We start from the raw sequence: 56,313 nt of genomic DNA on the forward strand, positions 1-56,313 counted from the left end.
GACATCAGCGTCACGCTACGCTGGGCTGCATCTTCGCTCAGTGAAGCAAAGGGTATGTGCTTAACGCCGGGTTCCAGCAGCAGATCGCTGTGGATCTCGTCGGAACAGACAATCAAATCGTGCTTCTGCGCAAATTCCAGCTGCGCCTGCAGTTCCTCGCGGCGATAGACGGTGCCGCCCGGATTCTGCGGGTTGCACAGCATTAACAGCCGCGCTTTATCGTCCAGCTGACCTTCCGGCGCATCCAGATCCAGCAGCCAGCGTCCCTCTTGCAGCGTCAGTGGCAGCGTGATCTGACCGCGCTCTGCCAGTTTTGCTGCACCGCGAAACGGCGGATAGATGGGTGTTGGCGCAATCGTCAGCTCGTCAGGCGCGGTGAAAGCGCGCACTGCCAGATTCAGACCGCTTACGACACCCGGCAAAACCACAATCCATTCCGGATTAACGTGCCACTGATAGCGTGAGACGAGCCAGGCTATCGCGCTATCGATAAATTCCACTGGCGTGTCGCCATAGCCAAAAATCCCATGTTCGGCACGGGTTTTAATCGCATTGATGACGCAGTCAGGCGATCGGAAATCGGTGTCTGCCACCCACAACGGCAGAATGTCCTGGTCCGCATATTTGTTCCATTTAAGGCTATCGCTGTGACGACGGTCTATCCGTTGGTCGAAATTGAATGCCATAGTTAACTTTCCCGGTAAACTCATTCCAGCAGCCAGACTAACTGATGAATCTGCCTTGAACCAGAGTCATGTAAAGGAGAAGAGAATGACCACACTGGAAATTTGCTGCTATGGCGTGGATTGCGCTGTGACCGCACAACAGGCGGGCGCCGATCGGGTTGAACTCTGTGCCGCACCGCGTGAAGGCGGCCTGACCCCATCAGCGGGGATGCTGAATGCCGCCCGGCAAGAAGTTTCGATTCCGGTTCATCCTATTGTCCGGCCACGTGGTGGCGATTTTTGTTATACCGCACGCGAATTTGAAGCGATGAAATCGGATGTGGCGTTAATCCGTGAACTCGGTTTTCCTGGCCTGGTGATTGGGATGCTGGATGAAGATGCTCACATTCATCATGGTCAGATGCGGCAGATTATGGCGCTGTGTGACGGCCTGGCCGTAACCTTTCATCGCGCCTTCGATCTCTGTCACAGCCCCAAGCGTGCGCTGGAAGAACTAACGGATTTGGGTGTGGCGCGTATTCTGACATCCGGTCAGCAGCAGAGCGCTGAAAACGGAATTGCATTACTCAGGGAACTAAATGAGGCCAGCATCGGTCCTATTATTATGGCGGGTGCCGGGGTACGTCTCAGCAACCTGCAAAAGTTTCTCGACATGGGGATTGATGAAGTTCACAGCTCGGCCAGCCGCCTTGTCGCGTCGCCGATGCGCTACCGCAAAGCGGGGGTCTCCATGTGTTCAGAAGCCGAGACTGACGAGTTCAGCCGCTACTGTGTAGACGGCGATGTGGTTGAGGCGATGAAAAGCGTGATGCAGATGAGCACCGTTCGGGTCGCCTGAACCACAACAGATTTTGCCGCGCAGCACGCCGATCATTGACGTGGTGTTTGCAAGTACCAAACCCCAGTATCCTTGCTGGGGTTCTTTTTGTGTAAAGCACACTCCTTACCAGCTAAATTGTTTTGCGCTTCTCTGGCAAGCTATTGATGTCAGAGAGATCTGAAATCTGGCTGCAGCGAAATTATCACTCTTTCGCCTGGCTCGATAAAAATGACCTGCCCCTTATTAATCATTACATGTCATCCAGGACTTTCAGGCCCGGCAGCAACGTAATCACCCGCTTTATTCGTTATGCTGAAACCGTGTCGCCTCCCCGGTCCTTAAAACCTTAAAAGGCGATGCAGGCTGAAATCTTCACAGATTGCCGCTGTTCATCACCGTAGCGTTTACACTGAAAGCAACGTCGCCTGGAAAAGTATCCTATGAAACCCAATCCGATTGCTGTCCTGACTCTGATCCTGACTGCTCTCTGCAGTGGCAGCGCTGCCGCCAGCGCATGCAGCCCGAACAACGCTGCTGTGGCTAACAGCAATAACCTGATTTTGTTGGGCGGGAATGCGAAAGGTGCGGTGAAGCAGGTGGTTGCGGGTGAGTTTGGTAAAGATGTGAATTCGCAAAAGCGCGTACTGGGGCAGTTCGACGCCTGTGGCGATCTGACGGTTGCCGACGTCAGCTATGACAAAAGTGAGCGCAACGTGATTCTCAGCATGGAGCAACACATTGCCCGGGTGCAGGGCGGCTGGGTGGCGGAATATGCGTATCTGGTAAAAGTGCTGAAAGAGGGCAAAGAGGTGGTGGTCGATAACCGACAGGGGACGATTAACTGGCAGAAAGGTCAGCATGGCAACATTACCAGCGCCTCCGACAGGTTTACCAGTATGGGTAAAAGCGGTTTTACCGACACGACTTATCGCTATGATCGGCAGTTCCGGCTGGAGAAGAGCGTGGCACGCGGCAGCGATCCCCTGACCAACGGTGAAAATCATTACCACTGGAATCCGCAGGGTCTGGTGACCCGAACCACATCTGCCCGCAGCACCGACAGTTATACCTACGATCCCCAATGGCGTGAAGTGCGGCTCAACGGCACGGCGACCACACCGCTGAGCACCATCCGGTCAGTAGATGAGTGTCAGTCCTGGGATCAGGTGGGTAACTGTACCCTGAGCTATCTGCACGAGACCGAAATCTTCACGCGCGGCACTATTGAGCGCCATCTCAGTTCCGCCTATAAATATGAGTACTGGGACCAGCCAGCGGCGGCGGAGTAAAAGGCGATCGGATGATCGCCTGTCGTGTGACTATTTAACCGTCTGACTAAAGGCATCCAGCGCCAGCAGCGCGTTTGCAATATCTTCCGGTGAAAGGTTTGGATTAAGGTTTTTCAGCGTGTCGCCCTCACTGTTCGCCAGTGCACCCACTTTGACCAGATTCTCCCAGCTCTCATTTTCCAGATGCAGCTCCCGGAGCGTGGTCGGCATGTTGATCGAGCGATAGAAGCGGATATAGCGCGCAATGTCCTCATCCGGACGCTTCTCAAGCACCATCTGCGTCAGTGTGCCGTAGGCGACTTTCTCGCCATGGGTCAGATGGTGGATATCACCATCAATCGCGGTGAACCCATTATGAATAGCGTGCGCAGCTGCCAGCCCTCCGTTTTCAAAGCCCAGCCCCGATAGCAGCGTATTCGCCTCAACCACCGCTTCCACGGCGGGCGTCACTCGTTTTTGGGTGACGGCAACATAGGCGCTGTAACCCCATGTAAGCAGCGTTTCTTCACAGGCACGGGCAATCGCCAGTCCGGCAATTGTCGGATCACCATTGACCATCGATTTTGAATGCGAACGCGCCACCGCCTGCGCTTCAACCCAGGTCGCCAGTCCATCGGCAATGCCGGAGGCAAAGAGTCGTGCTGGCGCACTGGCGCAGACTGCGGTGTCCACCAGCACCAAATCAGGATTTTTGCTGTAGAAGCGATAGCTCTCAAATACGCCGCTATCAGAATAGATGACCGACAGCGCGCTACAGGGGGCATCAGTGGAGGCGATAGTAGGCACGATGGCTACCGGCTGCTTCAGCTCATCCGCCACCGCCTTAACGGTGTCCAGCGTTTTGCCGCCGCCCAGTCCGACAACCACATTACAGCCCTGACTTTTTGCCAGCTGGCTCAGGCGGGTGATCTCATTGCTCGACGCCTCGCCGTTGAACGGGTGCCAGTTGAAGGTAACGCCCGCCTTTTGCAGCGCCTGTTGGGCGCGTTCGCCAATCAATTTCCAGACGACATCATCCGCGACCAGGAAAGCGTTATCACCCAGTTCGGCCACGTAGGGGCCCAGCTCGTCCAGCACGCCCGCGCCCTGCACATATTTACGGGGTGAAGAGAAGATAAATTTACTCATAATCACAGCTCCTTAATATGAAGTTAAACCGCCCTTAGCCTGGCACACGCTGACGAACAGGGAGAGTGACAAGGGTGAGATAATTCGACGGGCCTGTTACGCTGGCAGGACACCCATACGCTGCTGACCGGCTGTTACCTCCAGGGAGAACGCCATGACCACCACGCTGTTTTCATTTCTGTTTGCCATCACCATACTGACGCTGACGCCGGGCTTTGATACCGCGCTGGTGCTGCGCTCTGCAGTCGCTCAGGGCGCAAAGCGCGCCAGCGTGACGGCACTGGGTATCACGCTCGGCTGTCTGGTCTGGGGTGTTGCGGTGGGATTCGGATTAGGCGCGCTGCTGCTGGCCTCCGAAATGGCCTATAACCTGCTTAAGTGGCTGGGTGCCGCCTGGTTACTTTATCTGGGGCTGAAATTGTTGCTGAAACCCCGCCAGGCAGCAATCGACTCGCAACAACCGGCGCTGCAGCAGGGCTATCTTGCCTGCTTCAGCCGCGGGCTGCTGGGCAATCTGCTAAACCCCAAAGTGGGGATCTTCTATGTGAGTTTTTTGCCACAGTTTATCCCGGCGGGGGCGTCGGTGGCGCTCTGGTGTAGTCTGATGGCGCTGGCACACATGCTACTGGGGCTGATCTGGAATGCGGTACTGATTGGCGGCAGCCACTATTTCGCCGGTCATTTGCGAAAACCGCGGGTGCTGAAGGTGATGGATCGCCTGACCGGCTGCGTGTTTATAGGATTTGCGGCGAAACTGGCGTTGTCTCGCCGCTAGGGCATTACGGTTTGGTGGCGACCAGCACGGCGCGCAGAGGCGCCGGATAGCCCTCGACCGTTTTGCTGGGGTCATCGGGATCGAGGAATTCAGCCAGAGACTCGCTGGTCATCCAGTCAGTACGGCGTTGCTCTTCAGTGGTAGTGAGGGCGAAATCAACAATCCGGACATCGACAAAGCCGCTTTTTTCCAGCCAGCTTTTCAGCGCTTCAGCTGAGGGAATGAAGAAGACATTGCGCATCTGCGCATATCGCTCACCGGGCACCAGCACCTGATTCACATCGCCCTCAATCACCAGCGTCTCCAGCACCAGTTCACCACCGCTGACCAGCTGATTCTTAAGCTGTAACAGGTGATCGAGCGGCGAACGGCGGTGATAGAGCACGCCCATCGAGAACACGGTATCGAACGCCTGCAACACCGGTAACTGCTCAATGCCCAGCGGCAGCATATGCGCCCGGCGATCGTCGTTCAGCAGCTTGCGCACCGCTTCGAACTGCACCAGGAACAGCTGCATTGGATCGATGCCGACCACCAGATGGGCACCCGCGCCAATCATCCGCCACATGTGATAGCCACTGCCGCAGCCCACATCGAGCACTGTGCGGCCGGCCAGTGGAGAGATGTGCGGTAGTACGCGCTCCCACTTCCAGTCCGAACGCCATTCGGTGTTGATGTGGGTGCCATAAAGGAAATAGGGCCCCTTGCGCCACGGCATCAGGTTGCGCAGTAATTTCTCAATACCCTGACGATGGCGATCGCTGATGTCATCGCGGTCGGCAGTAACGCTGTGCAGCAGGTCAAGCTTTTGAGGTTCCAGCAGCGGCAGATACTCCAGCGACTTGTACCAGTCGCGGAAGTGCCCATGCAGGTTTTCACGCTGCCACTCGCTGATTTGCGCCGGTAACACTTCCAGCCACTTCGCCAGCGGTCCCACCGCAATTTGCTGATAAAAACGGCCAAAGTCGATCATTTCAACGCCACCAGAGATCCAAAATTAAAGCACTGGAACCAGAGTTCGGCGTGCGAGAAGCCGGCCTGTTTCAGACGGGCTTTATGAGCTTCAACGCTGTCAGTCAGCATCACATTTTCCAGCATGCTGCGTTTCTGGCTGATTTCCAGTTCGCTGTAGCCGTTGGCGCGCTTGAAGTCGTGATGCATGTTAAACAGCAGCTCACCGACTTCGGCATCTTCAAAACTGAATTTTTCTGACAGCACCAGCGCGCCGCCCGGTTTCAGTCCCTGCCAGATCTTTTCCAGCAGCGCCAGACGCGCAGGTGGTTCCAGAAACTGCAGCGTAAAGTTGAGTACCACCAGAGAGGCGTTCTCAATCTCAATGTCGCGGATATCCGCTTCCAGCACCGTTACCGGTGTGTCCGCGCGAAACGCATCAAGATGGCGACGACAGCGCTCCACCATCGCCGGGGAGTTATCCACTGCGATGATCTGGCAACCCGGCACCTGAATATTGCGGCGCACCGACAGGGTGGCCGCGCCCAGCGAGCAGCCCAGGTCATAAACCTTGCTGTCCGGGGTAACAAAACGTTCTGCCAGCATGCCAATCATCGAAATGATGTTGGAGTAGCCCGGCACCGAGCGCTGAATCATGTCAGGAAAGACTTCAGCTACACGCTCGTCAAAAGTCCAGTCGCCCAGTTTTGCAATGGGCGCTGAGAAGAGTTGATCGCGGTCAGACATATCGAAAATCCGAAGAGACGACGGAAAGGGCGCTATTCTCGCAGAAAGTGGGGCGGGCTGCACCCCTTAACCCAGGCCAGCTTAATGCAGCGTCAGCACCAGTTCCCACGGCATATAGATCAGGTTAAAAATCACCATGCCGCACAGGGAAAACAGCGTCAGCAGCATGCCATATTTGCGTCCTGCCATTGCGCTGCTGCGCAAACCCCAGGCGTGCAGCAGGCGACTGATAAAGAACAGCAGACCCGTGAGATGCACCATCCAGATATCGGCACCGTTCATCTCCATCATTACCAGCAGAAACAGCGCCAGCGGAATGGTTTCGATGGCGTTGCCGTGAATGCGAATCGCCATTTTCAGGTCGTGGTAGCCGCCATCACCATACGCCACGCGATAGAAACGGCGATAGCGGACCACGTCCAGCGTGAATTTCATCACCAGTAATGCACCCATCACCACATATAACGCGCTAACCATTGCCACCCCTGCGACTGTCCATAATGCTTCTATTCTAACGGGCGTGCAGCCCGCTGTCCTGGGCAGGAATCAAAACAGTGACGTCTGCTGCGGCCAGTCCGGTCCGCTACCTATGCCGGGATCGATCTGTTGCAGCTGCGGCCAGAGTGCCTGCACCAGCGGAAAGACCTGGCCCATATCGGGCGTGTGCAGAAACAGCATGGCGTCGCCCTGTAGCTGCCATTCTGTCAGCTTGTCACGCCAGATCTGAAACAGCGGCACGCTCTCTTCCACGTTATCGCTGCCGATAAACCGCACCATCGGCTGTGAGCCGGTTCGCAGCGCATGAGGCGGCACCCGGGGTTTTTGCGCGCGGGCCACCAGCGCGGCCGGACTTTGCGAGGTAGAGGCGTGAACCGGACGGCTGTCGAGCATCACGCGATTGATGCCGCGCGCCAGCAGGCCGCGATTCAGCGCCCGTTCGGCATCCCCTTTAGCGAAGAAAGCGGGATGGCGGACTTCGACGCCGTAGTGAAAACGGCGCGGCAGACTGTCGAGAAAGCGCCACAGGTCGTCGAGCTGCGTCGGAGAGAAGCTGGCAGGCAGTTGCAGCCAGTACTGACCGATGCGATCGGCCAGCGGCTCCATCAGGCGCAGGAAATCGGTCAGCAGGTCGTCGCTGTGCTGCAGCGCCGCCTGATGGCTGATGGTATTGGGAAACTTAAAGCAGAAGCGAAACGCATCGTGCGTCATATCGCGCCAGCGCATCACCGTTTCCGGATTCGGCAGCGCATAGAGCGTGGTATTTCCCTCTACACAATGGAAATAGCGGGCATAGTCCGCCAGGCTTTCGATGCCCCAGCGTTTCCAGTGTGAATGCTGCCACTGGGGCAGGCCAATACGAAGTGTCACGCGCGCTCCTGGCTGCAGATTAAGATACCCCATTATCCGCTATGGTCAGGCTGGGGGGCAAATGCACACAGGAAATCGGCGCTTTGGCGCGGATCTGCTTATCCTGTCTGGCTTTTTCCATTATAATGACCGCCATTTTTGCGACAGCATCGCAACAGGTAACGCGGCCGGATGCTGTCAGATGCAGCGGCGAAGTTAAAAGGATAGTGTTATGCGTACAGAATATTGCGGACAGCTCAATCTGTCTCATGTGGGTCAGCAAGTCACGCTTTGCGGCTGGGTAAACCGCCGTCGCGATCTGGGCAGTTTGATTTTTATCGATATGCGCGACCGTGAAGGCATCGTGCAGGTGTTTTTTGATCCCGATCGCCAGGACGCATTTAAGCTGGCTTCTGAACTGCGTAACGAATTCTGTATCCAGATCACCGGTACCGTGCGTGCGCGTGATGAGAAGAACAAAAACAGCGACATGGCGACCGGTGAAGTGGAAGTGTTTGCCCAGGCACTGACTATTATTAACCGCTCTGAGCCACTGCCGCTGGACTCGAATCAGACCAACAGCGAAGAAGCGCGCCTGAAGTACCGCTATCTGGATCTGCGCCGCCCTGAGATGGTGACGCGTCTGAAAACCCGCGCAAAAATCACCAGCTTCGTTCGTCGCTTTATGGATGACGCAGGTTTCCTGGATATCGAAACCCCGATGCTGACCAAAGCGACGCCGGAAGGCGCGCGTGACTATCTGGTGCCAAGCCGGGTACATAAAGGCAAATTCTATGCGCTGCCGCAGTCACCTCAGCTGTTCAAACAGCTGCTGATGATGTCCGGTTTTGACCGCTACTATCAGATCGTTAAATGCTTCCGCGACGAAGATTTACGCGCCGATCGTCAGCCAGAATTTACCCAGATCGACGTGGAAACCTCCTTTATGACCGCGCCACAGGTGCGTGAAATCATGGAGCGTTTAATCCGCAATCTGTGGCAGGACGTGCAGGGCGTTGATCTCGGCGAGTTCCCGCAGATGACCTTTGCCGAAGCGATGCATCGCTACGGTTCAGATAAACCGGATCTGCGTAACCCGATGGAGCTGGTGGACGTCGGCGACCTGCTGAAAAACGTGGAGTTCCAGGTCTTCTCTGGCCCGGCTAACGATGAAAAGGGCCGTGTTGCCGCGCTGCGCGTGCCGACCGGCGCACAGCTGAGCCGTAAGCAGATTGATGAATATGGCAAGTTCGTGGAGATTTACGGCGTCAAAGGTCTGGCGTGGATGAAGGTTAACGTCCGTGCTGACGGCCTGGAAGGCGTGCAGAGCCCGGTTGCCAAATTCCTGAATGCAGAGATCGTAGAAGGCATTCTGAGCCGCACCGGCGCTCAGGATGGCGACATTATCTTCTTTGGTGCCGATCGCGCCAAAGTGGTCGCGGATGCACTGGGTGCGCTGCGTCTGAAAGTGGGCCGCGAGCTGAACATCACTGATGAGAAAGCCTGGGCACCGCTGTGGGTAATCGACTTCCCGATGTTCGAAGAGGACGAAGAGGGCGGTCTGGCTGCGATGCACCATCCTTTCACGGCGCCAAAAGAGATGAGCGCAGAAGAGCTGGCTGCCGATCCAACCCGTGCCGTGGCGAATGCCTACGACATGGTGATCAACGGTTATGAAGTGGGCGGCGGTTCAGTGCGTATCCACAACGGCAAAATGCAGCAGACGGTGTTCAGCATTCTGGGTATCGAAGAGCATGAGCAGCGTGAGAAGTTTGGCTTCCTGCTGGATGCGCTGAAGTTCGGTACGCCACCGCATGCGGGCCTGGCCTTTGGTCTGGATCGTCTGACCATGCTGCTGACCGGCACCGATAATATTCGTGACGTCATTGCGTTCCCGAAAACCACGGCGGCCGCCTGCATGATGACCGAAGCGCCAAGCGAAGCTAATCCGGCTTCCCTGCTGGAGCTCGGCATTCAGGTCGTTAAAAAAGAAAAGCCTGAGCATAAATAATGGGCTATAAACACCCGGTTTCAGTGCTGGTCGTCATTTCGGCGCGCGATACTGGCCGGGTGTTGATGCTGCAGCGGCGTGACGATCCCACGTTCTGGCAGTCGGTCACCGGCAGCCTGGAGGCGGGAGAGTCACCGCTGGCGACCGCGTGTCGTGAAGTGAATGAGGAAATCGGCATCGACGTGCTGGCCGAGCGGCTGGAGGTGGAGGATTGTCAGCGTCAGATCGACTTTGAAATCTTTCCCCATTTCCGCCATCGCTATGCCCCTGATGTCACCCATAATCACGAGCACTGGTTTCGCCTGCAACTGCCGACGGAGCGCGATGTGATGCTCACCGAGCATCTGGCGTTTCGCTGGATGGCACCCGCTGACGCTGCAGCATTAACCCGATCATGGAGTAACCGCCAGGCAATTGAAGAATTTATCTGAATGCTCGCCATCGCCCGGTATTCCGGCGGCGGATAGATTAAATTTTATGAATCTGGTGAGTTTTAACAGGACTTCACCAACATATTGAACAGTCAGGCGTAATCGGCACCGTGAGGTTGTTCACCGCCCGCGCGATATCGTCAGCGTACGGTTGTACGTGAGGATGCTTCGCGACGCTCGCCCTCGGGGCATTCAGGTTGTCAGTCACCTGTATGCGTACGGACGGTAAACAGGCTCGCAAGCAGGATAGCCTGCACCCTGTAAAAGATCGGAGAAAATTTAAAATGGCAGGACACAGTAAATGGGCAAACACCAAACACCGTAAGGCGGCGCAGGATGCCAAGCGCGGCAAAATCTTCACCAAAATCATTCGTGAGCTGGTGACGGCGGCCAAGCTGGGCGGCGGCGATCCGGGCTCAAACCCGCGTCTGCGTGCAGCAATGGATAAAGCGCTGGCGAACAATATGACGCGTGACACCATGGATCGCGCTATCGCGCGCGGTGTGGGCGGCGATGACAATGCCAACATGGAAACCATCATCTATGAAGGCTACGGTCCTGGCGGCTCGGCCATCATGATTGAATGCCTGAGTGACAACCGTAACCGTACCGTGGGCGAAGTGCGTCACGCCTTCACCAAAACCGGCGGGAATCTCGGCACCGACGGCTCCGTGGCTTACCTGTTCAACAAAAAAGGCGTGATCTCCTATGCGCCGGGTCAGGATGAAGATGCGGTGATGGAAGCGGCTCTGGAAGCGGGCGCAGAAGATGTGGTCAGCTATGACGACGGCGCGATTGATGTCTTCACCGCATGGGAAGAGATGGGCACGGTGCGTGATGCACTGGAAGCGCTCGGCCTGAAAGCGGACACTGCAGAAGTGGCAATGATCCCGACCACCAAAGCAGAGATGGATGCGGAAACCGCACCTAAACTGCTGCGTCTGATCGACATGCTGGAAGATTGCGACGATGTGCAGGAGGTCTATCACAACGGTGAAATCTCCGACGAGGTAGCGGAAACGCTGTAATGGCGTCTACCGTAATCACTTTAACCAAAGAGGCGTAATGTCGATTATCCTGGGTATCGATCCCGGCTCACGCATCACCGGTTATGGTGTTATTCGTCAGACTGGCCGCCAGCTCACTTATCTGGGCAGCGGCTGTATCCGCACTAATACCACCGAGTTGCCCGCCCGTCTGAAGCTGATTTATGCGGGCGTCTGTGAAATCATTACGCAGTTTTCACCCGACTTCTTCGCCATTGAGCAGGTGTTCATGGCGAAGAATGCAGACTCCGCACTGAAGCTGGGCCAGGCCCGCGGTGCCGCGATTGTTGCCGCGGTTAACCACGATCTGCCGGTGTTTGAGTATGCCGCCCGTCAGGTTAAACAGACCGTGGTTGGCATCGGCAGCGCCGAGAAAAGTCAGGTGCAGCACATGGTGCGAACCCTGCTGAAGTTGCCGGCGAACCCACAGGCAGATGCCGCCGATGCGCTGGCAATTGCCATTACGCACTGTCATGTGGCTCAGAATGCGGCTCGCATGAGTGACAGCAAGCTGGTGCTGACGCGCGGACGGTTACGCTCAGGTTAGCCGTCATCGCTCAGGTCGCACTCACAGGCTGGATATTCATCCAGCCTTTTTTATGTTATAAAATCCGCCACATTCGTTAGTTAAGGAAGCGTTCAGGTGATAGGTCGTTTACGGGGCAATATTCTGGAAAAGCAGCCGCCACTGGTGCTGCTTGAGGCACACGGCGTCGGCTATGAAATTTATATGCCCATGACCTGTTTTTATGAGTTGCCTGAACTTCAGCACGAAGCGGTGATTTTTACCCACTTTGTGGTGCGTGAAGATGCGCAGCTGCTGTTTGGTTTTAACAGCAAGCAGGAGCGCGCGCTGTTTCGCGAACTGATTAAAGTGAATGGCGTAGGACCTAAGCTGGCGCTGGCGATCCTCTCCGGCATGTCGGCGCAGCAGTTTGTGACCGCTGTTGAGAAAGAGGAGATCGCGTCACTGGTGAAACTGCCAGGCGTGGGCAAAAAGACGGCTGAGCGTCTGGTGGTCGAGATGAAGGACCGCTTCAAAGGAATGCACGGCGACCTGTTTGGCGGCGATTCTGCCTTTACGCTGACCACGCCGAGCGCCGAGCCGGAAACCAATGATGCGGAAGCCGAAGCGGTTGCAGCGCTGGTATCACTGGGTTATAAACCGCAGGAAGCGAGCCGTATGATCAGTAAAGTCGGTCGACCGGATGCGGATTGCGAAACCCTGATCCGCGAAGCGCTACGCGCCGCCATTTGAGGTAAGTCATGATAGAAGCCGACCGCCTGATCTCCGCTGCCAGTATCAGCGAAGAAGAGGTTATTGACCGCGCTATTCGCCCGAAGATGCTGACCGAGTATGTCGGTCAGCCGCAGGTGCGAGAGCAGATGGAGATTTTCATCAAGGCAGCGCAACTGCGCGGCGATGCGCTCGATCATCTGCTGATCTTCGGTCCGCCGGGACTGGGTAAAACCACCCTGGCGAACATCGTGGCCAACGAGATGGGCGTTAATCTTCGCACTACTTCAGGTCCGGTGCTGGAAAAGGCGGGCGACCTGGCGGCGATGCTGACCAACCTTGAACCGCATGACGTCCTGTTTATCGATGAAATCCATCGCCTCTCACCGGTGGTGGAAGAGATACTCTACCCGGCGATGGAAGATTATCAGCTGGATATCATGATCGGCGAAGGCCCGGCTGCGCGCTCAATCAAGCTCGATCTGCCGCCGTTTACCCTGATTGGTGCCACCACGCGTGCTGGCTCGCTGACCTCGCCGCTGCGCGATCGTTTCGGCATTGTGCAGCGGCTTGAGTTCTACCAGGTTAAAGATTTGCAGCACATCGTAGGCCGCAGCGCCGCCTGTCTGGGTCTGGCGCTGAGTGACGAAGGGGCGTTAGAAATTGCCCGTCGCGCCCGCGGCACACCGCGTATCGCCAACCGCCTGCTGCGCCGCGTTCGTGACTTCGCCGAAGTGCGGGCAAATGGTGACCTGAGCGGTGAAGTCTCCTGCAGCGCGCTGGATATGCTTAACGTAGACAGCGAAGGGTTCGATTATATGGACCGTAAACTGCTGCTGGCAATCATCGACAAATTTATGGGTGGGCCGGTGGGGCTGGATAACCTGGCTGCTGCCATTGGTGAAGAGCGCGAAACCATCGAAGATGTGATTGAACCCTTCCTGATTCAGCAGGGCTTCATTCAGCGCACACCGCGTGGCCGGATGGCCACGCAGCACGCTTATCGTCACTTCGGCATCACGCGCGAAGAGTAACTAGACTGCTGGTTTCCGGACCATACTGAAAATAAACAGGATGGCGGCGCAGAGCACCACTGACGGCCCGGCAGGCGTGTCGTAGAAGGCGGAGAAGGTCAGGCCGCCGGTGACGGCAATCACCCCGATGACTACGGCGACGGCCGCCATGCCTTCCGGTGAACGCACAAAGCGACGAGCGGTCGCAGCGGGGATAATCAGCAGTGAGGTGATGATCAGCGCACCCACGAACTTCATCGCCACCCCAATCGTCAGCGCCGTGACCAGCATCAGGATCAGACGGGTACGCTGGATATTGACGCCATCCACCTGTGCCAGTTCCGGGCTGATGGTCATCGACAGCAGCGACCGCCACTGCCACGCCATCACCAGCAGCACGATCACCACGCCGCCACCCATCATCCAGAGATCGTCTGGCGTCACCGCCAGCAGATCGCCAAACAGATAAGCCATCAGATCGACGCGAACGTTCTTCATCAGGCTGACCACCACCAGGCCCAGCGACAGCGCGCTGTGCGCCATAATCCCCAGCAGGGTATCGATAGCCAGATGTGGACGACGCTCCAGCCAGACCAGTCCCAGCGCCAGGCAGACCGTGACCAGAATCACCGCGTAGTAAGGATTCACGTTAAACAGCAGGCCAAATGCCACGCCAAGCAGAGAGGCATGCGCCAGGGTATCGCCGAAATAGGACATCTTGCGCCAGACAACAAACGATCCCAGCGGACCGGCAGCCAGCGCTAACATCACACCGCCTATCCAGCCCGGTAATAACAACTCAATCATGATGGACCCTGTCCTTTGCGTAAAACGATACGTCCCTGAAGGTCGTGACGGTGATTATGATGATGACGATAAATCGCCAGCTCCTCCGCGCCGCGCGGACCAAACATGGCGATAAATTCCGGATGCTGCGATACCGCTTCCGGGGTGCCGGAACAACAGATGTGATGGTTAAGGCAGAGCACTTCGTCGGTTTTGGCCATCACCAGATGCAGATCGTGGGAGACCATCAGTACGCCGCAGTTCAGTTCAACGCGTAACTGATTGATAAGGTCATAGAGTGACACCTGACCATTCACATCCACACCCTGGGTAGGCTCATCGAGTACCAGCAACTGAGGCTGATTCAGCAGGGCGCGCGCCAGCAGCACACGCTGGGTTTCACCACCGGAAAGCTTTTGCAGCGGGGCGTTGAGCAGGTGACCCGCCTGCACGCGTTTGAGTGCCGGCAGGATCTCGGCGTTTTTGCTGCCACGGGTCAGACGCATAAAGCGTTCAACCGTCACCGGCAGGGTCGGGTCGATGTGCAGCTTCTGTGGCACATAGCCAATTCGCAGGCCGGGATCACGCTTAACGCTACCGGTGGTGGGAGCGAGCAGTCCCAGCACCACACGCACCAGCGTTGATTTTCCGGCACCGTTAGGACCCAGCAGGGTGAGGATGCGGCCAGGCTGCAGTGCCAGGCTGACACCGGATAACACATTGCGCTGGTTAAACTTTATCGAAACATTATCGAGTGTGACAAGTGAGGTCATAGTATTTACAGGTTGCACAGAATTTCGAATGTTATAATATCACATTCCACCTCATGGTCACGATGGAATGACGCAATATGTTACATAATAAAAAGGGCGCAATTTTCGCCTTAACTGCTTTCTCCGTTACAGCTTCGTTAACCCTTCCAGCTCAGGCGAATGTCGTGGCTTCACTCAAACCGGTAGGGTTTATTGCTGCGGCCATTGCCGATGGTGTCACACCGGTTGACGTTCTGCTACCGGACGGTGCCTCTGAACACGACTATTCCCTGCGGCCCTCAGATGCAAAACGCTTAAAAAACGCGGACTTAGTTGTATGGGTCGGGCCTGAAATGGAAGCCTTTATGGCGAAGTCTGCGGCTGAACTTCCGGCCCAAAAAAACCTCGCGATGGTGAACATCGACGGGGTAAAACCGTTATTGATTAGCGGTGGTGAAGATGAAGATGAACACACAGCGGAAAAATCCGAAGAACAGGAGGCCGATGCCCATCACCATCATCACGGCGAGTTTAATATGCACCTGTGGTTGTCGCCAGAGATTGCGCGCAAGACCGCGGTTGCAATCCATGGAAAATTATTGGAACTTATGCCGCAAGATAAAGCCAAACTTGACGCCAACCTCCAGCAGTTTGAGGTAGCTTTGGCGGACACGGACAAACGCGTTAGCGCACAACTCGCTCCGGTCAGAAATAAAGGATATTTCGTTTTTCACGACGCTTACACGTACTTTGAAAAACAATACGGTCTCTCGCCCACCGGGCACTTTACCGTCAATCCTGAAATTCAACCGGGCGCTCAGCGTTTACATCAGATACGAACACAGTTGGTTGAGCAAAAGGCGGTCTGCGTCTTTGCTGAGCCACAATTCAGGCCAGCAGTCATCGATGCTGTCGCCCGCGGAACGCAGGTGCGTAAAGGCACGCTCGATCCCCTGGGAACAGACATCAGCTTAGCCAAAGACAGCTATGTGAAATTCCTCTCACAACTGTCGAGCCAGTATGAAAGCTGCCTGAATGGAGCATGAGGAATAGGTAAAAGTGCAGCAGATAGCCCGCTCTGTCGCCCTCGCATTTAATAATTTGCCGCGCCCCCACCGCGTAATGCTGGGTTCTTTAACTGTAGTCACTCTGGCCGTCGCTGTCTGGCGGCCTTACGTTTATCATCCTTCGGATGATGTGACGCCCATCGTCAAAAACATTGAACTGGATAAGAACACCTTCCGCACGCTGTTGCCGGAAGCCAGTGAGCCTATCGATCAGAGCACACCGGAACCGGAAGAAGAATTGCCTGCGGACGATGTGGACACTGACGTGCCCGAAACGGCCGGTGTTCACGACTACACCGTTTCATCCGGCGATACCCTGAGCAGTGCCCTGAATCAGTATGGCATCGACATCAGTGACATTAATGCGCTGGTGATGAGCGACCGCGATCTGCGTAATCTGCAGGTTGGTCAGCAGCTGAGCTGGACGCTGGATGATGATGGCGGCCTGAAAACCCTGAGCTGGGAAATTTCCCGCCGTGAAACCCGCACCTATGAGCGCACCCCTAAAGGTGGCTTTAAGATGGATGCGGAGATGCAGAAGGGCGAATGGCGCAACAGCGTGATGCAGGGCGAAGTACGCGGCAGTTTTGCCGCCAGCGCCCAGCGTGCCGGGCTGAGCAGTGCCGAAGCCAGCGCCGTAATCAAAGCGCTGCAGTGGCAGATGGACTTCCGTAAGCTGCGTGCAGGTGATCAGTTCAGTGTACTGATGTCACGCGAAATGCTGGATGGCAAGAGTGCGCAAAGTCAGTTGCTGGGTGTGCGCCTGCGCAGCGGGGGTAAAGACTATTACGCTTTCCGCGCCGAAGATGGCAAGTTCTACGATCGCAGCGGCTCCGGTCTGGCGCGCGGCTTTATGCGCTTCCCGACGGTTAAGCAGTATCGTGTCTCCTCTAACTTTAATCCGCGTCGTCTCAACCCGGTTACCGGCCGCATTGCGCCTCATAAAGGCGTCGACTTTGCGCTGCCGATCGGTACGCCGGTGCTGGCAGTGGGTGATGGTGAAATAGTGGTGGCGAAGAACGGCGGTGCCGCGGGTAACTATGTCGCGATTCGTCATGGCCGTCAGTATATGACGCGCTATATGCACATGAAGAAAGTGCTGGTGAAGCCAGGCCAGAAAGTGAAGCGTGGTGACCGTATTGGACTGTCAGGCAACACCGGACGTTCCACCGGGCCGCATCTGCATTTCGAAATCTGGATCAATAATCAGGCGGTCAACCCCTTAACGGCGAAACTGCCGCGTATGGAAGGCCTGACCGGTAAAGATCGCAGCGATTACATGGCACAGGTTAAATCCTGGTTGCCTCAGCTGGGTCTGAAGTAAGCGAATCTCGTTAAATCGCGCAAAAACCGACGGGTTCCCCGTCGGTTTTTTGCTATCTGGCGCAGGATGATTGCAAATTTTCAGGTCGTCACTATCATTAGCCGGTCATTGCTTGAGGCGAGTGCATGGAAACCCGTAAAAAAAATAACACTGAATTTATTCCCGTTTTTGAACGTTCTTTTCTCAAACCTAAATACTGGGGCAGCTGGCTGGCAATTGGTGCGTTGGCGGGTCTGGCGTATTTACCGCCGAAAGTGCGCGATCCGCTGCTGGGTCGGTTAGGCAAATTCGCCGGTAAGCTGGCAAAGGGCGCACGTCGCCGTGCGCTGATTAACCTCTATTACTGTCTGCCGGAACTCAGCGAGGCGCAGCGTGCAACGCTGGTCGATGAGATGTTTGCGACGGCACCGCAGGCGATGGCAATGATGACCGAGCTGGTGCTGCGCGATCCGGCGAGTATCCGTGAACGTGTAGAGTGGCATGGTCGTGACATTATCGACCAGATGAAAGCGGACCAGCAGAATGTGATTTTCCTGGTGCCACACGGCTGGGCGGTGGATATTCCTGCCATGCTGCTGGCGTCAGAAGGGCAAAAGATGGCGGCAATGTTCCATAACCAGAGCGATCCGCTGATGGACTATGCGTGGAACACCGCACGCCGCGGTTATGGCGGACGGCTTCATGCCCGCAACGACGGCATTAAACCCTTTATCAGTTCGATCCGTCAGGGCTACTGGGGCTACTACCTGCCCGATCAGGATCATGGCCCGGAGCACAGCGAGTTCGTCGATTTCTTTGCCACCTATAAAGCGACGCTGCCTGCGGTAGGGCGACTGATGAAAGTCTGCCGCGCTCGTGTGGTGCCGCTGTTTCCGGTTTATAACAGCGAAACGCACAAGCTTGAGATTTATGTGCGTCCGCCGATGGACGATCTGCTGGAAGCTGACGATCACCAGTTGGCTCGCCGGATGAATGAAGAAGTGGAAGTGTTTGTCCGCCCGCATCCCGAGCAGTACACCTGGATCCTCAAGCTGCTGAAGACCCGCAAAGAGGGTGACATCGAGCCCTATTCGCGCAAAGATCTCTATCCGCGCAAATAGCAAAAAGGCCGCGAAAACGGCCTTTTCTTATCTCCTAATCACTGGCTACAGGTGTGTGCTCCCTTGCTTTGAGCTTCTGAGCTGCCTGCTCAGGACACACCTGTGGCTGGGCTGCCTTTTTATAACGCCTCCAGCCTGCTGCGACGTTTACGCTCGCGCATAAACAGGATCACCAGGCCAAACCAGAGCACGCCGCTGATAAAGTTGACCAGGCAGAACCACAGCGTGCCGCCGCTGAAGTAGCCGCTTTTCGCCAGCTCAATTCCCACCGCCAGCGTCATAATACTGATCATTCCCAGCATCGCTGCCACGCTGCCTTTGCCTTCGTTGCTGGCGTAGAGCGTCAGGCGATACAGTCCGGCATTGACCATGCCCGCGCCAAAGGCGTAGAGACTCAGGCCAGCGGTTATCAGCAGATAACCGTGGCTGTTCATCAGGCTCGCCACCAGCGCCAGGCTCAGACCAATCAGAATCGGCCAGGCGGCGAACTTCACCGGCTGTTCAATCGGCACGCGTCCCGCCAGCTTACTCAGCGTCAGGTTACCGGCGATCATCGCCAGAAACACCGGCAGCTGCAACAGGGCGTACTGCATGCGTGACAGACCTTCGTCGTGCATCAGGATTACCGGCGAAAGGGCAACCCAGGTGAGGATCGGGATAAACACCAGCCCGATAGCGAAGGAACCAAACATCACCAGCCGGTCTTTCATCAGCCGGCCATAGTTGCGTGCCAGATTGGGCAGGGCGATGGAATGACTGCGGTCACCTGCGGTTTCGGGCATCACACGCCACAGCACCACAAAGGCGACCAGGCTGCAGGCGGCAAACAGCCAGAACATGCTGCGCCAGCTGCCAATGGTGAGCCAGGCTGCACCGGCAAGCGGACCCGCCAGCGGAGCCAGCAGCGCCACGTTGGCCATCAGCGCCATCATGCGCACCGCCAGCGCCTCATCGAAGGCTTCCTGAATTGCGGCATAGCCGACCGCGCCGATAAAGCAGAGGCTGATGCCCTGAATAAAGCGCAGGCTGACAAATTCTTCAATCGAGCTGACCCAGTGCATCAGCATGCAGGCGACGGCAAAAAACAGGATGCCGAAGAGCATTACCGGTCGCCGGCCAAACTTATCAGAGAGAGGGCCCAGCAGCCATTGCAGCACCACGCCGCCAATCAGGTAGGCGGTCAGTGAGGTGGAGACCCATTCAGGGCCGACGGAAAATTCGCTGGTGACGATCAGCATGCCAGGCTGGATCATGTCATGAGCAATATAGGTGGCAAACTCGAACAGCACTAACGCCAGAGGAAAGAGTAAAATTCGGCCGGTAAGCTGGCTGATGGGGTGGAAACGGGCCATCTGGCCTCCTTGTCAGAAAAGAAAACGCGACTGCCAGGCAGTCGCGTCGTTTATTCTACACCGACAATGTAAACCCGGGCTCAATTAATCCACGCGCAGCACACGTGTGGTATTGGTGGTGCCGGTGGCGCCCATCACATCGCCCTGCGTCACAATGACCAGATCGCCAGAGACCAGGAAGCCTTTGTCGCGCAGCAGGTTAACCGCATCGTGTGCAGCAGCCACACCGTCGTTATTGCTGTCGAAGAACACCGGCGTTACGCCGCGATAGAGCGCGGTGAGATTCAGTGTGCGTTCATGGCGTGACATGGCAAAAATCGGCAGGCCTGAGGTGATACGTGAGGTCATCAGCGGGGTACGGCCCGACTCGGTCATGGTGATGATCGCGGTGACGCCCTGCAGGTGGTTCGCGGCGTACATGGATGACATAGCAATCGCTTCTTCGACATTGTCGAACTGCACGTCCAGACGATGCTTGGAGACGTTGACGCTCGGGATCTTCTCCGCGCCCAGGCAGACCTTCGCCATCGCGGAGACAGTTTCAGCCGGATACTGACCCGCTGCGGTTTCCGCAGAGAGCATCACGGCATCGGTGCCATCCAGCACGGCGTTCGCCACGTCCATCACTTCTGCGCGGGTCGGCATCGGGTTAGTGATCATCGACTCCATCATCTGCGTCGCGGTAATGATGGTGCGGTTAAGCTGGCGGGCACGACGAATCAATGCTTTCTGAATGCCGACCAGTTCCGGATCGCCAATCTCAACGCCCAGATCGCCACGCGCCACCATCACTACATCAGAGGCCAGAATGATGTCATCCATCGCTTCCTGGCTGGCGACCGCTTCGGCACGTTCCACTTTTGCGACCAGTTTGGCGTCACAACCCGCTTCGCGCGCCAGACGACGTGCCAGATTCATATCTTCGCCACAGCGTGGGAAAGAGACGGCCAGATAGTCGACGCGGATTTTGGCGGCAGTGATGATATCCGCTTTATCTTTTTCGGTCAGCGCTTCAGCTGAGAGTCCGCCGCCCAGTTTGTTAATGCCTTTGTTGTTCGACAGCGGGCCACCCACGGTGACTTCTGTGAACACTTTCATGTCCTGAACTTCCAGCACTTTCAGCTGCACGCGGCCATCATCCAGCAGCAGGATATCGCCCGGCACCACATCTGCCGGCAGGCCTTTGTAGTCGATACCGACGCGTTCTTTATCGCCTTCGCCTTTACCCAGATTGGCATCCAGCAGGAAGCGGTCGCCGATATTCAGGAAAACTTTGCCTTCTTTGAAGGTTGAAACACGAATTTTTGGACCCTGGAGGTCACCGAGGATGGCCACGTGGCGACCCAGTTTTGCGGCAATCTCGCGCACTTTATCGGCACGTAGCTGGTGATCTTCTGGCGTGCCGTGAGAGAAGTTGAGTCGTACAACGTTCGCGCCGGCAGCGATGATTTTTTCTAAATTATTATCACGATCGGTGGCCGGGCCGAGGGTTGTAACGATTTTGGTTCTTCTGAGACGTCTTGACATCGAGGACTCCGTAAACATTTAAGCGTGCCCTGGTCTGTGGACACAGCATGGTTATCTATTCTATATGATCGACGGGTTGTGATACGACTCACATTGTAAATGTGATGTTAATTTTTTTGCTGATCATCCTTTTCCCGAATGGTGTGCTTTTCGTAACGCGACGCTTTCAACGCCTCTTTCACGCGTTTCAGGTTTTCCCGGAAGGGCGCACCCCGTTCCAGAGTGAAACCGGTCGCCAACACATCGATCACGGTCAACTGCGCCAGGCGCGATACCATCGGCAAATAGATATCCGTATCTTCCGGTACATCAAGCACTAAAGCTATCGCTGCTTCATGGGCAAGGGGAGAATCGGCAGAGGTGATGGCTATAACGGTGGAACCGTTTACACGGGCCAGGCGAGCCAGTTCTACCATATTTTTTGTGCGTCCAGTATGCGAAATGAGAACAAAAACGTCACCGGCTCGACTATTTATGCAACTCATGCGCTGGATCACAATATCGTCTGACCAGATGACCGGCAGATTAAAGCGCAGAAATTTGGTAAAGGCGTCATGTGCTACCACAGCGGAAGCCCCCAGCCCGAAAAAGGCGAGTTTGTCAGCCTGAGTAAGCAGGGTGACGGCCTGCTGCAGTTGGGCGCTATCCAGCTGATCCCGCACCCGCTGCAGCCCTGCCAGCGCCGAGTCAAAGATTTTGTGGCTGTAGTTCTCCACACTGTCATCGTCCTCCACGCCCCGGCTGACCCAGTTGCTGCTTTTCACCAGGCTCTGCGCCAGTTGCAGCTTAAAGTCGGGAAAGCCGCGCGCGCCCAGTCGATGACAGAAGCGATTTACCGTGGGTTCGCTGACGCACGCTTCGCGCGCCAGGGTCGCAATGCTGGAGTGCATCGCCGCCTGCGGCGCAGCCAGAATCTGCCGGGCGACTTTCTGTTCCGCATTGCTGAGCGCGGCAAACTGCGCGTCAATTTTTTCCAGCATATTCATAAGCCGATGACCATAATCACTTTTACCAATTTCAATTATCCCTGTCGTCAGAGTCGATTAACAGAGACTATATCGTGTCAGCACCTGCCAGGCGCAACGGCGGACAAGTCGATTGCCCTTTTTTTTGGGATACTTTGACCGGTGCCTGATTTTCCTGACACCAACAGACACAGAAAAAACCGGCAATCCGCACGTGTCATCACACGCGCTTAGCACATCCGGTACAGAGTTAATGCGGTTAACCCGGCGAGTCGGTTTACCTGGCGCGGGGAAAAAAGTACATTGTGCTCAAAGAAAATAATAACCTGGACCCGGTGGCAGAGGATGCATCACCACCGGACTATCCTGCAACGAGGAGAGGAAAATGGCGGTAACACAAACAGCCCAGGCATGCGATCTGGTGATTTTCGGTGCCAAAGGCGATCTTGCACGCCGTAAACTGTTGCCTTCACTGTACCAGTTAGAGAAAGCGGGGCAGATCCACGAGGAAACCCGCATTATTGGTGTCGGCCGTGCCGAGTGGGATAAAGCGGAATACACCAAAGTGGTACGTGAAGCGCTGGAAACCTTCATGAAGGAGAAGATTGACGAAGCGCTGTGGGACAAACTCAGCAATCGTCTCGACTTCTGCAACCTCGATGTCAACGACACCACGCACTTCCCGAAACTGGGCAAGATGCTGGACCAGAAAAATCGCACCACCATCAACTACTTCGCCATGCCACCCAGCACCTTTGGCGCCATCTGTCAGGGTCTGGGCACCGCGAAGCTGAATGCTAAACCGGCGCGCGTAGTGATGGAGAAGCCGCTGGGCACCTCACTGGAAACCTCGCAGGAGATCAACGACAGCGTTGGTGAGTACTTTGATGAGAGCCAGGTATTCCGTATTGACCACTATCTCGGCAAAGAGACGGTGCTTAACCTGCTGGCGCTGCGCTTTGCCAACTCTATCTTCGTGAATAACTGGGATAACCGCACCATCGACCACGTCCAGATTACCGTGGCCGAAGAAGTGGGTATCGAAGGCCGCTGGGGTTACTTCGATAAAGCGGGCCAGATGCGCGACATGATCCAGAACCACCTGCTGCAGATTCTGACCATGATCGCCATGTCGCCGCCGTCCGATCTCAGCGCCGACAGCATCCGTGACGAAAAAGTTAAAGTGCTGCGCTCGCTGCGCCGCATTGATCAGACCAACGTGCGTGAGAAAACCGTTCGCGGCCAGTACACCGCTGGCTTTGTGCAGGGCAAAAAAGTGCCGGGCTACCTGGAAGAAGAGGGTGCCAATAAGTCGAGCGCCACAGAGACCTTCGTGGCAATTCGTGTCGATATCGACAACTGGCGCTGGGCGGGTGTGCCGTTCTACCTGCGCACCGGTAAGCGTTTGCCGACCAAGTGTTCAGAAGTCGTGGTCTACTTCAAAAACCCGGAAATGAACCTGTTTAAAGACTCCTACTCAGAGCTGCCGCAGAACAAGCTGACGATTCGTCTGCAGCCGGACGAAGGGGTGGATATCGAGATCCTGAACAAAGTGCCAGGCCTTGATCACAAGCACAAACTGCAGACCACCAAGCTGGATCTGAGCTACTCCGAGACCTTTAACCAGTCGCACCTTGCCGATGCTTACGAGCGTCTGCTGCTGGAGAGCATGCGTGGTATCCAGGCGCTGTTTGTGCGCCGCGATGAAGTTGAAGCCGCATGGACCTATGTTGATTCTATTATCGACGCCTGGGCTGCGGACGGCGACTCTTCCAAGCCGTATCAGGCGGGCACCTGGGGCCCGGTGGCCTCAGTGGCGATGATTACCCGCGATGGCCGCTCGTGGAACGAGTTCGAATAACGGAAGTGATGATGAAGCCCGCAACGCGGGCTTTTTTTTCGCCCTTAATCCGGGCCAGTCAACACGAATAAAATTGAACTGCCGTTTCAAAATGGTCGCAGGATGATAGACGCTCAGGAAGTTGATCATGTATGGTAGTGACGCAATTTACAGGGCAGGAGCCGATGCTCCATGACCGGGTCGCAATCCCGGTGTTATCAAGCAAGGGGAACTGATGAAAAACTGGAAAACGAGTGCAGAACAGATTCTGACCACCGGACCTGTGGTGCCGGTCATCGTTGTGAACAAACTGGAACACGCCGTGCCGATGGCAAAAGCGCTGGTGGCAGGCGGTGTCAGAGTGCTGGAAGTGACGCTGCGCACGCCAGTGGCGATGGATGCCTTACGTGCGATGATTAAAGAAGTGCCGGATGCGATCGTCGGTGCGGGAACGGTGATTAATCCGCAGCAGTTACAGGAAGTGACCGATGCAGGTGCGCAGTTTGTGATCAGCCCTGGTGTCACCGAGTCGCTGCTGAAAGCGGCGGTTGAGGGGTCGGTGCCATTGATTCCCGGCATCAGCACCGTTTCTGAGTTAATGACCGGTATGGACTACGGTCTGCGCGAGTTCAAGTTTTTCCCGGCAGAAGCAAACGGCGGCGTTAAAGCGCTGCAGGCGATTGGCGGACCCTTCCCGCAGGTGCGATTCTGCCCGACCGGCGGCATCTCTCCGGCGAACTACCGTGACTATCTGGCGCTGAAAAGCGTGCTGTGCATCGGCGGTTCCTGGCTGGTGCCCAACGACGCGCTGGAAGCGGGCGACTGGGATCGCATCACCCGCCTGGCACGCGAAGCTGTTGAAGGCGCGAAGTAAGTTATGGCGGTGAGCGTCTGCTCACCGCACACGTTTATCCCTGAACCGTGACCGCTGCTGCGCTGGCAACGGCACGCGCAATCGCCTGATCGGTGCTGTCACCGCTGGCGAGCGCCACGCCCAGCCGACGCTGGCCGCTGATTTCCGGCTTGCCGAACAGGCGCAGTTGCAGACCGGCACCCAGCGCCGCTTCGACATTCACAAACTGCACATTCTGGCTGGTCAGTTGCGGCAGAATAACGGCGGACGCTGACGGACCATACTGGCGAATCGCGCCAATCGGCAGACCGAGAAACGCCCGCACGTGCAGCGCAAACTCTGACAGATCCTGCGAAATCAGCGTCACCATGCCGGTGTCGTGAGGACGCGGAGAAACTTCGCTGAACACCACCTCATCACCGCAGACAAACAGCTCAACGCCAAACAAGCCATAGCCACCCAGCGCCTTAACCACCTGCGCGGCAACATCCTGCGCCCGCTGAAGCGCCACATCACTCATCTGCTGCGGCTGCCAGGATTCACGGTAATCGCCATCCTCCTGACGGTGACCAATTGGCGCACAGAAATGAATGCCATCGACTGCACTGATGGTGAGCAGGGTGATCTCGAAATCGAAGTCGACAACCCCTTCGACAATGACGCGTCCGGCACCCGCGCGGCCACCCTGTTGCGCATAGTCCCAGGCGTTATCGAGCTGGCTGGCATCGCGGATAAAGCTCTGACCTTTGCCGGATGAACTCATTACCGGCTTCACAATGCAGGGAAAGCCGATTTCGGTAGCCGCTTCATCAAAGCGCGCCTTGCTATCGGCAAAGCGATAGCGGGAGGTCGGCAGAGAGAGCTCTTCAGCCGCCAGCCGACGAATGCCTTCGCGGTTCATGGTCAGCCGCGCGGCACGGGCAGTCGGCACCACGCGCTGGCCTTGCTGCTCCAGTTCAACCAGGGTCTCCGTGGCGATGGCTTCGATTTCCGGTACGACAAAATCAGGCTTCTCTTCAGCGATTAGCGCAGCCAGCGCCGCGCCATCCAGCATGTTAATCACATGGCTGCGATGGGCGACGTGCATCGCCGGGGCATCGGCGTAACGATCAACCGCGATCACTTCCACACCCAGACGCTGACACTCCAGCGCCACCTCTTTACCCAGTTCACCTGAACCCAATAGCATCACACGCGTTGCTGCCGGACGCAGCGCTGTTCCGAGAGTCGTCATACATTCACCTAAGCTGTCAAAATTCGCGCGCAAGTATAAACGAAAACGTTTGCGTTCTCATCTTTCGTCCATCTGGCACGACCTTTTGCCTTACTTTTCCCGCTCTGACGTTTCCTGACATCCTTTTCGTCAGGATAGCGGACTGACATCTTAAAAGGAGTGGATGATGAATAACTGGTTGCAACAAATTCAGTCGGTACTGACGAAGAAGGGCGGTGAGGGCAAATCGGGCGGCGGCTTAAGCGACATGCTGGCGCCGGGTGCGCTGGGCGGCCTGGCCGGTATGCTGATTGCCAGTAAATCGTCGCGCAAACTGCTGACAAAATATGGCGGCAAGGCGCTGATTATCGGTGGCGGTGCGGCTGCGGGCGCGGTGTTATGGAACAAATACAAGCAGCGGGTCAGCGAAGCGCACCAGAATGAACCTGACTTTGGCGTGGCGCAGACGCCGGTTAACCTGCGGGCTGAGCGTCTGGTGACGGCGCTGGTGTTTGCCGCCAAAAGCGACGGGCACATTGACGATCAGGAACGGGCAGCGATTGAGCAGAATATTCATCAGTCCGGCTACGGTCAGGAAGCGGAACAGCTGATCCAGAAAGCGATGAACCGCCCGCTGGATCCGCAGTGGCTGGCCGCCGATGTGAAAAACGAGGAAGAGGCGCTTGAGCTCTACTTCCTGAGCTGTGCCGCTATCGACGTTGATCACTTCATGGAGCGCAGCTATCTCTCCGCGCTGGGCGACGCGCTGAAAATCCCCCAGGATGTTCGCGACGGCATTCAGCAGGATCTTGAGGCTGAGAAAGCCCGTTTACCCGCCAGTTAATCCCTCTGATATTACGCTGGCGGGTCACAGGATGTGATCCGCCAGCGGCTGCTTCTCAACCTATACCTGGCTTCCCGCTGCTGAAGTGTTACGCTTACAGATCATTACGTTCACGGAGACGGATGGATGAAAGCACCCATCGCAAAAAAAATACCCCACGAGATGACGCTGCACGGCGAGACGCGCGTTGACGACTACTACTGGCTGCGCGACGACAAGCGCGAAAACAGCGAGGTCCTTGATTACCTGCGTGCCGAAAACAACTACGGCAAAAAAATCATGTCGTCACAACAGCCACTGCAGGACCGGGTATTAAAAGAGATTATCGATCGGCTGCCGCCTGAAGATCACTCAGTGCCCTATGTGAAAAATGGCTACCGTTATCAGAGCCGCTACCAGAGCGGTAACGAATACCCGGCCTATTACCGCCAGCCCGCCGCGAGCGATGAGTCTGGCGAGTGGAGCCTGCTGCTGGATGCCAACCAGCGCGCCTCGCACAGTGATTTCTATACCATGGGCGCGCTGCATATCAGTCCGGATAACCGGGTCATGGCGCTGGCTGAAGATTTCCTGTCTCGCCGGCAATATGGCATCCGCTTCCGTAACCTGGAGAGTGGCAGCTGGTACCCTGAAGTGCTGAGCAACGCCTCTTCCAGCTTCGCGTGGGGTAATGACTCGCGCACCCTCTACTATGTGCGAAAACACCCGCAGACGCTGCTTTCTTATCAGGTGTGGCGACACGAACTGGGTACGCCGCAGTTCGACGACCAGCTGGTCTATGAAGAGCAGGATGATACTTATCATCTCAGCGTACATAAGACCACCTCCAAGCAGTTCATCATGATTGCGCTCTACAGCACCAACACCAGCGAAATTCAGCTGATTGATGCGAACTTCCCCGATGCGCAGCCGCATGTGTTTCTGCCGCGCCGCCGCGATCATGAGTACAGCATCGACCACTACGATCATCAGTTCTTCATTCGATCCAACCGGGAAGGCGAGAACTTCGGGCTGTACCGCAGCCGCTATCTGGACGAGTCACGCTGGGAAACCCTGATCCCGGCACGTGAACAGGTAGTGATGGAAGATTTTCAGCTGTTTCGGGACTGGCTGGTGGTCGAGGAGCGCCAGCGCGGCTTAACCAGCCTGCGGCAGATCAACTGGGCCAGCGGTGAAACCAGCGGCATCGCCTTTGACGACCCGACCTATGTGACCTGGCTGGCCTACAATCCGACGCCGCGTACCAGCAAACTGCGCTACGGCTATTCATCGATGACCACGCCGACCACGCTGTTTGAACTGGATATGGATACCGGCGAACGCCGCATCCTCAAGCAGAGCGCGGTGAAAGGCTTTAACGCGGAAGATTACAAAAGCGAACATCACTGGATCAAAGTCAGCGATGGCACCGAAGTGCCGGTATCGCTGGTCTATCACCGCAAACATTATCAGCCCGGTCAGAATCCGATGCTGGTGTATGGCTACGGTGCCTACGGCAGCAGCATGGATGCCGACTTCAGCGTCAGCCGCCTGAGCCTGCTGGATCGCGGATTTGTCTATGCGCTGATACAGGTGCGCGGCGGCGGTGAGCTGGGGCAGCAATGGTATGACGGCGGTCGCCTGCTGAACAAAATGAACAGCTTCACCGATTTTATCGATGTCACTAACGCGCTGGTGGCGCGTGGCATCGGACACCCGGAACGACTCTATGCCATGGGCGGTAGCGCGGGTGGCTTGCTCATGGGCGGAGTAATTAACCTGGCACCGCAGCGGTTCCACGGCGTGGTTGCCCAGGTGCCGTTTGTGGATGTGGTGACCACGATGCTGGATGAGTCGATTCCGCTGACCACTGGCGAGTATGACGAGTGGGGCAACCCCAACGATCCTGAGTACTACCGTTATATCCGCCAGTACAGCCCTTATGACAACATCGAGGCGAAAGCCTATCCCCACCTGCTGGTCACCACCGGCCTGCACGATTCGCAGGTGCAGTACTGGGAACCGGCCAAGTGGGTGGCGAAGCTGAGATCGATGAAAACCGACAATAACCTGCTGCTGCTTTGCACCGACATGGATGCGGGGCACGGCGGCAAGTCGGGGCGCTACAAAGCCTATGAAGGGATCGCGATGGAATACACCTTCCTGCTGGGTCTGGCGCAGGGCACCTTACCGCCAGCTCAGGATTACTGAGATTCGGTCAGGTACTTACGCAGCGCCTGCCGCAATGGCGGGCGCAGATCGCTGACGTTATCCAGCATCCACTTCAGATAGCCCGGATCCTTGCGCGCAACCACCGCGATCGCCTGGCCGCGGTATTTGCCAAAGGGCAGAACGTCGTCGCGCTGGGCCGCCGGTTGTGACCGCACAATCATCTCGGAGGCACTCCAGCCGGAGATCTCCATAATACGAATCAGCAGTGCTGCCGTAACATAGCAGTCATAGAGCGCGCGGTGTGCATGCAGGTCGGCGGGCGGCGTGACATCCAGCTTAAGCGAATGACGCAGTGCCTGGTTGCCATATTTAATGCCCGGCCAGAGCTGACGCGCCAGCTGCATGGTGCAGATCCACTCTCCGTACATCTCCGGCAGCATCCGGCGATCAAAACTGGCGTTGTGCGCCACGTAAAAAGCACTGCCGTGATAGCGTGGGATCGCCTCTTCAATGGTCGGCTTACCGGCGACCATTGCTTCGGTGATGCGATGCACGGCCATCGCCTGACGGCTGATAGGGCGGTCGGGCAGGGTGAGATCGCTCATCGGATTCACAATCTGGCCGTTGACCACATCCACGGACGCCACTTCGACCACGCCACCCTGCAGACCGCAGGTTTCGGTATCAATAACGCGAAATATCATTGCTTCATCTTCGGTTCATAAGGAAGGCGCGACAGGCTGAGCGACGCCTGGCGGTAGTGCATCAGACGCTGACGAAACCAGTCACGCAGCGCTTCGGGCTGCTCCTGCGCCACCATTTCGGCGACGATCGGCATGTTATAGCGCTCTTTAAACGCCACACCCGCTGCCGCCAAATCGACATTAATCTTGTCTTTCTCTTCCTGGGACAGCAGGGCAAGGTTATGGCTCATAATATTCTCCTGACGATAGCGGGCAAAAGTAATGTTTTCGGCGGTCTGAATCAAGGATAAAGGATCGCATCGCTGGCCTCGACAGTGCAAATACAGCAGCGTATCCTTTTGCCACGTTTATCGCCCTGGCGGCGGTTAAAAGGATGATCTTATGCATAAAAAACTGATTTCCCGCATGGTTATTGCGCTGGCGACAGCCGGACTGATGACATTCAGTTCGCTGGCAGCGGCGCATGCGCATCTCCAGTCTTCTATCCCTGCTGCCAAAGCGCAGGTAACGACATCCACCGATGCGCTGACGCTGAACTTCAGTGAAGATATTGAAGCGGCATTCAGCGGCGTCACGCTGCTGGATAGTGCACAGAAGCCCGTCGCCACCGCTAAAGCCCGCGTTGAATCTGGCCAGAAAAACCGGCTGATTGTGGGCTTGTCTCAGCCGCTGCAAGCGGGCAGCTATCAGGTTAACTGGCATGTGCTGTCGGTGGATGGACATAAAACCGCAGGAAGCTATCGCTTTAGCGTGAAGTAACTCCGGTGACCACCCTCTGGATCCTGTTGCGCGCGCTGCATTTTGCCGCCGTGATGCTGCTGACCGGCAGCGCCTGTTACAGTGCGCTGCTGGCACCCAAACGCTATCGCCCCCTGCTGGCGCGACGATTAAACCCGCTGGTGAAAGGGAGCGCCTGGCTGGCGCTGCTGAGTGCACTGGCGATGCTGGCCTGCCAGAATGTATTGATGAGCGGCGACAGCGCCAATCTGGCTGATGTCGATATCTGGCTGGCGGTGATTGGCACGCACTTCGGTGGCGTGTGGCTGTGGGAAATCCTGTTTAGCCTGCTGGCCGTTGCCGGTTTGTTACTGACCGGGCGGCTGCGTCAGCAGGTGTTACTGCTGGCGGGCGTTCTGCAACTGGCCTGCATGGCTCTGATAGGTCATGCCGCGATGCGCGATGGCTGGCCGGGATTGTTTCAGCAGCTCAATCATGCACTGCATCTGATTGCCGCGGCGTTCTGGACGGGCGGATTACTGCCTCTGCTGCTGTTGATGCGGGAGGCGCGCCAGATCGATCGCCGCACCGACGCTATCCGTACCATGATGCGCTTTTCGCGCTATGGTCATCTGGCGGTGGCGTTAACGCTGCTGAGTGGCCTGATAAACAGCGTGATGATCGCGGGCTGGCCGCTGACGTGGCACGATTCACGCTACATTGTATTGTTGCTGTGTAAGGTGCTGCTGGTTGCCCTGATGGTGCTGGTGGCGCTGATTAACCGATACTGGCTGGTGCCGCGATTCCGCCTGGCTGGCAGCGGGACGCAGCAAAAATTTATTCGCATGACGCAGCTTGAACTGCTGCTGGCGTGTGGAGTGGTTGGGCTGGTCAGCGTATTTGCCACGCTGTCGCCAGTCTGAATGTGGTTTAAGAGAGAAAAGGGTAGTTATGTTGCTGAAGAAAGTGATCCCCTCAATCCTGTTGTTATCCGTATGCGGCCAGGCGCTGGCGGCACAAATCATTACCGTCAGCCGCTTTGAGATCGGTAAAGAGAAGTGGCCGTTTAACCGTGAAGAGGTGATGCTGACCTGCGAGAAAGATGGTGCGATGTTTGCCATCAACCCGAGCACGCTGATGACATACCCCCTGAACGATATCGCCGACACACTGTTCAAAAACAAACAGGTGAAAGCGCAGCCGATCAGCGTGATCCAGGCCGAAGACAAAGCGCACCCGGGCCAGATGATGAGTCTGCAGCCGATTGTTGAGCGCACCCAGGCGCTGTGCGGTAAATAAACCTGTCGGGTGCAGCACCGCGCTGCGCCCAACCCCTCTTTTTTGCCGTTGCGATCACAAACTGATCCGGTTTATGGTCCTGCGCCTCCCGTTTGCTGGCAATTCCACCGCGCTGTTCTAATGTTAAATGGCAAGGCGACATCGCCTTCATAAATGCCAACTTTTAGCGCACGGCTCCTTGAGAGCCATTTCCCTGGACCGAATATAGGAATCGTATTCGGTCTTTTTTTGTCAGATGCCGCCCATCAGTTAATGATTTTCAATCAATAACTTAGTCTTTTCCGTTGTGTTCTTCTGCAAGACGCCATTCCATTATGTCATTGCCATTTTTCCTATTCATATAAGTTACAACCCTGCTTTACTACCTCTCTATGAAAGGGACACCGTGGCGATAATCTGCCACCTGTTTTACTCATGGTTGAAGCCCTGTCAGGAGCATCAGGTATAGGCTGTACAGCCCGTGCGAGAGAAGTTTGCTGAGTGAACGGCGTTGCAGTACTCGGTAATGACCGCTCTACTATCCTGTGGCACTCTATTAAGTCACATGAAAATGAGGGAACGATAATGAATGCAGGGAATGCAATCACCGAACCTGGCAGATATTACACATTTCAGTCACCATTATCGGGCAACGTATTTTTTGAATTGAGACCACGTGTGCTGCCACGAAACGCACAGCCGGTGCTGGATGAGTCCAGCGGCATGTGCATTGGTTATTCTGTGGCTCAGGCTCCCGGTCTGTGGCAGATATACGATGTGCAGGGGCATTTTGTTCGACTTGAAGAGGCACCTCTCGAAACGCCACTGATTGATCCTACAGACATAGCGCTTCTTGCGTTTGGTGTATTTCGAATTTTCCGCGCTGGCCGCGCATTATTGGAGGCTGGTACACGAGCTGCTATAAGTGCCAGACTCAGCCAGGCAACAATAATGTTCCTGCGTGCCAGGTTAAAAACGGGTTTATCGGCGTGTAACCTGAAAATGACCGAAACAGCGGCGAGGCACATGTATGAGCCGGGTCGCTATGTTCCGTTACATATTCAGGAAAGAGCTATCCGCTATGGCAGACGCATGGCCGATCCTCGCAACGGAGAGGGTATGTATCGTTATGAAACGGAAATGTATAAATACACCGTAAGAAAAATATCACTGAGTATAAGAAGTACACTCTTGAGGTTGTGGTAAGGGTATCAGATTGGACGATAACTCATTTTAAGTATTTTTGATTAACCGACAGGAACGTACATATGTTTGATATCAGAGATGAAGAATTCGTTTTTGCGGTGTCGCCTTTTGAACGGGTTGTCGATAACGAAGCCGATCCTGTTAACCATCACTGGGATTGGATACAGTCCTGGATAGAATTCTCGGTAAGCGGCCTGAAGGTGGCGTTTAAGACTGAGTTCACCGTTGGAGAGTTGAAAATGTTGAAAAAAGAATTTTCAGCTTTTCATCAGGCGATAATTGCTCAGCAAAAGTTAAAGTCGTTTAAATATCAAAGCGATATTCATCAGCTTGATATGATACTGACAAATGAAAATACTATTGATAGCGTAACGATTGATTTTATCCTTCGACCGGAGCCTCATGCCGACAGCGTTCAGGTTAAAGGCAGCTTTGGCCTTAATGAAAGCTATTTCCCCGACATTCTGAAGAGGCTGGATGAAATGATTCAATGGCAGAATTAAACATTTTTCCATTGAAAAGTTTTAACTGAAAAATTCGGGCGTAGAATGGATTTTAATTCAGTCTTTTCCGTCTGTGCACTATTCGATGCGGCAGTATCAAGTAGCTGTACTGCCTGCATGTAGTTCATCCATGCCGTAAGCGATGCCTCCCAAGGTCAGCGTGTAACCCCTGCAGTAAGCGGTCTGCGTTTGTCGAGCACCACGTCAGCGGAAGGCTTGATAAGGTTGACGCGCTGCACGCTCTCAACGTGTATGGCGGCATAGAGCGCAGACAGGTGAATGGTCGCGGCCAAGTCCTTTTTGCGCGATAACGTATGCGGTGAGCTTCGCCTCAAAGGCACCCTAGAGTTAGCCGACATAATCTGCAGGCGCAGCTCCTCATATTACGGCTGGTCAATCAGTGTGGATAAAGAGAACCATACTGGCGGTGCATCACTCTGGTGCCGACAGAGGGCAGCAGAATGTCACGCACAGATTGCCTGATGTGATGGAGGCCAGTCAAAGTGCCACCGGTTTCCCTGCTGTTCATCCCAATATATTTTACGGTTGTCATACTGGTGCTCCCGTTTTCCCACCGCTGTCGCCCGGTTGGATATGCGAATGCAGCACCTTGCCTTTTGAGGAAAGATTGCCGCCGGTATGCTCAACGCCGCCTTTCATCGTGCCGCCCTGGGCGACTTCCAGCTGTGCAGTATTAAGCAGCGCTGTGCATTCAGCTTCTGGCGAGTCGAACAGGATTTTTACCGCTGCTTTATTGGTTGCCGTCTGTATGTCGGTTGCGGTCAGAGCGCCGGTTTACGGCTCGGACTCGATCACCGCGCCGTCAGGAAATGACCAGTGCAGCGCATCGGCCGAGGCAAACGGAGCCGGGTTGTCATCCGAGAAAATGCTCGGCAGTACAAAGTCGGTATTGAGTTCGCCGCCCAGGCACAGAATGAGAACCTGCTCACCCACTGACTGCGCATTTCAAGAAGGGGTTTTACCCGCGAGGGTGCTCAGCCAGTGCAGCCAGTTGGTTGTGTTTTTTCCAGTATCGACGGGGCATAACTCGCCGTCGAGATTGACGGCCGAAACGTTTGCTATGCGGATCAGGTTGCGCAGCAGGCGCTGAATTTCGGAAATTTGATCGAATGAGTTCATGTGAGTAGGATGAATCTGTTTGCAAACAATGACTAACCAACGCTGTTTGTTTAGCAATGAGGGTACATTTTTTTAAATTCAATAAGAGATATGGGATAACAGCATATGGAAACGAAGCCAAACCCTTCCAGTTTCAATAAAAATAAAAAGATAGAACTTGCTTTCAATTTTTTTTCAGAGAAAAAACTTTCCAAGCAATATTTCACAGTAGATGAGATCGCTAACAAAACCGGTTGGGGTCAAAGTACCGTTAAAACTTACCTATCAAAAAAATGGTCAACATTTATAATAAAGGAAAATAATGAATTATTCGTCTCTCCAAAGTTTGATTCTTTTAATTTGTCGTCTTTTATTAAACATCATAGCCAGAATGAAAATACACCCAAGACTTTTTATGAAAGCATTTTAGAAAAGTCAATTTCCGCATGCATTACAGCAATTGAGGTTTATAACAAACCAGATTTTAAATTCAGAGAAGAGAGCTTTTCAATCCTGATGATAAACGCGTGGGAGTTACTACTAAAGGCGAAGATTCTATCACTAAATGGAGATGATAAAAGTTCAATTTACTTGAAGTCTAAGGGGGCGGTTGAAGTATCTGAGTCAGGTTCACCTAAAACTATAAGCATATCCAAAGCAATAAATATTTTATCAGCTAATGGATGCCTTAAAAAGATTGTTGAAGACAATATTAAGTTATTAATTGAAATTCGCGACCATTCAGTTCATTTTATCCATGAAGATATGTCACTTAGCACAAAAATACAATGTATAGGAACAGCATCTTTAAAAAACTATATGACATTATCTATTGATTGGTTTGATTATGACTTTAGAAAGTATAATTTTTTCCTAATGCCAGTCTCTCTTTACCATCTTAGTGATATTGAGAGTTTTAGCGTGTTAAATCACTCGACTGATAATCTGAAATCCTATTTGGAGAAAATGGAAGAGTCTCACAAGGATGATGCAGATCCAAACTTTAGCATTTCTTTGCGCCTCTCAACTAAATTGATAAAAACATCATCAGATGAAGCCATCGAATTTATGATGACTAATGATTCTAAAGCTACACCAATAACCTTTACAGAAGAGGATATGTTGAAAAGATATCCTCTCACATATGATGCACTTACTCAAAAATTAAGTTCAAGATATAGTGATTTCTTAAGGAATGCAAAATTCCATGAATTGCACCGGCAAATAAAAAACTCAGGTGAAAAATACTGCCGAGAAAGAAGGTTAGAACCCTCAAATCCAAATAGTATTTTTAAGTTTTTCTATAGTGAATCCGTACTGAATTTTATGGATGCACATTATACAAGAAAATGAAGGTTCATTTTGAAAGAAACTCCATGAGGCAGTTAATTATTGCCTCATAATCATCATTTTTAAGACCTAGTAACAGCCGCGATTCATACTGTACCCCTTTACCTTTACACGATGGCCGGACGCGCTGCCCGTAATGCACACGGGCCATGCGCTGCACGTTACCCGCAAACTCGATCAAAGCCTCATTCGGGCTGGCCTGCGTCTTCATGTATTTAGCCGTGCGCAGCTTTGCAAACATCTCGCGCTTTATCCGGCCCTTTTTGCTGCGCACCGGCTGCGTTTTGCGGGGCTTAAAGGGCGTGCCGTCAGGAGCCTGCTGGCACTTGATGTTCTGCTGCTGATTCGCGCGCATCTTGCGGCCAATGTTACGCGCTATTTGTTTACGTGCCGGGGCTGACAGGCTGCTGATAAGCGCCTCCAGAGATCATTTATCGGCTGCAGGTCGCTCATGACTGCCACTCGCTTACCAGCTCACCGTGAACATAGAGCTGCACCGGCCGCGCGTGACTCACAGGCAGCGGATTCTTGCCGACGTGTGTTACATGCATCGCGCTGTCTGCCTGCTTCACGATCACGCGCTAGCACAGCTGCAGCTCAATACTGATGAGGCAAACGCACCTCAGCAGCACGCCGAGGCGTTTACCTTTGGCGATCCGATGCTGGTCATGGATAAATGCGACATTCTGGATTACGCCGAGTGCATCGATAACGGGCGCTGGTTTGAGACGACGGTCAGCTTTAACACGCTGGCTAAAAGGCTGCGCTCGGGCGTGCATCTCAGCTCGCCGATTTACGTGAAGCGCAACATTCTGGCCTCAACGTTTATTCCGCACCCGATGATGAGTCAGCAGGAGTTCAGCAAGTTTGCGCTGGACTATCTCGTCTTCGGCAATGCCTTCGCCGAGCTGCGCCGCAATGGCCTGGGTAAGCCGCTGCGCCTTGAAACCACTCCAGCCAAATTTACCCGCAGGGGCGTGAAGGATGGCGTTTACTGGTTTGTTAACGACTGGAAAGAGCCGCACGAGTTTTCGGCCGGCAGCGTGTTTCACCTGCTGGAGCCGGATATTAATCAGGAGCTGTACGGCCTGCCGGAATACCTTAGCGCGCTTAACTCCGCCTGGCTGAATGAGGCGGCGACGCTGTTCCGCCGCAAGTATTACCAGAATGGTGCGCACGCCGGTTATATCCTTTACATGACCGATGCGGCGCAGAGCAGCAGCGACGTTGACCGGATGCGGCAGGCGATGCGCGACACGAAAGGGCTGGGTAACTTCCGCAACCTTTTCATGTACGCGCCGAACGGTAAGCCGGACGGGATCAAGATACTGCCGCTCAGTGAAGTCGCGACCAAAGACGATTTCTTTAACATCAAGAAGGCCAGCCGCGATGACCTGTTAAGCGCGCACCGCGTGCCGCCGCAGATGATGGGGATTATCCCGGACAACTCCGGCGGATTTGGTGACGCGGTGAAGGCGTCGCAGGTATTTGTGCGTATTGAGCTGACTCCTCTACAAGAACGAATCAGAGAACTTAACCTTTGGTTAGATGAAGAAGTAATAAAATTTAGGCATTATGAGTTCTAGACAATTGCTAGTGCTAGTGCTAAAAGTTTAACGCAACTAAATACTTTAATGCTGCTTATTGATTAAGTAAACACCATCGCATATTATGAAATTTTCATTCTTTAGTTGAAAACTAACTCAATGAAAAATCAGCACAAGGCATACATGGTAAATGCCCGAAGTCATTTCTAACACTAGATCTCAGAGAGAATAAATGAGCGATTTCAAAATAAGCGGTAAGTTAAACTATTTTCTGGAAATGCTGGAAGGCATTGAAGACGCTTTACCATCCCTAAAAAATAACTTTCAAGATGAGTTCAAAAAAAAGAAAAAAGCTTGCAGTGACTATGTAGAAAAGCATGGGGAAGCTATTGAAAGAGGTGACGATGGTGGAATTGTTAAGTTTAGGCTGAGCCGCGCCAGGTCCACTGAGTTTAAAAAACTTAGAAAAGACTTAAGTAAGTCAGGAAAACTTGCGGTTGTCCTACCTCAAAATTTCTTGGTTGCTATTGTAAGCGAATATGATGCTTATTTAGGTGACTTAATTCGGGAAATTTACAATAACAAACCAGAAAGAGTTAGCGGTTTAGAAAAGGAGTTTACTTTCAGAGAGTTAATGGAATTTACTGATTTAGATGAAGTGAAGGATTTTGTTATTGAGAAAGATATTGAAACTACTCTTAGAAAGAGTCATTTAGAACAACTTCATAGTTTAGAAAAGAAGTTTGGCATAGAACTAACCAAAGGATTAGGTATTTTACCTGATTTCATAGAAATCACAGAGCGAAGGAACCTGTTCGTACATTGTAAAGGGGTGGTTTCAGCTCAATATATAAAAATATGTAAAGATAATGGCGTTGAACTTAAAGAGGTTGAAGTCGGAAAGAAATTATTCGCTCAAAATGATTACATATTTAAAGCAATACATGTCTTTTCTGAAATTGCTATTAAATTAACTCACGTTTTATGGAACAAAGTTTTCAAAGAGGATAGCGAAAAAATAGGGGAAAGCATGCAGGATATTTCTTATGAATTATTGGTTCGTGAAAAATATAAGCTAGTCAATGATATAACACCTCTTTTTCTTTCAAAACCTTTCCAGTCAATCGATGACATAATAAAAAGGGGTCTCCTTATTAATAACTGCATAGCATTCAAGGAATTGGGCGATAATGGCAAAGCTATGTCATTACTGAATAGTCAAGACTGGAGCGCTACCACGCCGATATTAAAAATGGCACAAAATATCATAAAAGATGAAGATGATTTAGTATTTCATTACATGAATCAAGCTATGAAAATGGAGGAGCTTAAGAAGGAGTATATTGATGAATGGCCCCTATTTAATCATATAAAGAAAAAGGCGGAATTTAAGAAATTATATGTAGAACTATTTGGGGAAGAAGAAATAATAGACGTTTCTATATCCAATAAGGTTTCCATTGGAGTTAATACGGGAAAAAATGACTTCTCAAAGCCAGTCATTAAAGAAACGGTAACGCAATCAGGTGCAGCCGAGAACTTACAAGCTAAAATATCATCTGCTGAGATTGACTTGAAATCTGAAGCAGAAGTTGAAAATTTTGCGCAAGAAGAAGCTTATGCTCAAGCCAGGGCAGACGCGCTGGCTGAAGCTATAGCCGAAGCCGAAGCCGAAGCCGAAGAAGAAGAGGTTCTGGCTGAAGCTATGGCGCAAGCTGAAGCAGATGCTCAAGCTGAAGAGCAAGCCCTCGCTGAAGCTATTGCCACATATGAAGAAGATGCTCAAGCCGAAGAAGAAGCCTTGGCTGAAGCAATTGCTAAATATGAAGCAGATGCTCAAGCCGAAGAAGAAGCCCTAGCTGGAGCTATTGCTAAATATGATGAAGATGCTCAAGCCGATGAAAAAGCACTGGCTACAGAAATTGCAAATTATGGAGGCAATGCGCAAGCTGAAAAAGAGAATCTGGATGGACCAGCCTCTTTATCAGAAAATTCAATCACCGGAAATAACGCCTCAAATAAGGTATATTTGAATCAAAAGCCTAAGAATTAATTCAATATTAGACTAACTGTAAATTTGTGCAGCGCGCAATGCTATCCCTGCCACGCCTGCCACGCCTGCCACGCCTGCCAGCTTTATGCATCGCTTTTCATGCAGGTGCATGTGTTACCTCTGAACGCGCCAGCTCTGGCCTTACAAACGCTTAGCGTTCAATTTGGATCATGAGGATTCATGCAAGAATATGCACTTTGATGCAGAAGCAAAAAGCCACCTTAAATGTGGCTAGTGAAGGGTAGGGAAGGGGCAATTAATCATTCAGCCTGGCGGTATATGGCAGCTTCGAAAACTGATGTGTCGATTGTTCCTGCCATATCACTAATCATCGACAGTACCATTTTTAATTCATCTTCTTTGCAATGTGCTATCTGCGATGCGTCAGCAATGAACCGGATGCGTGCAACCGTTTCACTTAGATTATCTATATTCATCAGATGATTAACTCATTCTAGTCAATGAATTCTGTATGTATAAGCAGTATCATGGTGATCACTAATCGTAAAGAATCGCGCAGCTCATATTAGTCCTGCTGCCGATTTATTAATCAGGCAACTGTATGCCTCTTTTTTTCGCCATTGCATTGAAGCGCTTTAATTGGGGGTTGTTTTTGCACCGTGTATGGAAGAGGTTCCCGCTTGTCCCGCTCCAGTAAGAAAGCTCCCCAACCTTGATTTTGTGACCTTTTATCATGCGCACAGCTTCACCGTCGGACAGTGTTAACCTGGAGATCTCAAAGAAACTCTTTTCAACGGCTCCCGTTCTATGTACTGACTTAGTTCAGAGTGATATTTGTCCGGCACCAACTGTTGTAGCGGTGACATTCCTCTTAATCGTTTAAAAATCCTTCTACGCTCGGCGTGAGTAGGGGGCTTAGAGAAATTGATAGCAGCTTCAGAGCCTGTTCGCTCCATACAGTTATTGACAGGACTCCGAGAGGACGCGGTCGCGTCCTTAAATTTAAAACCCAAATCAACGGCACGTTTTCCGCCCTTGTCCTCTGGAAGAGGCCGCAACAAACAGAAGAGATAGGCGCCTGCGTTTGCAGGCGTGAATTATTTACCCAACCAGCGTCCGGCCTGTGCAGACTCAATTAACAGACGAATAGTCAGCGGATCGTGCGGCGCATTGAAATCTTCCGGGAAATATTCGGCAAACGTGATAGTACTGGGACTAATGCCAAATGTTTCAGCATACCGCTCTAGCAATTCATACGCGTCAAGAGGATCCATGCGAAAGTCATTGTTCAGATCGGTATCCAGTTCAAGCTTATAGCGTCTGAACGTAAACAAACTTCTGCCGTTATAATCTTCAACCAGCGCAAATACAGCTTTCTCTATATCCTCGTTTACCATATCTTGTCTTCCTTATGAGCAAGAAGGTTATATTTTGCCGTAGTTTTCCAGCCAATTTCTGCCACATCAGCGGCCATAATTACCCAGCCTAAAACCGGGATTATACGACCGACGAACGTCCCCAGCTTGTGAGTCATTAACATTTTAATTTGAAGAGGGTTTTTAGGGTTCTGTATCCACGTGGGTAATCTGAATGGAAGACGGTAATCCCGTAACAGCTTTCGAGAATAGACCGAAGCATAAGAGGTGCCTTTCCATGCTCCGTTTAGCTTACCGGATACGTCAATCGTATTTTGTCCCGAGTAAATCGCAACCAGAGCGATGATATCCTTTGTACCGCTGAAGTGCTCTGCAGTCACATCAATCATTATCCAGAAATAAAGCTCTCCTGCAGAAAGGTTAGTAAGTCCGCCATAGAAGTAAGTTCCGTTTAACTGCTCCGTTGTATCCATACCATTCCCTTAAATGGGTACTGTAATGGTCAAAACTGTATCACATCAATTCCGGTCACTGCCAGATGCTGGCTGGCGCTATCTGATGCATTTTGCGACTCTAAAAGCCATAGTTGTCGCTCCGCTGGTATCAAACGATCACGATGCGCACGCTCGGGTCGTTGACGCAGCATGATCTATGCATCTTATTCCTCAGCCCACAGTAGCTAGCATCGCAATGGCGGATCACTTGATGCATGCTTTGAATGCAGTTTTACTAACGTTCATCTCATCATTGCTACTATGGCAGGTTTTGCCAGCGAGAAGAAAAAGCAAAGAGTCTGTCAATATATAAAGGTCAACGCGCCTCATAACAGATATTTAGTTATTGCGAAACCAATAGGTTGATTTGTGAAAAAAGTAAATATAAGTTATGGGGTGCTCTATGGCTGCATTACAGGATGTTTACTTATGAAATCTTTAATTCATATAGGTTCTTGAAATTGAAGGTAAACATCAAAAAATATTGGGTGCAGGCTATGTCTAACAGCGAAGGGAAAATTGCTGATGCTCTATATGAGATTCTGAATAAATGAAGCGTGCTATTTTATGGCTGATTCAGTCATTTTTCTATTTAGTTCCTGCTGCAGTTATTGTGGCTGGCGTTTATATCTTCATCTGCTTTGTTCCGCAGTATGCAGCACCTCTTAGTTTTGCATGGGTTATCGTAGTTTCTTATGTGTATATTAAATTTAACCGATGGTATTGATAAAATCCTGACATATTAGTGAGCTTAAAATTTGAGTGGAAAAGCGAACGCAAAATAACCCTATTAGCTTAAGGTGCCCGGTCTCCATCCCAAAAACCCACTCCACTCTGCAACAACAGAAACAACCCTGCCAGCCTCGCACCCAAAGCTTACCTGTCATCTTGTCATCACCGCGGTTTGGCTTATCCTTAAAGCTTCAATCAAAAGGAGCATCGTTTATGAAAGCGGCAATTGCTAACAGTGAACACAAGGTTGAAGTGGTTGAGAAGACGCTGCGTCCTCTCAAAACGGGCGAAGCACGGCTCAGGATGGAATGCTGTGGCGTATGCCATACCGATCTGCATGTGAAGAACGGGGATTTCGGTGATAAAACCGGCGTGACGCTGGGTCATGAAGGTATCGGTATTGTTGAGGAAGTCGCGCCAGATGTGACCTCACTTAAGCCTGGCGATCGTGCCAGCGTGGCATGGTTCTTTAAGGGCTGCGGTCACTGCCAATACTGCAACTCCGGTAACGAAACGCTCTGCAGAGAGGTCGTTAATGCCGGTTATACCGTCGATGGCGGTATGGCTGAAGAGTGTATCGTCGTTGCAGACTATTCGGTCAAAGTCCCCGACGGGCTTGATCCTTACGCCGCCAGTAGTGTCACCTGCGCTGGTGTCACCACCTATAAAGCGGTGAAAGTGTCCGAGGTAAAACCGGGTCAGTGGCTGGCGATTTACGGTCTGGGCGGGCTGGGAAACCTCGCCCTGCAGTATGCGAAAAACGTCTTTAACGCCAAAGTGATCGCGGTTGATGTGAGTGATGGGCAACTGGCACTGGCGAAAGAGATGGGCGCCGACCTGGTCGTAAACTCGGCCAGCGAAGATGCGGCTCGCTTTATTCAGGAACAAACCGGTGGGGCGCATGCGGCTGTGGTAACGGCCGTTGCCAAAGCAGCGTTTAACTCTGCTGTCGATGCGGTCAGGGCCGGTGGTCGGGTGGTGGCTGTCGGACTGCCGCCGGAAGCGATGAGCCTGAATATTCCGCGTCTGGTGCTCGATGGCATTCAGGTGGTGGGATCGCTGGTCGGGACGCGTAACGATCTGGCGGAAGCTTTCCAGTTTGCGGCAGAAGGGAAAGTGGTGCCGAAGGTGACCAAAAGGAAGATTGGTGAGGTCAATGCCATCTTCGATGAGATGATTCAGGGCAAGATCCGCGGCAGGATGGTAATCGACTTTAGCGGTCAGTCTGCTGAATAATCCGTGCTGATAATCGCAGAAGCCCGCGCCGTGCGGGCTTTTTTATGCCTGTAAGGCCAGCTCCCTCCCTCTGAATGCGTAAGCGCACATTCCGTTAAAGCATTAATAAGCGCGGCTTTATGTTTCATGATGTGATTTTCACTTGAACTTTACCGGTAACATTATAGTTTATGGGGTGAAGTCTGATTACACACATCTGAAGGAGGGTTATTTATGGCTAAGCATCACTTACTCAAATCCATTGAAATTGCAGCGATTGTGCTGTTTGTCCTGATACTGGCGTATCTGGCGGTTACCGGTCTGCTGTCATCAACAGGCGTTGATCACGCCTGGCCGTATCCCAGTAAGTAATTGAGTGCCGCACCAGGGAAATTATAAATAGTATAAATAGATAACCGATCCTGATACAGGACATAAAAAACCCCGCAATCGCGAGGTTAATCAGAGTCTACACCAGGCTCACCGAAAGCAGAGTCAGCTCTTCGGTTTCCAGCGACAGGCTTTTTTTGGTTTCGAACATAAAGGCTTCCAGCGCCTCCTCGACATCGTCGCCCTCGATAAAGGCGTGAGTCGTGACATGATTTTCACCTTTGGGCTTAATCACGTAAGAAACAAACCACTTCTTCTTTTGCATAATGCTTATCCTCTTCTGAATAGGTAAATGCCGCACACCGGCAATACTGAGCTTTCCCGCCAGCAGTTCAGCGGAACATGTACGAGTTCGGTCTGACAATGACTAATCGAGCGGGGCCGGATGCAGCAGGTCGATCACGTCGTCAATTTCATTGCTGGCCGCATGACGATCAAGGGCAACCGCATAGTAGCGTCCCTTGCAGTAGTGCTTTGTTACCGCCACCCGATGGCCGGTATCGCTGTCAGCTTCACCGCCGGTCAGGGTCTGCAGGTGGGGCGGGATAACCAGCTCACTTTCGAGTTGTTCTGCTTCAATGATCACTGCGCCACCGTCGGTGGATAGAAGCAGATGCTGAATGCTCATGTTCTCTCCTCTGAGTCAGATTGCTAACCGGCAAAGTGTAGTTCACCTCAGCGGGTGTGCTGGCGACGGGCTTAATCAATGCCTTAGCAGGCTCGTTATCACAGCCAATTGCGCTTTACCTGGCAAAAAAAAGCCCCGAAGTCAGGGGCTTTTAAGAAAGGGATGGCCTGCGTTAAAAACTCAGCTGGTCTGATCGGCCAGCTTCGGCTTCAGCACGCGCTTACCAATCTGAATGCCGGGCTTCTCAACATACTTATAGAGTAAAGAGGCCAGCGCATAGGTCACCGGGATGGCAGAGACGCAGACAATCAGGAAACGCATCATGTCGCTCTTAAACTCGATGTCGGTGTGATTGAGCAGCAGTGCAATCAGCGGGATTACAATCAGCAGATGCAGCAGGTAGACAGAAAACGACACGTCGCCCAGCCAGGTGCTGAGACGGTTGTTCAGCAGCTTACGCGGCAGAGCAATCAGCGTTGCCATCAGGCTGCCCTGCGGGTATTGCCACAGAATCGCCGTCATACCGACGATCATCAGCGCCTCCATAATCACCTGCAGCTTAATCGCGCCCAGGCCCATCGCCACGCTGGCAACCGGGCCGAGCAGCGCAAAAGCGACGTAGAGCAGGGATTTACGGCGAATCGCCTCGGCCAGCAGCATCCCCGACAGGAACATATTCAGCTTTATCAGGATCATTGAAGGCATCTCAAACGCCTCATAATAATCTGCCAGCACATACCGGCCAGCGCAGCAGAGCGCCATGATGCCAATCAGCGATGCGGCATAACCAAAGCGCAGCGTCACCAGCATGATGAACGGGAACAGCAGATAGAACTGCATCTCCAGCCCGATGCTCCAGTCAGGCAGCACGGTATTAAAACCATATTCGGGCAGCAGGCCGAACAGGAAACTGAAGTGGGTCAGGATGTTTGCCAGCGACTGGTCGTTGTAACGCGACGACTCAGTGGCGGTGCCGGAATAGAAATGAGCAATGGTGTCACGCATCTCGCCAAACCACGGGCCATAAATCAGGGCGATGATTAACAGCAGATAGTAGAGAGGGGCGATGCGGAAGAAGCGCCGGATCCAGAACTTCTTAATGGTCTCTGTGCTTTGCCACGGCTCTTTCTGCTGACGCTCGACGTAGTTTTTCGCCATCAGATAACCCGATAACAGAATAAACAGATCGACCCCGATGCCAGGGGATGAAATAAGCGTGATGTGGCAATGAACCAGTAAGCTGATATGGCCAACTAATACCCAGAGAGAAGCGATGCCGCGTAATCCCTCCAGCTCCGTAGACCAACCTCGTGTTGCAGACATAACTATTCCTCGTTTTTATCCGACCTTCGGCGCTCACTAAGCCTCAAGGCAACAGATATGTAAACGGGCCTTTACAAAAGTAAGAAGATTCCGAGCACAGGTAAGAGGAAAAAATCAATCGAAACAGGGCGGGAAAGCACAGTAAGTTAAGGGCGTGCAGTGGCACACCCTTAATCAATATCACTGATTGAGAGGGCCGATCAGGCCAGTTTTAACAGGATCATACCGGCCAGCAACAGGGTCAGACCGGCCCAGCCTTTGCGGTTCAGCCGCTGGCCAAACAACACCCATCCGGCCGCGACAGTAGCGATAATCCCAAAACCGCCCCAGACCGCATAGGCGATCGAGAGATCGATACCTTTGACCGCCTGAGCGAGTGCGCTGAATGCGAGCAGGACACAGCAAAGTGAAAGCAGACCGTACAGCGGTTTCTTAAACCCATCAGAATATTTAAGGAATATGTTGGCGGCAATTTCCAGCACGATAGCCAGCGCCAGCCAGGACGCATGAACAAGATCAGCGATGAGCATGATTAACCTCCGCTGATGATTGGGTGCCGGTTTTGATCAACACAATTCCGACGATCAGCGTCACCAGCCCACAGATTTTCAGCGCTGACAGCGTTTCACCAAACAGCTGCACGCTGAATAACGTAATCAGCATGATGCCGATACCTTCCCACAGCGCATAAGCCACGCCCAGGGCGATACGTTTAATGGCGAAACTCAGCAGAATATAAGAACAGGCAATCATGCCCAGCATCATCAGGTAGCCGGAATGGCTGCCATTGAGGCTGGACCATTTCATAAAAAGGGTACCAATAATTTCAGTAACAATAGCGAGTGATAATAAAACCCAGGCGCGCATGGGTGCTCTCCAGCAACGATAAATGACGACCTGCAACAACGCACAACGTGCGGGCAGACTCAGAACAGTTCGAAGTGGTGAGGGGACTACAGGGCGTTACGCCAGTGCTGATCGGCGGCGTTCCAGCCAGAAAGGCAAGAGGGGGAATACAGGGGGTTTGACATGAACATTCTGCTCATAAAATTTACAACACATCCACATTGTTGCTTCTCATCAGTGGACGGATAGTGCCTCCGGTTAAATAGACGCTGGATTTATAGCATTCTGCACATCACCAAATCAACAGCAGATGCTGCTTTGTTTGATGTCTGTTAAGGTTTGATGATTTGAAAAGGGTGACATGTGGAAAAGGATGTGTGGTAAGCCGTAATGAAAAAAATAGCCGGGCAACAAAAGTGCCCGGCTATTATTAAGTGACGCTGTCACGTATTATTCAGCGCGCTGCGGAACCGTGCGAACGGGTGCATCACCCGCGACATAGTAAGCGGCGGTGCTGCGCGGCAATGGATCGCGACCACGAATTTTATCGGCAATCTTTTCGCCAATCATGATAGTGGTGGCGTTCAGGTTACCGGTGATGATCAGCGGCATAATCGACGCATCCACTACGCGTAAGCCTTCCAGTCCATGCACACGACCTTCGCCATCAACGACGGACATCGGGTCGTTACCCATCTTACAGGTGCCGCACGGGTGATAAGCGGTTTCGCCGTGGTTACGCACGAACTCATCCAGCTGCTCATCTGTCTGGCAATCCAGTCCCGGACTGATTTCACGGCCACGGTACTTGTCCAGCGCCGGCTGATTAATGATCTGGCGCGTGATGCGAATCGCATCGCGGAACTCATGCCAGTCCTGCTCATGCGACATGTAGTTAAACAGAATGGCCGGATGACGACGCGGATCGCGTGACTTCAGGCGTACATGACCGCGGCTTGGAGAACGCATCGAGCCAACGTGACACTGGAAGCCGTGGGCATCAACCGCGTTGGAACCGTTGTAGTTAATCGCCACCGGCAGGAAGTGATACTGAATGTTCGGCCAGCTGAACTCTTCGCGGCTGCGGATAAAGCCACCCGCTTCAAACTGGTTGCTGGCACCAATACCGGTGCCGTTAAACATCCACTCCGCTCCAATTTTCGGCTGATTCCACCACTTCAGAGCCGGATAGATTGAGACCGGTTCTTTACACTCATACTGAAGATACATCTCCAGATGGTCCTGCAGGTTTTCACCCACGCCCGGCAGGTCGTGAACCAGCGGGATGTCGAACTGTTTCAGCAGCTCAGGAGAACCCACGCCAGAACGCTGCAGGATCTGCGGCGAGGCGATAGCGCCGGCACACAGCAGCACTTCACGGCGCGCGGTCACTTTGTTGATGGTGTTGCTGTCGCCCTGCAGGTACTCCACGCCGACCGCACGCTTGCCATCGAAGATGATGCGATCGGTGGTGGCGTGCGTGATGATCTTCAGGTTGGCGCGGCCTTTGGCCATATCGAGATAGCCACGCGCGGTGCTGGAGCGACGACCGTTTGGTGTGACGGTACGATCCATCGGACCGAAACCTTCCTGCTGATAGCCATTAAGGTCGTCAGTGCGCGGATAACCCGCCTGTACGCCCGCCTCAATCATCGCTTCAAACAGCACGTTATTGCCCGCTTTAGGCGTTGCAACGCACACCGGGCCATCGCCGCCGTGGAAATCATTCGGGCCGATATCGCGGGTTTCCGCTTTACGGTAGTAGGGCAGGCAGTCCAGATAGCTCCAGTTCTCCAGTCCAGGTTCGCTGGCCCAGTTATCGAGATCCATCGCGTTACCGCGGATATAACACATGCCGTTAATCAGTGATGAACCGCCCAGACCTTTGCCGCGACCACACTCCATGCGGCGATTGTTCATGTAAGGCTCTGGCTCGGTTTCATAAGCCCAGTTATAGCGTTTGCCCTGTAACGGGAAGGCGAGGGCCGCAGGCATCTGAGTGCGAAAATCAAAGCGGTAATCCGGGCCGCCCGCTTCCAGCAACAGGACGCTCACGTTGCTCTCTTCGGTCAGACGGGTAGCCAGAACGTTTCCTGCGGATCCGGCTCCAATAATAATGTAATCAAATTCCATTCATCGTTCCTCAGGTTAAGTGATTAAAAGACTGACTGAAAACGCGTCAGCTCAACCTGCACGGACTTCACCTGGGTGTAGCTCTGCAGCGTCATCAGGCCATTCTCACGGCCAATGCCGGAGTGCTTGTAACCCCCCACTGGCATCTCTGCGGCCGATTCGCCCCAGGTATTAATCCAGCAGATACCTGCTTCGATCTGATGAATCACGCGGTGCGCCTTATTGAGATCCTGCGTCACCAGTCCGGCGGCCAGACCAAATTCGGTGTCATTGGCGCGGCGGATCACTTCTTCTTCACTTTCGTAGCTCAGGATCGACATGACCGGTCCGAAGATCTCTTCACGCACAATCTTCATCTCATCACGGCAGTCGGTGAATACGGTTGGTGCAACCCATGCACCCTGGTCGAAATCGCCACCGGTCAGACGTTTGCCGCCGCACAGTACGCGTGCGCCTTCAGCGATGCCGGATTCGATATAACGCATCACATTGTCGCGATGGCTGAAGCTGACCAGCGGACCAAAGTTGGTCGCCGGGTCACGCAGATCGCCTGCCTGAATGCGGGCAACGCGTTCGCTGATTTTCGCCTCGAATGCGGCCTGCAGTTTTGCAGGAATAAAGACGCGGGTGCCGTTGGTGCAGACCTGACCGGAGCTGTAGAAGTTCGCCATCATGGCGATGTCGGCGGCCAGATCGAGATCGGCATCATCAAAGATGATCAGCGGTGATTTACCGCCCAGTTCCATGGTGACCTCTTTCAGCGTTGAACCTGCTGCATTGGCCATCACTTTTTTGCCGCTGACGACGCCACCGGTGAAGGAGACTTTGTCGATGCCAGGATGCTCAGTGAGCAACTGACCGGTGACCGAACCGATGCCCGGCAGCACGTTGAATACGCCATCCGGCAGGCCCGCTTCGGTGTAAATTTCCGCCAGCTTCAGGGCAGTGAGCGGGGTCATTTCACTCGGTTTGAAAATCATCGCGTTACCCGCTGCCAGCGCGGGCGCGGATTTCCACAGGGCGATCTGAATCGGGTAGTTCCAGGCACCGATACCAGCTACCACGCCCAGCGGTTCGCGACGGGTGTAAACAAAGGAGGTTTCACGCAGTGGGATCTGCTGACCTTCCAGCGCCGGAACCAGACCGGCGTAATACTCCAGTACGTCTGCGCCGGTGACGATATCGACCGCTGAGGTTTCGCTGTAAGGCTTACCGGTATCGAGCATTTCCAGCTCTGCCAGCTCATCATTACGCTCACGCAGAATATCGACGGCGCGACGCAGGATGCGCGAGCGCTCCATGGCGGTCATCGCGGCCCAGACTTTCTGGCCTTTTCTGGCGGCAGCAACGGCGCGATTGACATCTTCCTGGCCGGCGGCATGAACCTCTGCCAGCACTTCGCCGTTGACCGGATTAATCGTCTGGAACGTTTCGCCAGACGCTGCGGCAACATAAGCGCCATCGATGTAGAGTTTCTGCTCGGTGAATCGGGACATGTTTTCTCCTTCCGTTATTCGTGCTCGCCAGCCAGTTGCTGACGGATGAATTGGGTGGTCAGTGTGAGGGCGATGACCGGGTTAAATGGCTTACCGCTCAGCGCGGCGCGCAGCCACAGACCATCTATCAGGGCAGCCAGCCCATGTGCGGCCAGACGTGCCTTCTCCAGCGGCAGTTCACGCCGGAATTCGACCACCAGCGTTGAGTAGAGCCGCCGGCTGCTGACCCGCTCCAGGCGATTAAGCTGGGGCTGATGCATGCTGCTCGACCAGAAGTCGAGCCAGGCTTTCATCACTGCCGTGTGCACCTGGGTATCATCAAAATTACCCTCAACGATGGCACACAACCGCTGTTCTGCAGAGGCACCGGCCAGCGGTTCTAACCGCGACAGTACCGCCTCCCGCAGTTGACGCGTCACATCACGCATCGTGGCTTCCAGTAAGCCGTTCTTATCCTTGAAATAGTGACTGATGATGCCGGTGGATACCCCCGCCCGACGGGCGATCTGGGCGATAGTGGCATCATTAATCCCCACTTCATTAATCGTGCTCAGGGTCGCATCAATCAGTTGCCGACGACGTATCGGCTGCATCCCTACCTTTGGCATAGCTCCAGCTCCACCCTCAAATCGAGCCCCTATTTAAACTTTTTTTGATTGCACGTTCAATATAAAAAGAAACTTTGTTAGGATGCTGTTCTTTAAATGTAGCGAAAGCGAAACGGCAATGAGTGCTAAAATAGGCTGGTTTGCCTGAGCGATTAACAGGAAGTGACAGAACGAAACAGGGCCGCACGGCCGGAAAGCCGTGGACGGCAAGACTTATCCATTGCGTATTTTCAGGACATTAACCAGAGGTAACCGATGAATAATCCACCTGCCGGTGAAAAAGACAGACTCAATCCCGTTGTATTTTATACCTCTGCCGGATTGATTCTGACGTTTTCACTTGTGACGATTCTCTATAGTGAACTGGCCGCGAGCTGGATCCTCAAGGCGGTAAACTGGGTTTCCGCCACCTTCGGCTGGTACTACATGCTGGCTGCCACGCTCTATATTGTTTTTGTGTTGTATATGGCCTGCTCACGCTTTGGTTCGATCAAGCTCGGGCCTGAGCACTCCAAACCCGAGTTCAGCGTCCTTAGCTGGTCTGCCATGCTGTTCGCCGCCGGCATCGGCATCGACCTGATGTTCTTCTCGGTCGCCGAGCCGGTGACGCAGTATATGCAGCCGCCGGAGGGAGCAGGGCAGACGATGGAAGCGGCCCGCCAGGCGATGGTCTGGACGCTGTTCCACTACGGATTGACCGGCTGGTCAATGTATGCGTTGATGGGCATCGCGCTAGGCTACTTCAGCTATCGCTATAACCTGCCGCTCACCATCCGTTCCGCGCTCTATCCCATCTTTGGTAAACGCATCTATGGCCCGATTGGCCACACCGTGGATATCGCCGCTGTGGTCGGCACCATCTTTGGTATCGCCACCACGCTCGGCATCGGGGTCGTGCAGCTTAACTATGGCCTCAAAGTGCTGTTTGATATCCCGGAAGGCCTGACCGCGCAGGCCGCGCTGATTGTCCTCTCCGTGGTGATCGCCACCATTTCTGTTACGTCAGGCGTCGATAAAGGGATTCGTTTTCTCTCCGAACTCAACGTGATCATGGCGCTGGGACTGATTCTGTTTGTGCTGTTCTTCGGCAACACCGAGTTCCTGCTGAATGCGCTGGTGCTGAACGTCGGGGATTACATCAATCGCTTCATGGGCATGACGCTCAATACCTTTGCCTTTGATCGTCCGACCCAGTGGATGAACAGCTGGACGCTCTTCTTCTGGGCATGGTGGGTGGCCTGGTCGCCATTCGTCGGCCTGTTCCTGGCGCGTATTTCGCGCGGTCGTACCATCCGCGAGTTCGTGCTGGGCACGCTGATTATTCCGTTTACCTTTACGCTGTTGTGGCTGTCAGTGTTCGGTAATGCCGCGCTGTATCAGATCATTCACGGCAATACGGAGTTTGCGCAGGAAGTGATGAACCATGCGGAGCGCGGCTTCTACAGCCTGCTGGCGCAGTATCCGGCGTTTAAACTCAGCGCCTCGGTCGCGACGATCACCGGTATGCTGTTCTACGTCACCTCGGCGGATTCCGGCTCGCTGGTGCTGGGTAACTTCACCTCGCGACTGAAAGATATCAACAGTGATGCACCGAACTGGCTGCGTATCTTCTGGTCTGTGGCGATTGGGGTACTGACCCTGAGCATGCTGATGACCAACGGTATCACTGCCTTGCAGAACACCACGGTGATCATGGGGCTGCCGTTCAGCTTTGTTATCTTCTTTGTCATGGCGGGGCTGTTTAAATCCCTGAAGATTGAAGATCACCGTCGGGCCAGCGCCACGCGCGACACCGCGCCCTATCTGGCTCATGCGACCGATCGCCTGACCTGGAAGAAGCGTCTGTCGCGCCTGATGAACTACCCTGGCTCGCGTTATACCCAGCAGATGATGGAAAAAACCATCTATCCGGCGATGCAGGAAGTGGCGAAAGAGCTGGAGCTGCGGGATGGCCGGGTCACGCTGGAGAGTGTTGAGGCGGATGAAAGCAACCCGATTGGCTATCTGGATCTGCGCGTCCATCTGGGCGAGGAGCAGGACTTTATCTATCAGGTCTGGCCGCAGCAATATTCGATTCCGGGCTTTACCTATCGCGCCCGCAGCGGTAAGTCGACCTACTACCGGCTGGAAACCTTCCTGATGGAAGGCAGCCAGGGTAACGACTTAATGGATTACAGCAAAGAGCAGGTGATCATCGACATACTGGATCAGTATGAGCGACACCTGAACTTCATCCATCTCAACCGCGAAGCGCCGGGCAGCAACATCAGCTTCCCAAGCGCTTAAATCAGGGCCCGTCAGTGAGCAATTGCTGGCGGGCTTTTTTTTCGCTACCGTCGTCATGAACAATACCGCTTCACCTGCCGAAATCGACTATCTTTAGGGCTTTGCTGGCCTGATGCCTGAAAAGCGTAGACAGGGAGTCATATGGGAAAAATATTCAGTACGTTTCTGCCGCTCTATACCACTACGCTTCTGATGCTGCTGGGTTCAGGTTTACTGACTACCTACGTTTCGTTGCGGCTGGCCAGTGAGCAGGTTAATGGTGCGCTGATCGGCGCGATTATTGCGGCTAACTATATCGGGCTGGTGATTGGCGGCAAAGTGGGGCACAACCTGATTGCCCGCGTCGGCCATATCCGTGCCTACGTGGCCTGTGCCGGGATCATTACCGCCTCGGTTGTAGGTCACGGGCTGACAGACTTTATTCCGCTGTGGGTCTTTCTGCGTCTGATTATCGGGCTCTGCATGATGTGCCAGTACATGGTGCTGGAGAGCTGGCTCAACGATCAGGCGGAATCTTCCCAGCGCGGCATGATTTTCGGCCTCTATATGGTCGCCACCTACCTTGGACTCAGTGGCGGACAGGTGATACTGAGCCTGCAATCGGGGTTTGGGGTGAGCACGCTGCTGATTGTGGCGCTCTGTTTCGCGCTCTGTCTGGTGCCGATTGCACTGACCACCCGCACTCACGTCAGGCCTATGACACCGGCGCCGATGGAGCTGGGCTATTTTATCCGCACTATTCCCAAACTGCTCGGCACCACCCTGGTGACCGGCATGGCGATTGGCGCGTTCTATGGCCTGGCACCGGTTTATGGCAGCAGCAAAGGCTTCACCACCAGCCAGACCGGTTATTTTATGAGTCTCACGATTTTTGCCGGGCTGGTGTCGCAGTTTCCGCTAAGCTGGCTCTCTGATCGCTACGACCGCCAGCGGCTGTTATTCATTATTGCCATGCTCTTTGCCGTGGCCTGCGTGCCGCTGGTGGTGCTGCCGCATCTGACCTTCCACTGGATGATTGGCATCGCCTTTGCCGCCAGCATGATGCAGTTTGCGCTCTATCCATTGCAGGTGGCGCTGGCCAACGATCAGGTCGCCGCCGATCGTCGTGTCTCGTTAACTGCCTGTCTGCTGATGGCGTTTGGTATTGGCGCCAGTATCGGCCCGCTGGTGGTCGGTGCGCTGATGCAGCCGCTGGGCAGCAATATGCTCTATCTCTTCTTTATGCTCTGTGCGCTGGTGATTGGCGGACTGAGTTATGTGCGTGCGCCGGGTCCGCTTCCGACGACCGAAGTACCGTTGCCGCATGTGGTGATGCCTGACAGTCTGGCGACCTCGCCATTGGGTGCCGCGCTGATCCCGACGCTGGAAGAGGAGGTGATTCATGCGTCGATGGGCGGTCAGGAGCCGGAAGAGGAGAGTGCTGAGTTCGATGACACAGCTGACGAAGAGGATTTGCCCGATGACCTTCCTGATGATCAGCGGCACAAATAGCAGCGGCAAAGCAGGATGCCGTTCGCCGCTGGCTGTACCGTTAAAGCAGGATGTCCGGATCTGACACACTCTTGTCCGGTTGCTGGCTCGACATTGGGGTCAGCAACCGCGAAGCTGGCGCATACCGCTTTTTTAAGGAGTCACACCATGCTGGAACTTCGCCCCAATTGTGAACGCTGCGACGTTGATCTGCCGCCATCTTCTCTGGCGGCACGCATCTGCTCGTTTGAATGCACTTTCTGCGCTGACTGTGCTGAGCATCTCACTCATCTTTGCCCCAACTGCGGCGGTGAGCTGGTGCGCCGTCCGATGCGTCCGGCAGAGAAACTGCAGAAATATCCGGCTAAAATGCGTAGCTGATCCCAAATGACTACAGATATGGTTGGGGCAGAATAGCCTGTCGCGCCTGATCGCTTTATGATGTATTTCGTCCCTGACAGAGCTACCACCTTTACTGAGTGCCGGAGATAAGCGCCGGGAGGGACGTACCTTTCATCTCTCTTTAATCGCTTCGCCCGGCCTCCTTGCTCCCAGCCTCCTTTGCATTCTGCTTGCCAGCGCGTCATGCCAGTACAGTGTTGACCCTGACTATACTCTGAAGATGGTTTCAGCAGACAAAGGCCGGGTGCAGCGATGTATTACCAATCCCTGAATGGCGCAGCGTGGCGACGGATCTGGGTGGTCGGCGATCTGCATGGTTGCCGCCGCGAACTGGATGCGCTGTTGCAGCAGCATCAGTTTGACCCCCAGCAGGACTTACTGATTTCGGTGGGTGACATCATCGATCGCGGTCCCGACAGCCTGGGTTGTCTGGCGCTGCTGGAGGAGCCCTGGTTTCGCTGCGTACGGGGGAATCATGAGGTGATGGCGCTTTCAGCATTACAGGGGCAGGAAATGGCGCTCTGGCAGATGAACGGTGGCGACTGGTTCTTTAAGCTGCGAGGTGCAGCGTTGATTGCGGCGCGTCACGCGTTGCAGCGTTGCCGTGAGCTGCCGCTGATTCTCCATCTTCAGCTTGATGAGCGAATTATTGTGATTGCTCATGCTGATTATCCGGCCCGGGAATATGCGTTGAATAAGCCACTCGACTGGCAGCAGGTGGTCTGGAGCCGTCAGCGGCTGGAGGCGATGGAGTCAGGCGAACGGGCGGGTATCCGTGGCGCTGACGCCTTTTACTTCGGACACACGCCGCTGAAACAGCCGCTGACGATTGCCAATCTGCATTACATCGATACCGGCGCAGTGTTTGGCAATCATCTGACGATGGTGCAAATAAAGTGACTTAGCGGAACAGGCGTCCGTCGCGCACCAGCTCCCGCGGATAGCTGTTCTTGATACGGCTGCCGACTTTTTTAGCCAGCCCCAGCGGCTGCTGCTGATAAGTGACAATCATCTCATTACGGGTGGGTTCCGTTTCCGGGTAGATATCCCGCCCGCGATACCACTCTTCCGCCTCTGCTGCGGTGAGCTCAAAAGTCTGCGCCGCATCCGGTTTTGCCAGCGCAATCACCGCTTCATGCTGCCAGCGATAGCCTTTAGCAAAGGTTTCTGCCAGCTTCAGGCCGATGCGCGAGAACCGCACTTTGCCCAGCAGCGGAGTAA

Annotated in this window: 57 protein-coding genes and 2 pseudogenes (2 of these 59 cut by a window edge); 30 read left to right on the top strand and 29 right to left on the bottom strand. The window is 53.8% G+C overall.

The window, feature by feature from the left end; translation table 11 throughout:
* Positions 1–686, bottom strand: partial view of a MalY/PatB family protein gene (locus HFD95_RS12060; protein WP_167430290.1) — the 5' portion only. Its footprint begins 460 nt before the window's first position; only the first 686 of its 1,146 coding nucleotides appear in the window; it begins with the start codon at positions 684–686; its stop codon lies off the left edge, out of view.
* A gap of 85 nt (positions 687–771) precedes the next feature.
* On the opposite strand from HFD95_RS12060, the gene cutC reads away from it, so the two are divergent.
* Complete coding sequence (cutC, locus tag HFD95_RS12065; RefSeq protein ID WP_167430291.1) at positions 772–1,524, top strand: copper homeostasis protein CutC; 753 nt, start codon at positions 772–774, stop codon at positions 1,522–1,524.
* Between the two features lie 422 nt (positions 1,525–1,946).
* Positions 1,947–2,795: a hypothetical protein gene (locus HFD95_RS12070; RefSeq protein WP_010258604.1), complete on the top strand. Its 849-nt coding sequence runs from the start codon at positions 1,947–1,949 to the stop codon at positions 2,793–2,795.
* Positions 2,796–2,825: 30 nt separating this feature from the next.
* On the opposite strand, the gene HFD95_RS12075 is transcribed toward HFD95_RS12070, so the two are convergent.
* Complete coding sequence (locus HFD95_RS12075; RefSeq protein WP_033772007.1) at positions 2,826–3,923, bottom strand: glycerol dehydrogenase; 1,098 nt, start codon at positions 3,921–3,923, stop codon at positions 2,826–2,828.
* Positions 3,924–4,077: 154 nt separating this feature from the next.
* Here HFD95_RS12075 and HFD95_RS12080 point away from each other — a divergent pair, with 154 nt between their 5' ends.
* Complete coding sequence (locus tag HFD95_RS12080; protein WP_033757930.1) at positions 4,078–4,698, top strand: LysE family translocator; 621 nt, start codon at positions 4,078–4,080, stop codon at positions 4,696–4,698.
* Positions 4,699–4,702: 4 nt separating this feature from the next.
* On the opposite strand, the gene cmoB is transcribed toward HFD95_RS12080, so the two are convergent.
* From cmoB to HFD95_RS12100, 4 genes are all read right to left on the bottom strand, one after another.
* The gene (cmoB, locus tag HFD95_RS12085) at positions 4,703–5,671 is read right to left on the bottom strand and encodes a tRNA 5-methoxyuridine(34)/uridine 5-oxyacetic acid(34) synthase CmoB (protein ID WP_010258611.1); all 969 of its coding nucleotides are present in this window, start codon (positions 5,669–5,671) and stop codon (positions 4,703–4,705) included.
* On the bottom strand, positions 5,668–6,396 hold the full coding sequence (gene cmoA / locus HFD95_RS12090; protein ID WP_010258614.1) for a carboxy-S-adenosyl-L-methionine synthase CmoA: 729 nt from the start codon (positions 6,394–6,396) through the stop codon (positions 5,668–5,670). The genes cmoB and cmoA overlap by 4 nt, the downstream gene beginning before the upstream one ends.
* 81 nt (positions 6,397–6,477) lie before the next feature.
* The gene (locus HFD95_RS12095) at positions 6,478–6,873 is read right to left on the bottom strand and encodes an MAPEG family protein (protein WP_010258617.1); all 396 of its coding nucleotides are present in this window, start codon (positions 6,871–6,873) and stop codon (positions 6,478–6,480) included.
* Positions 6,874–6,942: 69 nt separating this feature from the next.
* The gene (locus tag HFD95_RS12100; protein ID WP_010258621.1) at positions 6,943–7,764 is read right to left on the bottom strand and encodes a DUF72 domain-containing protein; all 822 of its coding nucleotides are present in this window, start codon (positions 7,762–7,764) and stop codon (positions 6,943–6,945) included.
* Between the two features lie 211 nt (positions 7,765–7,975).
* On the opposite strand from HFD95_RS12100, the gene aspS reads away from it, so the two are divergent.
* From aspS to ruvB, 6 genes are all read left to right on the top strand, one after another.
* Positions 7,976–9,754 carry an aspartate--tRNA ligase gene (aspS, locus tag HFD95_RS12105; protein WP_167430292.1) on the top strand — a complete coding sequence of 593 codons (1,779 nt, stop codon included), beginning with the start codon at positions 7,976–7,978 and terminating at the stop codon, positions 9,752–9,754.
* On the top strand, positions 9,754–10,185 hold the full coding sequence (gene nudB / locus HFD95_RS12110; RefSeq protein ID WP_033769243.1) for a dihydroneopterin triphosphate diphosphatase: 432 nt from the start codon (positions 9,754–9,756) through the stop codon (positions 10,183–10,185). The genes aspS and nudB overlap by 1 nt, the downstream gene beginning before the upstream one ends.
* A 284-nt stretch (positions 10,186–10,469) precedes the next feature.
* Positions 10,470–11,213, top strand: a complete 744-nt coding sequence (locus tag HFD95_RS12115; protein WP_010258633.1) for a YebC/PmpR family DNA-binding transcriptional regulator — start codon at positions 10,470–10,472, stop codon at positions 11,211–11,213.
* A 37-nt stretch (positions 11,214–11,250) separates the two neighbouring features.
* Positions 11,251–11,778 (top strand): crossover junction endodeoxyribonuclease RuvC, encoded by a 528-nt coding sequence (ruvC, locus tag HFD95_RS12120; protein ID WP_003849205.1) that lies wholly within the window; start codon positions 11,251–11,253, stop codon positions 11,776–11,778.
* Positions 11,779–11,874: 96 nt separating this feature from the next.
* Positions 11,875–12,489 carry a Holliday junction branch migration protein RuvA gene (ruvA, locus tag HFD95_RS12125; protein WP_010670803.1) on the top strand — a complete coding sequence of 205 codons (615 nt, stop codon included), beginning with the start codon at positions 11,875–11,877 and terminating at the stop codon, positions 12,487–12,489.
* An 8-nt stretch (positions 12,490–12,497) separates the two neighbouring features.
* Complete coding sequence (gene ruvB, locus HFD95_RS12130; RefSeq protein ID WP_010258640.1) at positions 12,498–13,502, top strand: Holliday junction branch migration DNA helicase RuvB; 1,005 nt, start codon at positions 12,498–12,500, stop codon at positions 13,500–13,502.
* On the opposite strand, the gene znuB is transcribed toward ruvB, so the two are convergent.
* Positions 13,503–14,288, bottom strand: a complete 786-nt coding sequence (gene znuB, locus HFD95_RS12135) for a zinc ABC transporter permease subunit ZnuB (RefSeq protein WP_010258643.1) — start codon at positions 14,286–14,288, stop codon at positions 13,503–13,505.
* On the bottom strand, positions 14,285–15,040 hold the full coding sequence (znuC, locus tag HFD95_RS12140) for a zinc ABC transporter ATP-binding protein ZnuC (protein WP_022625516.1): 756 nt from the start codon (positions 15,038–15,040) through the stop codon (positions 14,285–14,287). The genes znuB and znuC overlap by 4 nt, the downstream gene beginning before the upstream one ends.
* Positions 15,041–15,117: 77 nt before the next feature.
* Between znuC and znuA the strand changes: the two genes are divergently transcribed.
* From znuA to lpxM, 3 genes are all read left to right on the top strand, one after another.
* Positions 15,118–16,065 (top strand): zinc ABC transporter substrate-binding protein ZnuA, encoded by a 948-nt coding sequence (gene znuA / locus HFD95_RS12145; protein WP_033757918.1) that lies wholly within the window; start codon positions 15,118–15,120, stop codon positions 16,063–16,065.
* 13 nt (positions 16,066–16,078) lie between these two features.
* The gene (mepM, locus tag HFD95_RS12150) at positions 16,079–17,410 is read left to right on the top strand and encodes a murein DD-endopeptidase MepM (RefSeq protein WP_010258653.1); all 1,332 of its coding nucleotides are present in this window, start codon (positions 16,079–16,081) and stop codon (positions 17,408–17,410) included.
* 125 nt (positions 17,411–17,535) lie between these two features.
* Complete coding sequence (lpxM, locus tag HFD95_RS12155) at positions 17,536–18,510, top strand: lauroyl-Kdo(2)-lipid IV(A) myristoyltransferase (RefSeq protein WP_122888765.1); 975 nt, start codon at positions 17,536–17,538, stop codon at positions 18,508–18,510.
* Positions 18,511–18,629: 119 nt separating this feature from the next.
* Here lpxM and HFD95_RS12160 read toward each other — a convergent pair whose 3' ends face one another.
* The 3 genes from HFD95_RS12160 to HFD95_RS12170 form a co-directional block, all read right to left on the bottom strand.
* Positions 18,630–19,862, bottom strand: a complete 1,233-nt coding sequence (locus HFD95_RS12160; protein WP_022625519.1) for an MFS transporter — start codon at positions 19,860–19,862, stop codon at positions 18,630–18,632.
* An 84-nt stretch (positions 19,863–19,946) separates the two neighbouring features.
* Positions 19,947–21,389, bottom strand: coding sequence for a pyruvate kinase (gene pyk / locus HFD95_RS12165; protein ID WP_010258665.1), 1,443 nt, complete (start codon positions 21,387–21,389; stop codon positions 19,947–19,949).
* A 107-nt stretch (positions 21,390–21,496) separates the two neighbouring features.
* The gene (locus HFD95_RS12170; RefSeq protein ID WP_167430293.1) at positions 21,497–22,375 is read right to left on the bottom strand and encodes a MurR/RpiR family transcriptional regulator; all 879 of its coding nucleotides are present in this window, start codon (positions 22,373–22,375) and stop codon (positions 21,497–21,499) included.
* Positions 22,376–22,739: 364 nt separating this feature from the next.
* Here HFD95_RS12170 and zwf point away from each other — a divergent pair, with 364 nt between their 5' ends.
* The gene (gene zwf, locus HFD95_RS12175; RefSeq protein WP_010258671.1) at positions 22,740–24,215 is read left to right on the top strand and encodes a glucose-6-phosphate dehydrogenase; all 1,476 of its coding nucleotides are present in this window, start codon (positions 22,740–22,742) and stop codon (positions 24,213–24,215) included.
* A gap of 214 nt (positions 24,216–24,429) precedes the next feature.
* On the top strand, positions 24,430–25,068 hold the full coding sequence (locus tag HFD95_RS12180; protein WP_033769234.1) for a bifunctional 4-hydroxy-2-oxoglutarate aldolase/2-dehydro-3-deoxy-phosphogluconate aldolase: 639 nt from the start codon (positions 24,430–24,432) through the stop codon (positions 25,066–25,068).
* Positions 25,069–25,102: 34 nt separating this feature from the next.
* Here HFD95_RS12180 and purT read toward each other — a convergent pair whose 3' ends face one another.
* Positions 25,103–26,281, bottom strand: a complete 1,179-nt coding sequence (purT, locus tag HFD95_RS12185; protein WP_010670798.1) for a formate-dependent phosphoribosylglycinamide formyltransferase — start codon at positions 26,279–26,281, stop codon at positions 25,103–25,105.
* Positions 26,282–26,447: 166 nt separating this feature from the next.
* Here purT and HFD95_RS12190 point away from each other — a divergent pair, with 166 nt between their 5' ends.
* Both HFD95_RS12190 and HFD95_RS12195 read left to right on the top strand, forming a co-directional pair.
* Positions 26,448–27,104 carry a tellurite resistance TerB family protein gene (locus HFD95_RS12190; RefSeq protein WP_010258682.1) on the top strand — a complete coding sequence of 219 codons (657 nt, stop codon included), beginning with the start codon at positions 26,448–26,450 and terminating at the stop codon, positions 27,102–27,104.
* Positions 27,105–27,230: 126 nt separating this feature from the next.
* Positions 27,231–29,294, top strand: a complete 2,064-nt coding sequence (locus tag HFD95_RS12195) for a prolyl oligopeptidase family serine peptidase (protein WP_033769232.1) — start codon at positions 27,231–27,233, stop codon at positions 29,292–29,294.
* Here the strand turns inward: HFD95_RS12195 and exoX are convergent.
* Positions 29,288–29,959 (bottom strand): exodeoxyribonuclease X, encoded by a 672-nt coding sequence (exoX, locus tag HFD95_RS12200; protein ID WP_181955263.1) that lies wholly within the window; start codon positions 29,957–29,959, stop codon positions 29,288–29,290. The genes HFD95_RS12195 and exoX overlap by 7 nt on opposite strands.
* Entirely contained in the window at positions 29,956–30,189 is a 234-nt protein-coding gene (locus HFD95_RS12205) for a DNA polymerase III subunit theta (RefSeq protein ID WP_010258692.1), read from the bottom strand. Before HFD95_RS12205 ends, exoX begins: the two co-directional genes overlap by 4 nt.
* Before the next feature lie 151 nt (positions 30,190–30,340).
* Between HFD95_RS12205 and copC the strand changes: the two genes are divergently transcribed.
* The 5 genes from copC (at position 30,341) to HFD95_RS12230 (ending at position 33,663) form a co-directional block, all read left to right on the top strand.
* On the top strand, positions 30,341–30,718 hold the full coding sequence (copC, locus tag HFD95_RS12210; protein WP_111533916.1) for a copper homeostasis periplasmic binding protein CopC: 378 nt from the start codon (positions 30,341–30,343) through the stop codon (positions 30,716–30,718).
* Positions 30,719–30,723: 5 nt separating this feature from the next.
* The gene (gene copD / locus HFD95_RS12215) at positions 30,724–31,599 is read left to right on the top strand and encodes a copper homeostasis membrane protein CopD (RefSeq protein WP_167430294.1); all 876 of its coding nucleotides are present in this window, start codon (positions 30,724–30,726) and stop codon (positions 31,597–31,599) included.
* Between the two features lie 28 nt (positions 31,600–31,627).
* Complete coding sequence (locus HFD95_RS12220) at positions 31,628–31,975, top strand: YebY family protein (RefSeq protein WP_124890037.1); 348 nt, start codon at positions 31,628–31,630, stop codon at positions 31,973–31,975.
* A gap of 480 nt (positions 31,976–32,455) precedes the next feature.
* On the top strand, positions 32,456–33,160 hold the full coding sequence (locus tag HFD95_RS12225; protein WP_243208629.1) for a hypothetical protein: 705 nt from the start codon (positions 32,456–32,458) through the stop codon (positions 33,158–33,160).
* A gap of 62 nt (positions 33,161–33,222) precedes the next feature.
* Complete coding sequence (locus tag HFD95_RS12230) at positions 33,223–33,663, top strand: hypothetical protein (RefSeq protein WP_167430295.1); 441 nt, start codon at positions 33,223–33,225, stop codon at positions 33,661–33,663.
* 386 nt (positions 33,664–34,049) lie between these two features.
* On the opposite strand, the pseudogene HFD95_RS22140 reads toward HFD95_RS12230, so the two are convergent.
* Together HFD95_RS22140 and HFD95_RS12235 are read right to left on the bottom strand one after the other, a co-directional pair.
* Positions 34,050–34,216: pseudogene (locus HFD95_RS22140) on the bottom strand (baseplate assembly protein); the annotation flags it as partial.
* Positions 34,213–34,803: pseudogene (locus HFD95_RS12235) on the bottom strand (phage baseplate assembly protein V). The pseudogenes HFD95_RS12235 and HFD95_RS22140, both read right to left, overlap by 4 nt.
* Positions 34,804–34,908: 105 nt before the next feature.
* Between HFD95_RS12235 and HFD95_RS12240 the strand changes: the two are divergent.
* Positions 34,909–36,135: a DUF3644 domain-containing protein gene (locus tag HFD95_RS12240; protein ID WP_167430296.1), complete on the top strand. Its 1,227-nt coding sequence runs from the start codon at positions 34,909–34,911 to the stop codon at positions 36,133–36,135.
* Between the two features lie 4 nt (positions 36,136–36,139).
* On the opposite strand, the gene HFD95_RS12245 is transcribed toward HFD95_RS12240, so the two are convergent.
* The gene (locus HFD95_RS12245; RefSeq protein WP_155740624.1) at positions 36,140–36,556 is read right to left on the bottom strand and encodes a phage virion morphogenesis protein; all 417 of its coding nucleotides are present in this window, start codon (positions 36,554–36,556) and stop codon (positions 36,140–36,142) included.
* Between the two features lie 121 nt (positions 36,557–36,677).
* Between HFD95_RS12245 and HFD95_RS12255 the strand changes: the two genes are divergently transcribed.
* Complete coding sequence (locus HFD95_RS12255) at positions 36,678–37,718, top strand: phage portal protein (RefSeq protein WP_243208630.1); 1,041 nt, start codon at positions 36,678–36,680, stop codon at positions 37,716–37,718.
* 193 nt (positions 37,719–37,911) lie between these two features.
* Positions 37,912–39,732, top strand: coding sequence for a hypothetical protein (locus HFD95_RS12260; protein WP_167430297.1), 1,821 nt, complete (start codon positions 37,912–37,914; stop codon positions 39,730–39,732).
* Positions 39,733–39,992: 260 nt separating this feature from the next.
* Here HFD95_RS12260 and HFD95_RS12265 read toward each other — a convergent pair whose 3' ends face one another.
* The 3 genes from HFD95_RS12265 to HFD95_RS12275 all read right to left on the bottom strand — a co-directional run bounded on the left by HFD95_RS12265 (position 39,993) and on the right by HFD95_RS12275 (position 41,542).
* A complete protein-coding gene (locus HFD95_RS12265) occupies positions 39,993–40,169 on the bottom strand; it encodes a hypothetical protein (RefSeq protein ID WP_167430298.1) in 177 nt (58 codons plus the stop codon).
* A 621-nt stretch (positions 40,170–40,790) separates the two neighbouring features.
* Complete coding sequence (locus tag HFD95_RS12270; RefSeq protein ID WP_033771984.1) at positions 40,791–41,090, bottom strand: DUF1493 family protein; 300 nt, start codon at positions 41,088–41,090, stop codon at positions 40,791–40,793.
* Complete coding sequence (locus tag HFD95_RS12275; RefSeq protein WP_167430299.1) at positions 41,084–41,542, bottom strand: STM2901 family protein; 459 nt, start codon at positions 41,540–41,542, stop codon at positions 41,084–41,086. Before HFD95_RS12275 ends, HFD95_RS12270 begins: the two co-directional genes overlap by 7 nt.
* A gap of 966 nt (positions 41,543–42,508) precedes the next feature.
* Between HFD95_RS12275 and adhP the strand changes: the two genes are divergently transcribed.
* Both adhP and HFD95_RS12285 read left to right on the top strand, forming a co-directional pair.
* On the top strand, positions 42,509–43,531 hold the full coding sequence (gene adhP, locus HFD95_RS12280; protein WP_010258714.1) for an alcohol dehydrogenase AdhP: 1,023 nt from the start codon (positions 42,509–42,511) through the stop codon (positions 43,529–43,531).
* A gap of 213 nt (positions 43,532–43,744) precedes the next feature.
* On the top strand, positions 43,745–43,882 hold the full coding sequence (locus tag HFD95_RS12285; protein WP_010258717.1) for a hypothetical protein: 138 nt from the start codon (positions 43,745–43,747) through the stop codon (positions 43,880–43,882).
* 97 nt (positions 43,883–43,979) lie between these two features.
* Here HFD95_RS12285 and HFD95_RS12290 read toward each other — a convergent pair whose 3' ends face one another.
* The 8 genes from HFD95_RS12290 to betI all read right to left on the bottom strand — a co-directional run bounded on the left by HFD95_RS12290 (position 43,980) and on the right by betI (position 50,934).
* Entirely contained in the window at positions 43,980–44,165 is a 186-nt protein-coding gene (locus HFD95_RS12290) for a hypothetical protein (RefSeq protein ID WP_010258724.1), read from the bottom strand.
* 102 nt (positions 44,166–44,267) lie between these two features.
* Positions 44,268–44,528, bottom strand: a complete 261-nt coding sequence (locus HFD95_RS12295; RefSeq protein WP_010258727.1) for a hypothetical protein — start codon at positions 44,526–44,528, stop codon at positions 44,268–44,270.
* 180 nt (positions 44,529–44,708) lie between these two features.
* A complete protein-coding gene (locus HFD95_RS12300; protein ID WP_010258734.1) occupies positions 44,709–45,851 on the bottom strand; it encodes an acyltransferase in 1,143 nt (380 codons plus the stop codon).
* A gap of 200 nt (positions 45,852–46,051) precedes the next feature.
* Positions 46,052–46,381, bottom strand: a complete 330-nt coding sequence (mdtI, locus tag HFD95_RS12305) for a multidrug/spermidine efflux SMR transporter subunit MdtI (RefSeq protein ID WP_010258739.1) — start codon at positions 46,379–46,381, stop codon at positions 46,052–46,054.
* On the bottom strand, positions 46,368–46,718 hold the full coding sequence (mdtJ, locus tag HFD95_RS12310) for a multidrug/spermidine efflux SMR transporter subunit MdtJ (protein ID WP_010258741.1): 351 nt from the start codon (positions 46,716–46,718) through the stop codon (positions 46,368–46,370). Before mdtJ ends, mdtI begins: the two co-directional genes overlap by 14 nt.
* A 429-nt stretch (positions 46,719–47,147) precedes the next feature.
* Positions 47,148–48,830, bottom strand: a complete 1,683-nt coding sequence (gene betA / locus HFD95_RS12315; RefSeq protein WP_010258743.1) for a choline dehydrogenase — start codon at positions 48,828–48,830, stop codon at positions 47,148–47,150.
* 23 nt (positions 48,831–48,853) lie between these two features.
* Positions 48,854–50,326 carry a betaine-aldehyde dehydrogenase gene (gene betB, locus HFD95_RS12320; protein WP_010670776.1) on the bottom strand — a complete coding sequence of 491 codons (1,473 nt, stop codon included), beginning with the start codon at positions 50,324–50,326 and terminating at the stop codon, positions 48,854–48,856.
* Between the two features lie 14 nt (positions 50,327–50,340).
* Positions 50,341–50,934, bottom strand: coding sequence for a transcriptional regulator BetI (gene betI, locus HFD95_RS12325; protein WP_010258750.1), 594 nt, complete (start codon positions 50,932–50,934; stop codon positions 50,341–50,343).
* Between the two features lie 255 nt (positions 50,935–51,189).
* On the opposite strand from betI, the gene HFD95_RS12330 reads away from it, so the two are divergent.
* The 4 genes from HFD95_RS12330 (at position 51,190) to HFD95_RS12345 (ending at position 55,992) form a co-directional block, all read left to right on the top strand.
* A complete protein-coding gene (locus HFD95_RS12330; RefSeq protein ID WP_033757898.1) occupies positions 51,190–53,220 on the top strand; it encodes a choline transporter in 2,031 nt (676 codons plus the stop codon).
* Between the two features lie 141 nt (positions 53,221–53,361).
* Entirely contained in the window at positions 53,362–54,711 is a 1,350-nt protein-coding gene (locus tag HFD95_RS12335; RefSeq protein ID WP_167423287.1) for an MFS transporter, read from the top strand.
* A 147-nt stretch (positions 54,712–54,858) separates the two neighbouring features.
* A complete protein-coding gene (locus HFD95_RS12340) occupies positions 54,859–55,071 on the top strand; it encodes a DUF1272 domain-containing protein (RefSeq protein ID WP_167430300.1) in 213 nt (70 codons plus the stop codon).
* Between the two features lie 273 nt (positions 55,072–55,344).
* On the top strand, positions 55,345–55,992 hold the full coding sequence (locus tag HFD95_RS12345) for a metallophosphoesterase (RefSeq protein ID WP_167430301.1): 648 nt from the start codon (positions 55,345–55,347) through the stop codon (positions 55,990–55,992).
* 1 nt (position 55,993) lies between these two features.
* Here the strand turns inward: HFD95_RS12345 and rsmF are convergent, their stop codons facing one another.
* On the bottom strand, positions 55,994–56,313 hold the end of the coding sequence (gene rsmF / locus HFD95_RS12350; RefSeq protein ID WP_207713351.1) for a 16S rRNA (cytosine(1407)-C(5))-methyltransferase RsmF. The gene runs 1,108 nt beyond the window's last position; only the last 320 of its 1,428 coding nucleotides appear in the window; the start codon falls outside the window, past its right edge — the gene reads right to left on this strand; its stop codon occupies positions 55,994–55,996.

The organism is Pantoea sp. EKM10T, assembly GCF_011800685.1.
GTDB lineage: Bacteria > Pseudomonadota > Gammaproteobacteria > Enterobacterales > Enterobacteriaceae > Pantoea > Pantoea agglomerans.

Coding starts and splice junctions, on each gene's coding strand:
- HFD95_RS12095 (WP_010258617.1), bottom strand. CDS start 6,873: ATGGTTAGCGCGTTATATGTGGTGATGGGTGCATTACTGGTGATGAAA.
- HFD95_RS12240 (WP_167430296.1), top strand. CDS start 34,909: ATGGAAACGAAGCCAAACCCTTCCAGTTTCAATAAAAATAAAAAGATA.
- HFD95_RS12345 (WP_167430301.1), top strand. CDS start 55,345: ATGTATTACCAATCCCTGAATGGCGCAGCGTGGCGACGGATCTGGGTG.
- HFD95_RS12070 (WP_010258604.1), top strand. CDS start 1,947: ATGAAACCCAATCCGATTGCTGTCCTGACTCTGATCCTGACTGCTCTC.
- HFD95_RS12285 (WP_010258717.1), top strand. CDS start 43,745: ATGGCTAAGCATCACTTACTCAAATCCATTGAAATTGCAGCGATTGTG.
- lpxM (WP_122888765.1), top strand. CDS start 17,536: ATGGAAACCCGTAAAAAAAATAACACTGAATTTATTCCCGTTTTTGAA.
- HFD95_RS12290 (WP_010258724.1), bottom strand. CDS start 44,165: ATGCAAAAGAAGAAGTGGTTTGTTTCTTACGTGATTAAGCCCAAAGGT.
- copC (WP_111533916.1), top strand. CDS start 30,341: ATGCATAAAAAACTGATTTCCCGCATGGTTATTGCGCTGGCGACAGCC.
- pyk (WP_010258665.1), bottom strand. CDS start 21,389: ATGTCAAGACGTCTCAGAAGAACCAAAATCGTTACAACCCTCGGCCCG.
- aspS (WP_167430292.1), top strand. CDS start 7,976: ATGCGTACAGAATATTGCGGACAGCTCAATCTGTCTCATGTGGGTCAG.
- HFD95_RS12195 (WP_033769232.1), top strand. CDS start 27,231: ATGAAAGCACCCATCGCAAAAAAAATACCCCACGAGATGACGCTGCAC.
- ruvB (WP_010258640.1), top strand. CDS start 12,498: ATGATAGAAGCCGACCGCCTGATCTCCGCTGCCAGTATCAGCGAAGAA.
- adhP (WP_010258714.1), top strand. CDS start 42,509: ATGAAAGCGGCAATTGCTAACAGTGAACACAAGGTTGAAGTGGTTGAG.
- HFD95_RS12265 (WP_167430298.1), bottom strand. CDS start 40,169: ATGAATATAGATAATCTAAGTGAAACGGTTGCACGCATCCGGTTCATT.
- HFD95_RS12220 (WP_124890037.1), top strand. CDS start 31,628: ATGTTGCTGAAGAAAGTGATCCCCTCAATCCTGTTGTTATCCGTATGC.
- HFD95_RS12230 (WP_167430295.1), top strand. CDS start 33,223: ATGTTTGATATCAGAGATGAAGAATTCGTTTTTGCGGTGTCGCCTTTT.
- mdtJ (WP_010258741.1), bottom strand. CDS start 46,718: ATGCGCGCCTGGGTTTTATTATCACTCGCTATTGTTACTGAAATTATT.
- HFD95_RS12335 (WP_167423287.1), top strand. CDS start 53,362: ATGGGAAAAATATTCAGTACGTTTCTGCCGCTCTATACCACTACGCTT.
- zwf (WP_010258671.1), top strand. CDS start 22,740: ATGGCGGTAACACAAACAGCCCAGGCATGCGATCTGGTGATTTTCGGT.
- HFD95_RS12180 (WP_033769234.1), top strand. CDS start 24,430: ATGAAAAACTGGAAAACGAGTGCAGAACAGATTCTGACCACCGGACCT.
- HFD95_RS12275 (WP_167430299.1), bottom strand. CDS start 41,542: ATGGATACAACGGAGCAGTTAAACGGAACTTACTTCTATGGCGGACTT.
- HFD95_RS12300 (WP_010258734.1), bottom strand. CDS start 45,851: ATGTCTGCAACACGAGGTTGGTCTACGGAGCTGGAGGGATTACGCGGC.
- mdtI (WP_010258739.1), bottom strand. CDS start 46,381: ATGCTCATCGCTGATCTTGTTCATGCGTCCTGGCTGGCGCTGGCTATC.
- HFD95_RS12340 (WP_167430300.1), top strand. CDS start 54,859: ATGCTGGAACTTCGCCCCAATTGTGAACGCTGCGACGTTGATCTGCCG.
- HFD95_RS12260 (WP_167430297.1), top strand. CDS start 37,912: ATGAGCGATTTCAAAATAAGCGGTAAGTTAAACTATTTTCTGGAAATG.
- nudB (WP_033769243.1), top strand. CDS start 9,754: ATGGGCTATAAACACCCGGTTTCAGTGCTGGTCGTCATTTCGGCGCGC.
- HFD95_RS12270 (WP_033771984.1), bottom strand. CDS start 41,090: ATGGTAAACGAGGATATAGAGAAAGCTGTATTTGCGCTGGTTGAAGAT.
- znuB (WP_010258643.1), bottom strand. CDS start 14,288: ATGATTGAGTTGTTATTACCGGGCTGGATAGGCGGTGTGATGTTAGCG.
- HFD95_RS12205 (WP_010258692.1), bottom strand. CDS start 30,189: ATGAGCCATAACCTTGCCCTGCTGTCCCAGGAAGAGAAAGACAAGATT.
- HFD95_RS12330 (WP_033757898.1), top strand. CDS start 51,190: ATGAATAATCCACCTGCCGGTGAAAAAGACAGACTCAATCCCGTTGTA.
- HFD95_RS12190 (WP_010258682.1), top strand. CDS start 26,448: ATGAATAACTGGTTGCAACAAATTCAGTCGGTACTGACGAAGAAGGGC.
- betI (WP_010258750.1), bottom strand. CDS start 50,934: ATGCCAAAGGTAGGGATGCAGCCGATACGTCGTCGGCAACTGATTGAT.
- HFD95_RS12075 (WP_033772007.1), bottom strand. CDS start 3,923: ATGAGTAAATTTATCTTCTCTTCACCCCGTAAATATGTGCAGGGCGCG.
- purT (WP_010670798.1), bottom strand. CDS start 26,281: ATGACGACTCTCGGAACAGCGCTGCGTCCGGCAGCAACGCGTGTGATG.
- HFD95_RS12295 (WP_010258727.1), bottom strand. CDS start 44,528: ATGAGCATTCAGCATCTGCTTCTATCCACCGACGGTGGCGCAGTGATC.
- betA (WP_010258743.1), bottom strand. CDS start 48,830: ATGGAATTTGATTACATTATTATTGGAGCCGGATCCGCAGGAAACGTT.
- cmoB (WP_010258611.1), bottom strand. CDS start 5,671: ATGATCGACTTTGGCCGTTTTTATCAGCAAATTGCGGTGGGACCGCTG.
- HFD95_RS12115 (WP_010258633.1), top strand. CDS start 10,470: ATGGCAGGACACAGTAAATGGGCAAACACCAAACACCGTAAGGCGGCG.
- HFD95_RS12255 (WP_243208630.1), top strand. CDS start 36,678: ATGCATCGCGCTGTCTGCCTGCTTCACGATCACGCGCTAGCACAGCTG.
- ruvC (WP_003849205.1), top strand. CDS start 11,251: ATGTCGATTATCCTGGGTATCGATCCCGGCTCACGCATCACCGGTTAT.
- cmoA (WP_010258614.1), bottom strand. CDS start 6,396: ATGTCTGACCGCGATCAACTCTTCTCAGCGCCCATTGCAAAACTGGGC.
- exoX (WP_181955263.1), bottom strand. CDS start 29,959: ATGATATTTCGCGTTATTGATACCGAAACCTGCGGTCTGCAGGGTGGC.
- betB (WP_010670776.1), bottom strand. CDS start 50,326: ATGTCCCGATTCACCGAGCAGAAACTCTACATCGATGGCGCTTATGTT.
- znuA (WP_033757918.1), top strand. CDS start 15,118: ATGTTACATAATAAAAAGGGCGCAATTTTCGCCTTAACTGCTTTCTCC.
- HFD95_RS12080 (WP_033757930.1), top strand. CDS start 4,078: ATGACCACCACGCTGTTTTCATTTCTGTTTGCCATCACCATACTGACG.
- HFD95_RS12170 (WP_167430293.1), bottom strand. CDS start 22,375: ATGAATATGCTGGAAAAAATTGACGCGCAGTTTGCCGCGCTCAGCAAT.
- HFD95_RS12160 (WP_022625519.1), bottom strand. CDS start 19,862: ATGGCCCGTTTCCACCCCATCAGCCAGCTTACCGGCCGAATTTTACTC.
- cutC (WP_167430291.1), top strand. CDS start 772: ATGACCACACTGGAAATTTGCTGCTATGGCGTGGATTGCGCTGTGACC.
- znuC (WP_022625516.1), bottom strand. CDS start 15,040: ATGACCTCACTTGTCACACTCGATAATGTTTCGATAAAGTTTAACCAG.